This is a genomic window from Stenotrophomonas sp. (assembly GCF_050737575.1).
GTDB lineage: Bacteria > Pseudomonadota > Gammaproteobacteria > Xanthomonadales > Xanthomonadaceae > Stenotrophomonas.
Genome location: NZ_JBOHXW010000006.1, coordinates 171765 through 227110 on the forward strand (window position 1 = coordinate 171765; position 55346 = coordinate 227110).

Annotated in this window: 57 protein-coding genes, 1 tRNA gene and 2 pseudogenes (2 of these 60 cut by a window edge); 25 read left to right on the forward strand and 35 right to left on the reverse strand. The window is 62.7% G+C overall.

What is annotated here, in order from left to right; all coding sequences use genetic code 11:
* Positions 1–178, reverse strand: partial view of a hypothetical protein gene (locus ACREP4_RS13035; RefSeq protein ID WP_431596621.1) — the 5' portion only. It extends 437 nt beyond the left edge of the window; the window shows 178 of its 615 coding nt (coding positions 1–178); it begins with the start codon at positions 176–178; its stop codon lies off the left edge, out of view.
* A 203-nt stretch (positions 179–381) separates the two neighbouring features.
* Between ACREP4_RS13035 and ACREP4_RS13040 the strand changes: the two genes are divergently transcribed.
* The 3 genes from ACREP4_RS13040 to ACREP4_RS13050 all read left to right on the forward strand — a co-directional run bounded on the left by ACREP4_RS13040 (position 382) and on the right by ACREP4_RS13050 (position 2584).
* Entirely contained in the window at positions 382–1344 is a 963-nt protein-coding gene (locus ACREP4_RS13040) for a pyridoxal-phosphate dependent enzyme (protein ID WP_431596622.1), read from the forward strand.
* Positions 1329–1946: a YdcF family protein gene (locus ACREP4_RS13045; RefSeq protein ID WP_431596623.1), complete on the forward strand. Its 618-nt coding sequence runs from the start codon at positions 1329–1331 to the stop codon at positions 1944–1946. Before ACREP4_RS13040 ends, ACREP4_RS13045 begins: the two co-directional genes overlap by 16 nt.
* Positions 1947–2170: 224 nt before the next feature.
* Positions 2171–2584 (forward strand): hypothetical protein, encoded by a 414-nt coding sequence (locus tag ACREP4_RS13050; RefSeq protein ID WP_431596624.1) that lies wholly within the window; start codon positions 2171–2173, stop codon positions 2582–2584.
* A gap of 422 nt (positions 2585–3006) precedes the next feature.
* On the opposite strand, the gene ACREP4_RS13055 is transcribed toward ACREP4_RS13050, so the two are convergent.
* The 4 genes from ACREP4_RS13055 to ACREP4_RS13070 all read right to left on the reverse strand — a co-directional run bounded on the left by ACREP4_RS13055 (position 3007) and on the right by ACREP4_RS13070 (position 6769).
* Positions 3007–3387, reverse strand: a complete 381-nt coding sequence (locus tag ACREP4_RS13055) for a DUF1761 domain-containing protein (RefSeq protein ID WP_431596625.1) — start codon at positions 3385–3387, stop codon at positions 3007–3009.
* Positions 3388–3610: 223 nt separating this feature from the next.
* The gene (hmpA, locus tag ACREP4_RS13060) at positions 3611–4792 is read right to left on the reverse strand and encodes an NO-inducible flavohemoprotein (protein ID WP_431596626.1); all 1182 of its coding nucleotides are present in this window, start codon (positions 4790–4792) and stop codon (positions 3611–3613) included.
* 168 nt (positions 4793–4960) lie between these two features.
* Complete coding sequence (locus tag ACREP4_RS13065) at positions 4961–5221, reverse strand: hypothetical protein (RefSeq protein ID WP_431596627.1); 261 nt, start codon at positions 5219–5221, stop codon at positions 4961–4963.
* 171 nt (positions 5222–5392) lie between these two features.
* Positions 5393–6769, reverse strand: a complete 1377-nt coding sequence (locus tag ACREP4_RS13070; protein WP_431596628.1) for an amino acid permease — start codon at positions 6767–6769, stop codon at positions 5393–5395.
* A gap of 142 nt (positions 6770–6911) precedes the next feature.
* Here ACREP4_RS13070 and ACREP4_RS13075 point away from each other — a divergent pair, with 142 nt between their 5' ends.
* Positions 6912–7646: a hypothetical protein gene (locus tag ACREP4_RS13075; protein WP_431596629.1), complete on the forward strand. Its 735-nt coding sequence runs from the start codon at positions 6912–6914 to the stop codon at positions 7644–7646.
* A 14-nt stretch (positions 7647–7660) separates the two neighbouring features.
* Here ACREP4_RS13075 and ACREP4_RS13080 read toward each other — a convergent pair whose 3' ends face one another.
* Positions 7661–7975: a hypothetical protein gene (locus ACREP4_RS13080; RefSeq protein ID WP_431596702.1), complete on the reverse strand. Its 315-nt coding sequence runs from the start codon at positions 7973–7975 to the stop codon at positions 7661–7663.
* Between ACREP4_RS13080 and ACREP4_RS13085 the strand changes: the two genes are divergently transcribed.
* From ACREP4_RS13085 to ACREP4_RS13100, 4 genes are all read left to right on the forward strand, one after another.
* Positions 7881–8087, forward strand: a complete 207-nt coding sequence (locus tag ACREP4_RS13085) for an FAD-dependent oxidoreductase (protein WP_431596630.1) — start codon at positions 7881–7883, stop codon at positions 8085–8087. The two genes, ACREP4_RS13080 and ACREP4_RS13085, sit on opposite strands and share 95 nt — an antisense overlap.
* A 55-nt stretch (positions 8088–8142) precedes the next feature.
* On the forward strand, positions 8143–9315 hold the full coding sequence (locus tag ACREP4_RS13090) for an acyl-CoA dehydrogenase family protein (RefSeq protein WP_431596631.1): 1173 nt from the start codon (positions 8143–8145) through the stop codon (positions 9313–9315).
* Between the two features lie 24 nt (positions 9316–9339).
* The gene (locus ACREP4_RS13095; RefSeq protein ID WP_431596632.1) at positions 9340–9606 is read left to right on the forward strand and encodes a hypothetical protein; all 267 of its coding nucleotides are present in this window, start codon (positions 9340–9342) and stop codon (positions 9604–9606) included.
* A gap of 203 nt (positions 9607–9809) precedes the next feature.
* Positions 9810–10673, forward strand: coding sequence for a PA4780 family RIO1-like protein kinase (locus tag ACREP4_RS13100; RefSeq protein WP_431596633.1), 864 nt, complete (start codon positions 9810–9812; stop codon positions 10671–10673).
* Positions 10674–10856: 183 nt separating this feature from the next.
* Here ACREP4_RS13100 and ACREP4_RS13105 read toward each other — a convergent pair whose 3' ends face one another.
* From ACREP4_RS13105 to ACREP4_RS13140, 8 genes and pseudogenes are all read right to left on the reverse strand, one after another.
* The gene (locus ACREP4_RS13105; protein ID WP_431596634.1) at positions 10857–11318 is read right to left on the reverse strand and encodes a hypothetical protein; all 462 of its coding nucleotides are present in this window, start codon (positions 11316–11318) and stop codon (positions 10857–10859) included.
* Positions 11309–11776 (reverse strand): hypothetical protein, encoded by a 468-nt coding sequence (locus ACREP4_RS13110; RefSeq protein WP_431596635.1) that lies wholly within the window; start codon positions 11774–11776, stop codon positions 11309–11311. The genes ACREP4_RS13105 and ACREP4_RS13110 overlap by 10 nt, the downstream gene beginning before the upstream one ends.
* 288 nt (positions 11777–12064) lie before the next feature.
* The gene (locus tag ACREP4_RS13115; protein ID WP_431596636.1) at positions 12065–12715 is read right to left on the reverse strand and encodes a Pr6Pr family membrane protein; all 651 of its coding nucleotides are present in this window, start codon (positions 12713–12715) and stop codon (positions 12065–12067) included.
* Positions 12716–12882: 167 nt separating this feature from the next.
* A pseudogene (locus tag ACREP4_RS13120) lies at positions 12883–12960 on the reverse strand (YbjQ family protein); the annotation flags it as partial.
* A gap of 3 nt (positions 12961–12963) precedes the next feature.
* On the reverse strand, positions 12964–13461 hold the full coding sequence (locus ACREP4_RS13125) for a DUF1579 family protein (RefSeq protein WP_431596637.1): 498 nt from the start codon (positions 13459–13461) through the stop codon (positions 12964–12966).
* Positions 13462–13521: 60 nt separating this feature from the next.
* Entirely contained in the window at positions 13522–13941 is a 420-nt protein-coding gene (locus ACREP4_RS13130; RefSeq protein ID WP_431596638.1) for an MAPEG family protein, read from the reverse strand.
* A 318-nt stretch (positions 13942–14259) separates the two neighbouring features.
* Positions 14260–15000, reverse strand: coding sequence for a GntR family transcriptional regulator (locus ACREP4_RS13135; RefSeq protein WP_431596639.1), 741 nt, complete (start codon positions 14998–15000; stop codon positions 14260–14262).
* Positions 15001–15016: 16 nt separating this feature from the next.
* Positions 15017–15421 (reverse strand): acetyl-CoA hydrolase/transferase C-terminal domain-containing protein, encoded by a 405-nt coding sequence (locus ACREP4_RS13140; protein ID WP_431596701.1) that lies wholly within the window; start codon positions 15419–15421, stop codon positions 15017–15019.
* On the opposite strand from ACREP4_RS13140, the gene ACREP4_RS13145 reads away from it, so the two are divergent.
* Complete coding sequence (locus ACREP4_RS13145; protein ID WP_431596640.1) at positions 15380–15697, forward strand: amidase family protein; 318 nt, start codon at positions 15380–15382, stop codon at positions 15695–15697. The two genes, ACREP4_RS13140 and ACREP4_RS13145, sit on opposite strands and share 42 nt — an antisense overlap.
* Entirely contained in the window at positions 15694–16920 is a 1227-nt protein-coding gene (locus ACREP4_RS13150) for a CaiB/BaiF CoA transferase family protein (protein ID WP_431596641.1), read from the forward strand. The genes ACREP4_RS13145 and ACREP4_RS13150 overlap by 4 nt, the downstream gene beginning before the upstream one ends.
* 191 nt (positions 16921–17111) lie before the next feature.
* On the opposite strand, the gene trmL is transcribed toward ACREP4_RS13150, so the two are convergent.
* A complete protein-coding gene (gene trmL / locus ACREP4_RS13155) occupies positions 17112–17591 on the reverse strand; it encodes a tRNA (uridine(34)/cytosine(34)/5-carboxymethylaminomethyluridine(34)-2'-O)-methyltransferase TrmL (protein ID WP_431596642.1) in 480 nt (159 codons plus the stop codon).
* Positions 17592–17631: 40 nt separating this feature from the next.
* Positions 17632–18021, reverse strand: a complete 390-nt coding sequence (locus tag ACREP4_RS13160) for a hypothetical protein (RefSeq protein WP_431596643.1) — start codon at positions 18019–18021, stop codon at positions 17632–17634.
* Between the two features lie 351 nt (positions 18022–18372).
* Here ACREP4_RS13160 and ACREP4_RS13165 point away from each other — a divergent pair, with 351 nt between their 5' ends.
* From ACREP4_RS13165 to ACREP4_RS13185, 5 genes are all read left to right on the forward strand, one after another.
* Complete coding sequence (locus ACREP4_RS13165) at positions 18373–21234, forward strand: M16 family metallopeptidase (protein ID WP_431596644.1); 2862 nt, start codon at positions 18373–18375, stop codon at positions 21232–21234.
* Positions 21235–21487: 253 nt separating this feature from the next.
* Entirely contained in the window at positions 21488–21805 is a 318-nt protein-coding gene (locus ACREP4_RS13170; RefSeq protein ID WP_232146716.1) for a DUF4156 domain-containing protein, read from the forward strand.
* 185 nt (positions 21806–21990) lie between these two features.
* Complete coding sequence (locus tag ACREP4_RS13175) at positions 21991–23007, forward strand: 3-oxoacyl-ACP synthase III (RefSeq protein WP_057633461.1); 1017 nt, start codon at positions 21991–21993, stop codon at positions 23005–23007.
* Positions 23008–23258: 251 nt separating this feature from the next.
* The gene (locus tag ACREP4_RS13180; RefSeq protein WP_431596645.1) at positions 23259–24152 is read left to right on the forward strand and encodes an alpha/beta fold hydrolase; all 894 of its coding nucleotides are present in this window, start codon (positions 23259–23261) and stop codon (positions 24150–24152) included.
* Between the two features lie 141 nt (positions 24153–24293).
* Entirely contained in the window at positions 24294–24983 is a 690-nt protein-coding gene (locus tag ACREP4_RS13185; protein ID WP_431596646.1) for a phospholipase D-like domain-containing protein, read from the forward strand.
* Between the two features lie 137 nt (positions 24984–25120).
* On the opposite strand, the gene ACREP4_RS13190 is transcribed toward ACREP4_RS13185, so the two are convergent.
* On the reverse strand, positions 25121–25549 hold the full coding sequence (locus ACREP4_RS13190) for a YkgJ family cysteine cluster protein (RefSeq protein ID WP_431596647.1): 429 nt from the start codon (positions 25547–25549) through the stop codon (positions 25121–25123).
* Positions 25550–25650: 101 nt separating this feature from the next.
* Here ACREP4_RS13190 and oleC point away from each other — a divergent pair, with 101 nt between their 5' ends.
* Positions 25651–27297, forward strand: coding sequence for an olefin beta-lactone synthetase (oleC, locus tag ACREP4_RS13195; RefSeq protein ID WP_431596648.1), 1647 nt, complete (start codon positions 25651–25653; stop codon positions 27295–27297).
* A gap of 129 nt (positions 27298–27426) precedes the next feature.
* Positions 27427–28428: a 2-alkyl-3-oxoalkanoate reductase gene (oleD, locus tag ACREP4_RS13200; RefSeq protein WP_431596649.1), complete on the forward strand. Its 1002-nt coding sequence runs from the start codon at positions 27427–27429 to the stop codon at positions 28426–28428.
* An 84-nt stretch (positions 28429–28512) separates the two neighbouring features.
* On the opposite strand, the gene bioC is transcribed toward oleD, so the two are convergent.
* The 4 genes from bioC to bioB form a co-directional block, all read right to left on the reverse strand.
* Positions 28513–29400, reverse strand: coding sequence for a malonyl-ACP O-methyltransferase BioC (gene bioC / locus ACREP4_RS13205; protein ID WP_431596650.1), 888 nt, complete (start codon positions 29398–29400; stop codon positions 28513–28515).
* Between the two features lie 84 nt (positions 29401–29484).
* Positions 29485–30252, reverse strand: coding sequence for a pimeloyl-ACP methyl ester esterase BioH (gene bioH, locus ACREP4_RS13210; RefSeq protein WP_431596651.1), 768 nt, complete (start codon positions 30250–30252; stop codon positions 29485–29487).
* Positions 30253–30268: 16 nt separating this feature from the next.
* Positions 30269–31480 carry an 8-amino-7-oxononanoate synthase gene (gene bioF, locus ACREP4_RS13215; protein ID WP_431596652.1) on the reverse strand — a complete coding sequence of 404 codons (1212 nt, stop codon included), beginning with the start codon at positions 31478–31480 and terminating at the stop codon, positions 30269–30271.
* A gap of 88 nt (positions 31481–31568) precedes the next feature.
* Positions 31569–32597 (reverse strand): biotin synthase BioB, encoded by a 1029-nt coding sequence (gene bioB / locus ACREP4_RS13220; protein WP_431596653.1) that lies wholly within the window; start codon positions 32595–32597, stop codon positions 31569–31571.
* A 49-nt stretch (positions 32598–32646) separates the two neighbouring features.
* Between bioB and ACREP4_RS13225 the strand changes: the two genes are divergently transcribed.
* Positions 32647–33372 carry a ComF family protein gene (locus ACREP4_RS13225; protein ID WP_431596654.1) on the forward strand — a complete coding sequence of 242 codons (726 nt, stop codon included), beginning with the start codon at positions 32647–32649 and terminating at the stop codon, positions 33370–33372.
* A 78-nt stretch (positions 33373–33450) separates the two neighbouring features.
* Entirely contained in the window at positions 33451–34023 is a 573-nt protein-coding gene (locus tag ACREP4_RS13230) for an HdeD family acid-resistance protein (RefSeq protein ID WP_431596655.1), read from the forward strand.
* 57 nt (positions 34024–34080) lie between these two features.
* Here the strand turns inward: ACREP4_RS13230 and ubiA are convergent, their stop codons facing one another.
* A complete protein-coding gene (gene ubiA, locus ACREP4_RS13235; RefSeq protein ID WP_431596656.1) occupies positions 34081–34974 on the reverse strand; it encodes a 4-hydroxybenzoate octaprenyltransferase in 894 nt (297 codons plus the stop codon).
* Between the two features lie 128 nt (positions 34975–35102).
* On the opposite strand from ubiA, the gene ACREP4_RS13240 reads away from it, so the two are divergent.
* A tRNA-Arg gene (locus ACREP4_RS13240) sits at positions 35103–35179 on the forward strand.
* Between the two features lie 210 nt (positions 35180–35389).
* On the opposite strand, the gene ACREP4_RS13245 is transcribed toward ACREP4_RS13240, so the two are convergent.
* Together ACREP4_RS13245 and ACREP4_RS13250 are read right to left on the reverse strand one after the other, a co-directional pair.
* Positions 35390–36331 carry a hydroxymethylglutaryl-CoA lyase gene (locus ACREP4_RS13245; RefSeq protein ID WP_431596657.1) on the reverse strand — a complete coding sequence of 314 codons (942 nt, stop codon included), beginning with the start codon at positions 36329–36331 and terminating at the stop codon, positions 35390–35392.
* A gap of 8 nt (positions 36332–36339) precedes the next feature.
* Positions 36340–37536 carry a hypothetical protein gene (locus tag ACREP4_RS13250; protein WP_431596658.1) on the reverse strand — a complete coding sequence of 399 codons (1197 nt, stop codon included), beginning with the start codon at positions 37534–37536 and terminating at the stop codon, positions 36340–36342.
* 223 nt (positions 37537–37759) lie between these two features.
* Here ACREP4_RS13250 and ACREP4_RS13255 point away from each other — a divergent pair, with 223 nt between their 5' ends.
* A complete protein-coding gene (locus ACREP4_RS13255) occupies positions 37760–39223 on the forward strand; it encodes a PLP-dependent aminotransferase family protein (RefSeq protein WP_431596659.1) in 1464 nt (487 codons plus the stop codon).
* A gap of 9 nt (positions 39224–39232) precedes the next feature.
* Here the strand turns inward: ACREP4_RS13255 and ACREP4_RS13260 are convergent, their stop codons facing one another.
* The 3 genes from ACREP4_RS13260 to ubiK form a co-directional block, all read right to left on the reverse strand.
* A complete protein-coding gene (locus ACREP4_RS13260; protein ID WP_431596660.1) occupies positions 39233–40759 on the reverse strand; it encodes an esterase/lipase family protein in 1527 nt (508 codons plus the stop codon).
* A 79-nt stretch (positions 40760–40838) separates the two neighbouring features.
* The gene (locus tag ACREP4_RS13265) at positions 40839–42347 is read right to left on the reverse strand and encodes a YifB family Mg chelatase-like AAA ATPase (protein WP_431596661.1); all 1509 of its coding nucleotides are present in this window, start codon (positions 42345–42347) and stop codon (positions 40839–40841) included.
* 8 nt (positions 42348–42355) lie between these two features.
* On the reverse strand, positions 42356–42616 hold the full coding sequence (gene ubiK / locus ACREP4_RS13270; protein WP_431596662.1) for a ubiquinone biosynthesis accessory factor UbiK: 261 nt from the start codon (positions 42614–42616) through the stop codon (positions 42356–42358).
* A 179-nt stretch (positions 42617–42795) separates the two neighbouring features.
* Here ubiK and ACREP4_RS13275 point away from each other — a divergent pair, with 179 nt between their 5' ends.
* Positions 42796–43134 carry a P-II family nitrogen regulator gene (locus ACREP4_RS13275; protein WP_057635941.1) on the forward strand — a complete coding sequence of 113 codons (339 nt, stop codon included), beginning with the start codon at positions 42796–42798 and terminating at the stop codon, positions 43132–43134.
* A gap of 45 nt (positions 43135–43179) precedes the next feature.
* On the opposite strand, the gene ACREP4_RS13280 is transcribed toward ACREP4_RS13275, so the two are convergent.
* Positions 43180–43842, reverse strand: a complete 663-nt coding sequence (locus ACREP4_RS13280) for an RIO1 family regulatory kinase/ATPase (RefSeq protein WP_431596663.1) — start codon at positions 43840–43842, stop codon at positions 43180–43182.
* Positions 43843–44131: 289 nt separating this feature from the next.
* Between ACREP4_RS13280 and ACREP4_RS13285 the strand changes: the two genes are divergently transcribed.
* Positions 44132–45037, forward strand: a complete 906-nt coding sequence (locus ACREP4_RS13285; protein WP_431596664.1) for an aspartyl/asparaginyl beta-hydroxylase domain-containing protein — start codon at positions 44132–44134, stop codon at positions 45035–45037.
* Positions 45038–45109: 72 nt separating this feature from the next.
* Here the strand turns inward: ACREP4_RS13285 and speE are convergent, their stop codons facing one another.
* Positions 45110–45967, reverse strand: coding sequence for a polyamine aminopropyltransferase (gene speE, locus ACREP4_RS13290; RefSeq protein WP_431596665.1), 858 nt, complete (start codon positions 45965–45967; stop codon positions 45110–45112).
* Between the two features lie 236 nt (positions 45968–46203).
* Between speE and speA the strand changes: the two genes are divergently transcribed.
* A complete protein-coding gene (gene speA / locus ACREP4_RS13295; RefSeq protein WP_431596666.1) occupies positions 46204–48093 on the forward strand; it encodes an arginine decarboxylase in 1890 nt (629 codons plus the stop codon).
* 652 nt (positions 48094–48745) lie between these two features.
* On the opposite strand, the gene ACREP4_RS13300 is transcribed toward speA, so the two are convergent.
* Both ACREP4_RS13300 and ACREP4_RS13305 read right to left on the reverse strand, forming a co-directional pair.
* Positions 48746–49135 carry a hypothetical protein gene (locus ACREP4_RS13300; protein ID WP_431596667.1) on the reverse strand — a complete coding sequence of 130 codons (390 nt, stop codon included), beginning with the start codon at positions 49133–49135 and terminating at the stop codon, positions 48746–48748.
* A complete protein-coding gene (locus tag ACREP4_RS13305) occupies positions 49132–49527 on the reverse strand; it encodes a hypothetical protein (protein ID WP_431596668.1) in 396 nt (131 codons plus the stop codon). The genes ACREP4_RS13300 and ACREP4_RS13305 overlap by 4 nt, the downstream gene beginning before the upstream one ends.
* Positions 49528–49763: 236 nt before the next feature.
* Here ACREP4_RS13305 and ACREP4_RS13310 point away from each other — a divergent pair.
* Positions 49764–50105: pseudogene (locus tag ACREP4_RS13310) on the forward strand (transposase); the annotation flags it as partial.
* Positions 50106–50459: 354 nt separating this feature from the next.
* Here ACREP4_RS13310 and ACREP4_RS13315 read toward each other — a convergent pair.
* The 4 genes from ACREP4_RS13315 to ACREP4_RS13330 all read right to left on the reverse strand — a co-directional run.
* A complete protein-coding gene (locus tag ACREP4_RS13315) occupies positions 50460–51086 on the reverse strand; it encodes a hypothetical protein (protein WP_431596669.1) in 627 nt (208 codons plus the stop codon).
* Positions 51083–52954: a hypothetical protein gene (locus ACREP4_RS13320; protein ID WP_431596670.1), complete on the reverse strand. Its 1872-nt coding sequence runs from the start codon at positions 52952–52954 to the stop codon at positions 51083–51085. Before ACREP4_RS13320 ends, ACREP4_RS13315 begins: the two co-directional genes overlap by 4 nt.
* Entirely contained in the window at positions 52932–55154 is a 2223-nt protein-coding gene (locus ACREP4_RS13325) for a hypothetical protein (RefSeq protein WP_431596671.1), read from the reverse strand. Before ACREP4_RS13325 ends, ACREP4_RS13320 begins: the two co-directional genes overlap by 23 nt.
* An 80-nt stretch (positions 55155–55234) precedes the next feature.
* Positions 55235–55346 carry the end of a helix-turn-helix transcriptional regulator gene (locus ACREP4_RS13330; RefSeq protein ID WP_431596672.1) on the reverse strand. The gene runs 905 nt beyond the window's last position, so 112 of the gene's 1017 nt are visible here — the last part of the coding sequence; the start codon falls outside the window, past its right edge — the gene reads right to left on this strand; its stop codon occupies positions 55235–55237.

Consider the following 55346-nt stretch of genomic DNA (forward strand, 5'->3'; position numbering starts at 1 on the left):
AATAGCCACTGCCGTACCCGTAATACCCCGAGCCGGACGGATAACCGTACGGATAGTTGTATTGCGTGGACGGAGAGCCGTGGTAATAGCCGCCCGAGCTGCCGCCGACGTAGTCATACGTGGCACAGCCGGACAGGCCCATCAACAGGCCGGCGGAAACAATCAGGCGCTTGATCATGTGAGTCCCCCCAATGGGAATGACGCCAGCATCGGGCTGGCGCGTTGAATTGGCCCTTAATCCGGGGGCGCCCCGCTGAATGCAGGCTGTGCCCGGTTTGTCTGGCCTCTCCCCAGTGCCATCCCCAATGGCTGCCGCATCCCGGAGCAGCGGTGCCGTTTGGGAGATGGCCCAACCCGGTGAGCCTACGCTAACCTTTCACCATGAATGAACTCCCCCTGCCCGGATTTGCCGAGGTACTGGCGGCCGCGGCACGCATCGCGCCGCATGCAACGCTCACCCCGGTGCTGCGTTCGCGTGAACTGGACGCAATGACCGGCGCCAGCCTGCACTTCAAGGCCGAGCACCTGCAACGCGGCGGGGCGTTCAAGTTCCGTGGCGCCTGCAATGCGGTGTGGTCGCTGGATGCCGAACAAGCGGCCAACGGCGTGGTGACGCATTCCTCGGGTAACCACGGCGCTGCGTTGGCGCTGGCTGCACGTTCGCGCGGCATTCCTTGCCATGTGGTGGTGCCGGAAGGTGCGGTGGCCACCAAGCTGGCCAATATCGTCCGCAATGGCGCCACGCTGTGGCGCTGTGAACCGACCCAAGTCGCGCGTGAAGCCGAGTGCGCACGCGTGCAGCAGGAAACCGGGGCGACGCTGGTGCATCCCTATGCCGATGCGCGCGTGATTGCCGGCCAGGGCACGGCGGCGCTGGAACTGGTGCGCCAGGCCGGTGCCGAGTTGGATGTGCTGGTGGTGCCGGTCGGCGGCGGTGGCTTGGCGGCGGGCAGTGTGTTGGCTGTGCGGCAGTTGTTGCCGGATTGCGAACTGGTACTGGCCGAGCCGATGGGCGCGGCCGATACCGCGCGCTCGCTGGCCGCGGGTGAGCGGCAATTGGATTTCGTTCCCGATACCGTTTGCGATGGCCTGCGTGGCGCGCTGGGGTGGCCGAATTTTGCGGTGCTGCAGGGCAATGCCCAGGTCATCACTGTTGATGACGCGGACACGGTGGCGGCGATGCGATTGATCTGGCAGGTGATGAAGCAAGTGGTGGAGCCATCGTCGGCAATTGCCCTGGCTGCGGTGCTGGCACAGCCGGCGCGTTTTGCAGGACGCAACGTCGGGGTGGTGCTGTCCGGCGGCAATGTGGATCTGGATGCCTTGCCGTGGGGGCAGGGATGAGTGGACGTCGGCGGATCGGAGTGATGGGGTGGTTGTGGCGGTTGGGTGCGCTGTTGCTGCTGTGGCTGCTGGGTGTGGCCGCGTGGATCATCTGGGTGGGCGACCGCGACCAGGCTGCGCCGGCCGACGCGATCATCGTGCTGGGTGCGGCGGCGTATGACGCCAAGCCCTCGCCGGTGTTTGAAGAGCGCATCCGCCATGGCCTGGATCTGTACCGGCAGGGCTATGCGCCAAAGCTGATTTTCACCGGTGGGTTTGGTGGCTCGCGCGCACGCTTTTCCGAATCGCAGGTGGCGCGGCGTTACGCGCTCAAGCAGAAAGTGCCGGCGGCGGACATCCTGATCGAAACCAAATCACGCACCACGCGGCAGAACCTGGTTGAAGCCAAGCAGGTGATGGCGAAGCACGATCTGCACCGGGTGATCGTGGTCAGCGACCCGTTGCACATGGCGCGCGCGCTGCGCTTGTCCAAAGAGTTGGATATCGACGCATTGGCCTCGTCCACGCCGAGTACGCGCTTCCGCAGCTTCCACACGAGTTGGCGTTTTCTGCTGCAGGAAGTGTATTTCTTCCATCGCGATCTGTTCGTCAAAGGCGCTTGAGGGTTGCTGCGAAGCGCAGCGGCAGCAACGGCTTCCCGCACGGGCCCATCCTGCCCTCATGCAGAGCTTTCGGGCGTTCATCAGGAGCTCTTCTTCATCCACTTTGCCAATCCCGATTGACGTTGAGTCTCTGATTGGGAAGTGGGAAGGGAAAACAGCCACCACTGGCGCTGCAAGCCGCCAAAACGTACAGTTCGCCGCCTTCCTTTCCAGCACCTGCCGCCATGCCCAATTTCAACGCGACGTTCCCTTGGGCTGCCCAACTGCAGCGCCTTCAACAGCGCGATCCCGCATTGGCTCCGCTGGCGTTGTTTGATGAAGCCGAGTTGACGGAAGCGGGCCGTAGCCTGGAGCTGTTGCTGCAGGCCGGGCAGGCTTTCGCGCAGAGTGACGTGGATGTGGGTCTGGTGGCCGATGAGCTGCGCCGTTTCCAGAAGTTCGCGCCACCGGGACGGCCATCGGTGCAGATCGTGCAGTTGCGGCGGCAGCAATCGACGGTGCAGCAGGCGCAGCGGATGGCGCGTCAGGCGTTCATCCGTCAGGCCGATGCATTTGCACGCGCGCTGCCGTTGGTGGTGCCGGCCAAGCTGGGCCTGGTGACCACGGTGGAGCGTTGGTTGCAGGCCAAGCTGGCCTGAGCAAAGCAGTTGCTCAGCGGTTGCTGCCGCTGCCGCTCTTGCTTTTGACTTACCGGGTTCCCTTCCGCAGCGACGGAGCTGGCAGATAAGACCCCGAATGGGGCGACGTGCAGGACGCACGTCGTTTTTCGACGAGACAGGGATGTCTCGTCGAAAAATCCTGCCGGCGGAGTGGACCTGCGATGCGCAGCATCGTGGGCGCGGAGGCAGGGTGTGCTTTCTTTTGGTTAGCTTTTCTTTGCACAAGCAAAGAAAAGTAACTCGCTCCCCAAAGGGGAGTGAAAGCCTTGGCTTTGGTTGTTGTTGTTGCCAAAGCCAAAGCCAAAGCCAAAGCCAAAGCCAAAGCCAAAGCCAAAGCTACCCTTCCCCAGCCTTCCCCTTGCCTTCGGCAAAGGGAGGGGGCTAGAGCTCCAGCTACAGCCTCAGTGCCACAAGCCGAGGATCAGGCCAAACAGCACGAACTGCACCGTGTGATAGCCGCCATCAATTGCCCACAGCTTTCCGCTGCGCTGGGCGAACTGGTAGTTGATGCCGAAGCTGGCAGCGACCATGCCGAAGCCAACCACCACGCCGCAGAGCAAGGCCTTGCGCAGTTCCGGGGCCGGGCCCAGCCACCAGGCGAATGCAAACGCGGCCAGCAGCGAGAACACGAAGCTGACGCCGAAAACCTTGGCGGGATGGCCCTGCGGTACGTCGCCGCCGTTTTCACGGTTCCAGGCGCGGCCAAACAGCACCGGTGAATACCAAAGACCGCCCAGCAGGAAGCTGGAGACGGCGGCAAGCACTACGGCGTACACGTTCATGCGTTTCCCCTCGAACCGCGCGGATGGTGCGTGCATCCTAGCGCTCCGCACTGGCTTTGCGGCGTGCAGGGCGTGCAGCGTCTGCCGAGGCAACAGAGCGCGGCATGCGTAGCGCTTCAGCGCCGTAGCGTCCGCTGGGTTTTCACCTGGGCGGTAAAAAGAAAAGGCCGGTGGTTGCCCACCGGCCTTCGCTACCTCGTCGCACTTCTACAACATGCCTGGGTCAGGCCTCCAGCGCGGCGGCTGGGCCAAAGAACTCGTAGCGGCTCTGCGCTTCCGGCACGCCGACATCACGCAGCAGCTTCTTCACCTGGGCCATGAACGGCTTCGGGCCGAGGAAGTAGGCATCCATGTCGCGCGTTGCAGGCAGCCATTGCTCCAGCAGCTCGCGGCTGAGGAAACCCTCGGCGTCGGCGGCATCGCCCGGCAGCGCTTCGCTGTAGCAGGTGTAGCTGCGCAGCTGCGGGTGCTGCTTCTGCTTGTCGGCGATGAACTCCTGGAACGCATGCACCTTGCCGTTGCGCGCGCAGTGGATGAAATGCACCTGGCGGCCGCTGGCCAGCGCCTGTTCCAGCATCGGCAGGGTCGGGGTGATGCCGATGCCGCCGCTGATGAAAGCCACCGGGCGTTCGCTGGCGGCCAAGGTGAAATCGCCGGCCGGGGCGAACAGCTCCAGCGTGTCGCCGACCTGCACGTTGTCATGCAGGTGGTTGGACACCTTGCCGTTGCCTTCGCGCTTGACGCTGATGCGGTAGCCCACGCCGTTGGCGGCACGCGACAAGGAATAGTTGCGGCGGGTTTCGCCGTCGTCGAGGTCCAGCTTCATGCCGATGTACTGGCCCGGCTGGAAATCCACCACCGCGCCGCCGTCTACTGGCACCAGGTGGAAGGAGGTGATTTCAGCGCTCTCGGGCACCTTCTCGGCGACACGGAAGCTGCGCGCACCGCGCCAGCCGCCCGGGGCCTTTTCATTGGCTGCATACACTGCTTCTTCGGCGCCGATCAGCAGGTCGGCCAGCATCTGATAGGCCGCGCCCCAGGCATCGATGATCTCGTCGGTGGCCACGTCCGGGCCCAGCACCTCGCGGATTGAGGCCAGCAGGTGGTGACCGACGATCGGGTAATGCTCCGGCAGAATCTGCAGGGCAACGTGCTTGTTGACGATCTGCCCGACCAACGGGCCCAGGGCTTCCAGGCGGTCGATGTGCTTGGCGTACATCAGCACCGAATTGGCCAACGCGCGCGGCTGGTCACCGCTGCTCTGGTGCTTGGGGTTGAACAGCGGGCGGGCGACGTCGCTCTGGGTCAACATGCGGCCGTAGAAGTGCTTGGTCAGCGCTTCGCCCCCCGTTTCCAGCAGCGGAACGGTGGCCTTGATGAGCTCGCGTTGGTTGGTCGTCAACATGTGGGTGGCTTCCTTGTGGGGGGGCCACCATCAACCCATTTTGGGGCTGCCGCTTCATTGATGAATATCAAGGAAGGGTGTTTATTCCGGTTTGCGGCGGGCTGGGCGCCACTGGGACGGCAAGGTTGGCATGCCGATCACGGGCCGGTGAGATTCGCGCCGCAGGCGTCAGCTTTCGGGCCGGTTCAACACGGCGGTCATTGCCGCAGCGTCTTCGCGCGACAGGAACAGGTATTCCAGCTCGCAACCGCCGAACTTGTCCTCCAGCTCGTGCTGGCGCACCGGGTGGCTGCCGAAGCGGTAATGGGTGCTGCCGTCATCGGAATCGATGACGTAAACGCCAAAGGACGGCGGATTGGTCAGGGTGCCTTCCAGCTTGACGGTTGAAGGGTCGATGGCGCGCTGGATAAGGTCGTCTAGGTCGATCATGGCGTAGCGAAAGGGCAGTGGATTGGGGGCTTTGGGCGCGCTCGCCGGCCCGGCGTCCGAGGTGCGGCGCGGTGGCGTGATGAGGCTCCAATGCGCGCAGACTGCCGACAGTGGCGGCGTAAAACAAGCCCGCCATGTAGGCGGGCTCGTCAACAGCCTGTTTCGGCACGATCAGCCGTTGCGACTGCGCCGCGCCAGCCCGCTGCACAGCGCGATGAAAGCGGTCAGCGCGGTCATCGACAGGAACTGCAGGCGGGTCTCCGGGGCGGCCATCAGCAGCGCGAAGATCAGCGCCAGGATCACCAGAGCCAGCACCGACAGGTACGGGTAACCGGCCATCTTGAACGGCAGCACGGTGCCGGCCCGCTCGGCGCGGGCGCGCAGGATCAGCTGCGAGACCAGGGTGATGGTCCACACCAGCAGGCAGGTCGAGCCGACCACGTTGAGCAGCACTGGCAGTACCCGGTTGGGGTACAGCAGTTCCAGCGCGGTGGCGGCAAAGCCAAACAGCACGCTGGCCAGCACCGCCAGCACCGGCACCTGGTGGCCGCTGGTGCGGGCCAGCCAGCGCGGGGCTTCGCGGCGCGAGGCCAGCGAATACATCATCCGCGAGGCGCCATAGAGGTTGGCATTGAGGGCCGACAGCAGCGCGATCACCGCGATCAGGGTGATGGCCGTGGCCGCGCCGGGGATGTTGGCCACGCTGAGGACGGCGGCAAACGGCGAGTTGAGGGTCTCGCTGGTCCACGGCACCACGGCGATGATCACGCCGATCGAACCGATATAGAACACCAGGATGCGCCAGGCCACAGTGCGGATGGCGCGTGCCAGGCTGCGCTCGGGGTCCTGGGTTTCAGCCGCGGCGACGGCCACGATCTCGGTGCCGCCAAAGGCGAAGATCACCACCAGCAGCGCTGCGCCGATGCCAGCCAGGCCCTTGGGCATGAAGCCGCCGTGGCCGGTGATGTTGGACAGCCCGGGCGAGGCCACGCCTGGCAGCAACCCCAGCAGCAAGGCGATGCCGATCAGGATGAAGGCAATGATGGCCCCCACCTTGAGGATGGCGAACCAGAACTCGAACTCGCCGTAATTGCGCACGCCCATCAGGTTGATCGCGGTGAACACCAGCATGAACGCCAGCGAGGTCAGTGGCACCGACAGCTGTGGCCAGACCGTGGCGAGCAAACCCGCCGCGCCAACGGACTCGGCCGCGATCACCACCACCAGCTGTGCCCACCACAGCCAGCCCACGGTCGCGCCGGCGGTCGGCCCCAGGGCGTCGGCGGCATACACCGAGAATGCACCGCTGGTGGGCCGTGCGGCGGCCATCTCGCCCATGGCGTGCATCATGATGATCACCAGCGTGCCGGCGACCAGATAGGAGATCAGCACGGCCGGGCCAGCGGCCTGGATGCCGACACCGGAGCCGAGGAACAGGCCGGCGCCAATGGCGCTGCCCAGTCCCATCATGATCAGCTGGCGCGGCTTGAGCGCACGCTCCAGATTCTGCGACGGCGCACTGGCCGGGGCGGAAGGATTGGCGGGCATTGATCTCGTTCAACAGGTTTTGGAGGCGGACACGATACCGCGTCCGCCAGCAATCGTGACGCCCGGATTGCAGGGAAAACAGCGCATGCCGGTACGATGAACGCCCCGACGCCGATGTGCGTCTGCAGCAAGCGGAGCTCCGATGCGCGGTCTGGATTTCAGCTCATGGCAGGGCCTGCTTTCGACCTTGGTCGGCCTGGCCATCATCACCTTGATCGGTGTCGGCATCCGCCTGTTGATCATGCAGGCGGTGCAGCAGAAGCGTGAGGCGGCCAACCGGCAGATCAACGAACGGCTCAAGACCCTGATCGCCGCCTACAAGACGCTGGGCGGCTCGTTCACCGGTGACCTCAGCGTGGACCCCACGCACCTGCGCGAGCGGCGCCTGCGCGCTGCCGAGCTGGCACAGGGCGAGCCGGCCACCGCCGCCGATGGCGCCCTGTTGCTGCCATCGTTTGCTGCCAATGATGGCGACCGCGCACGCCGCATCCGTGATGCGGTGGAAGGCGCGTTGTCGGATGTGATCCTGCTCGGCACCGAGGAACAGGTGCAGCTGGCTGCGCGCGCTGCCACGGACATGGTCGAAGGCCGGCCGATTCATACCGCCGAGTTGGTGGTGTCGCTGCGCGACTTCATCCGCACTGTGCTGGATCTGGACACGATTTCTGCGAGCGTGGCGATTCCACGGCAGGGCCCGTCGCGCCCGGCGAGTAGCGGTGGTGGCAAGGGTGCTGCTGGCGGCAAAGAAGGTGGAGGTGGAGGTGCCAAGGGCGGTGGAGGTGGCGGTGCGGGCGGGATGGGCGCTGGCATGGGAATGGGCGCCGGCCTGGGTTACGGCGCTGGGCGTGGCGGCGATGGAGATGACGGCCGCGCCTGAGCGCGTAGGTCTGGTCAGGGCGCGCTCGGAATCAGCAGTTTGGTGCGGTGCGCATCTTCGAGATTCGGCGCGCCGAAATGCTGGGAGAGGAAGCATTCTTCCTGCCGCAATTTGAACCAGAACGACTTGAATCCGCTGGCCACGGCGATCACGCCGCGCCAGTCGCCGACGATCAGCGCATTGCCGCAGAACAGCGGCAACAAGCCGCTGTAGATGGGATGCGGCACATATGGGTTGGGCCATTGGAAACCCGCAGTTGGGGCAACGGCCTGCGCGTTCTCGGAAATCGCGCCGGGCCGTTTCGCGCAGACCCTGCGCTGGAACAACACCCCGTTCGGGCGTATCCACTTCGCTGGCGAGCAGACCGAGCTGGGCGTTCCGGGCATGGAAGCCGCCGTGAGGTCCGGTGAGCGTGCGGCTGCAGCAATCCTTTCGGCCTGATTGAACTACCTTATCCCCCACCTTCCGGGCGCGGATGCGCCTTCCAGAGACAGTAATGAGCCTGAAGACATTGAACCCCTACGATTTGTTCGACGTGCGTTCGCTGCTGAGCGAGGAAGAACGTGCGGTGCAGGATTCCGTTGCCCGTTTCACCAACGAGCGCGTACTGCCGATCATCGGCGACTGCTTCGACCAAGGCCGCTTTCCGACCGAGCTGATCCCCGAGATCGCCGACATGGGCCTGCTCGGCTGCTCGCTGCCGGAGCAGTACGGCGGCGCCGGCTTGAACGGCGTCAGCTACGGCCTGATCTGCCAGGAACTGGAGCGCGGCGATTCCGGCATCCGCAGCTTTGTCTCGGTGCAAAGCTCGCTGTGCATGTACCCCATCTATGCCTACGGTTCGGAAGAACAGCGCATGCGCTGGTTGCCGGACATGGCGCGCGGCAAGGTCATCGGCTGCTTCGGCTTGACCGAAGCGCACGGCGGCTCCGACCCGGCCGCAATGAAAACCCGCGCCGTGAAAGACGGCGGTGATTGGGTGATCAACGGTTCCAAAATGTGGATCACCAACGGCTCGGTGGCCGACATCGCCATCGTCTGGGCGCACACCGACGACGGCGTGCAGGGTTTTGTCATCGAAAAGGGCACACCGGGTTTCACCACCCAGGAAATCAAGCACAAGATGAGCCTGCGTGCCTCGGTGACCGGCGCTCTGTTCTTCGACAACGTGCGCGTGCCCGATGCCAACCGCCTGCCCAACGTGACGGGTTTGAAGGGCCCGCTGGGTTGCCTTACCCAGGCCCGCTACGGCATCACCTGGGGCCCGATCGGCGCGGCCATTGCCTGCCTGGATGAAGTGCTGGCGTACACCAAGGAACGCATCCTGTTCGGTCGCCCGGTGGCGGCCACGCAGAGCGCGCAGATCAAGATGGCCGACATGGCCCGCCGCATCACCGCCGGCCAGTTGCTGGTGTTGCAGCTCGGTCGCTTGAAGGACGCCGGTGTGATGCAGCCGCAGCAGGTGTCGTTGGCCAAGTGGAACAACTGCCGCCTGGCCATCGACATCGCACGCGAATGCCGTGACCTGCTCGGCGGCGCCGGCATCACCACCGAGCACGGCGCGATCCGTCATGCGCTGAACCTGGAATCGGTCATCACCTATGAAGGTACCGAGACCGTTCACCAGCTGGTGATCGGCCGCGAGTTGACCGGCATCAACGCGTTCTGATCGATGGACGGCTTGCATCCTTCCATGCAGGCCGTCTGCCTGCGGCATATTCCCGAAGGGATGCCGCAGGTGCAGGATTTTGAATTGCAGCAACAGCCATTGCCGCCGCTCGGCGATGGCCAGCTGCGGGTGCAGGTGCAGTGGTTATCGCTGGACCCGTTCCTGCGTGCAGTTGGGCGGTCGCTATACGTTGCTGGAATACCGCAGTGGATGCGTCGCTGTCGGTGTGCCTGGCTGGACCGAAAGCGCCGTGCTGTCACTGCTACGACGGCACACCTGCTGTGGTGTTGAGCGGTTTGAATGACCTGAACAACCGAGTCGGCCAACCGCGTCCCCAGCCCCACCCGCCAAAATGAACAGCCCCGTGCAAGCGGCGATCACCGCTGCCCTGTTTTCATTCCGTACCATCGGCAACAATATGCCCCCTTGATCCCGTCCTATCGGGTCACGTTCGACGCCGTTCGGACGGTCACCCCATTCCACACCGAGAGACTGTGAAGACACCCCAGCAACTACAGGCACTGATCGACGACGGCGTCATCGAAGAGGTGTTGCGCCCGCTCAAGAGCGGCAAGGAAGCAGCGGTTTACGTGGTCCGCAGCGGCGGTGAAGTGCGTTGTGCCAAGGTCTACAAAGACATGGCCCAGCGCAGTTTTCAGCAGCGCGTGCAGTACCAGGAAGGTCGCAAGGTCCGTGGCAGCCGCGAAGCACGCGCCATCGGCAAGGCCAGCAAGTACGGCCGCAAGCAGCAGGAAACCGCCTGGAAGAACACCGAGGTGGACGCGCTGTACCAACTGCGCGAAGCCGGCGTGCGCGTGCCCGAGCCGTTTGGTTATTTCCACGGCGTGCTGGTGATGGAGCTGGTGACCGACGCCGAGGGCTTCAGCGCCGCGCGTCTGGGCGAAGTGGAACTCAGTGCCGAGCAAGCGCGTGAATTCCATGACGTGCTGGTGGAGCAGGTCAAGCTGATGCTGTGCTGCGGCCTGATCCACGGCGATCTGTCGGCCTACAACGTGCTGGTTGGCCCCGATGGCCCGGTGGTCATCGACTTCCCGCAGGTGGTCAGCGCCGCCGGCAACAACGCCGCGCGCACCATGCTGCTGCGCGACGTCAACAACCTCACCGCCAACCTCGGCCGCTGGGCACCGGAGCTGCTGGAGACCTGGTACGGCGAGGAAATGTGGGAGTTGTTCCAGGCCGGCGAACTGCAGGCAGACACCAAGCTGACCGGTGAATTCACCCCGGACGAAAGCGCCATCGACCTGGACAGCGTCCGCCACGCGATCAACGACGCCCGCGAAGAAGCCCTCATCCGCCAGCAAGGCCGCGAAGCCGCCGCCGAAGAAGAAGGCTACTGATTCCAGCTGAGCCCCTGTCCCGCATACCGGCGGGGACTGCCGACCCATTCCGTCGGTAGTCCTGCCGTTGTGCCCGCGTGCGCAACAGTTGTGCAGGGTGGTGCGATCACCCCGGGATCGCGGAAAGGTCTCCCGCTTGAATCCATCGCGCCTGTTCCGGCCGGAAGGCGCTTTCCCGGGTTGTCAGGGCAGTGATTTACCGGTGGCATGGCCACCCTTGCGATGAAAATATCGCCACACCGCCAGGAAGACCAGCGCGGTTCCCATGCCCTGTGATCCCATCATGGCGAGCAGCAATTTATCTTCAAAACCGAGTGGAAAATTGATGAGAAAGAGGGCGGCTACAGCGCAGGGAACGACGAGGCCGATGGCCGCCATTGCCCAGTAGTTGAGCATCTGGAAGCGCGCAAGCACCAATGTCGAAGGAATGCAGACAAGCAGTATGAACGGGATGAACAGTACGCCCATGAAAATGCTGCTGAACAGGAGGATGGTCAGCGTGCTGAGAGAGAAGCTGTTCGACAGCGACGGAGCCATCCATAAAAAATAGATGACGGCTGCGACCAACATTGCGACGACGGATGCCATCGCAAATGCGCCGGCTTTCCCCGCGGATTGCATGATGGTAGCGGCGTTTACGACCATTCCAGCAGGGCCGGCTTGTGGTTCGGTAGGAATGAAATGTCCATCAAGTACCGGCGGGGGTTGCCGGGGTCAATGCGCACGGCCACCTGATGATCATGGATGAACTCAGAAGGGTCATACCAGATGCTTTTACTGGTGAAGAGATGAATCTCGTTCAAGTCGGGGTCGTGCCATTGCGCGGTGATGACCCAAGGGCACTTGCCGTTGACAACCAACCCTTCATCGAGGTCGACCGAGAGGATTGTTGCTGAAACAAGGCGCCCTTGCGCCATCAGGAAACGCGCATCCCGCTTCTGCTTGAAGCGGAAGAAGGAGAATGCAAATCCGACAAAGAGGAAAGCGGTGCCGATGGCAAAAAGTAGAATCGGCTCTTCTTCGGAAAAGAAAGAAGCGGAAACAACGACGAGGCCAATGAGCAGGAAAAGCCACTTGATCACTGAAATTACGGGGTGGTCCATCTGCGTTATCGTCCTTGATGATGGGCAGGGTTGCGCGGGGGCCGATCATGCCATGGCCGGTCAAACCGAAGGGCGTTATCAGCAGCATTGAAGTGCTTTCAAGGCATATCTGAAAGTAGCGCTTGCACCGCTTGCACCGCTTGCCAGGAAGCGGCTGAACCGTCCAACGCCTACGGCAAGCTTGCAATGTGGCTGCAAGCGCGATGAGCAGATGGCTGCATCGCGCCCATGGGGAAACGCCAACGGGTTGGGTAACCACCCCCCGGACTATCTTCCTGCTGCATCGCGCTACGTGCGGAGCCGATCGCGTAGCGTTGGGACGATGCGCACAGCCGCACCCACCACAAGAAAGGCAAGAAAAAGGCCCAGCGAATTCAATAGCACCTGCGGATATCCAATGCTCGCCACGTCGATGAAGTGGTACGGATACGCACCAAGCAGCTCTCCGCGTGCGAACACATACACGAGGTAGCCGAGCGGATAGATGCACCACACAAGCGGTGCAAGCGCGCTGAATTTCGTGCGGGGAGTAAAGACCAGCCAGTACACCAGCGTCGAGATCGGCACCGCGTAGTGCAGCAGGTTATCGGCGAGCAGTTGCAGCCCTTGTGGATTCCATACATTGCGCAGGAGCAGGTGGTAGCCGATGCCGACCATCACGATTGATGTGGTCGCGCATCCAAGCACCATGGGCCTGGCGAAGAAGCGGCCAAGGCGCGTGTCGCCTGCAACGAGCGGCAACGTAGCAGCGAGCGCGACGAACAGATTGCTCAGTACCGTGAAGTAGCCGAAGTAGGCAATCGCACCGTCGACGACGGTGCCTCCGTTGGCGATCGCCAATCGGGTCGACAGCCAGAACTGGAGCAGCAACGCTGCCCACGCAATCAGCGCCAGCAAGGCCAGCGCGGGTTTGTTGACCACTTCATTCTTCACCTTCATGCCGTACCCCGGGGAGTGATTGCAGGCGGCGAATTCCGTTGGATTCGCCGCTGAGGAAATCCTGCTACAGCATTCTGATCCTGTTGCCCGCAACCGCCCAGCGATATTCGTGCCGACCTTCAGTCCTGATGCGGCTCCACCACAACCGCCGTGCCGTAACACAGCACCTAGGTCAGCCCCGTCATCAGCTCGGTGGCGTCGTAGCGAACGGCGATGATCGCGTTGGCTCCCAGCTGACGCGCGTGCGATCAGGCGCGCTCCAGCTTGAGCTTGATCCACGGTTGCCAGCCAGCCTTCTTGCTTTTCAGTTCCCAAAGGCCAGTGAGCTGATTGTTGTCCGCACTGAACTTGCCCTGGAAACGAACGACCTCTCCGGTGATGGTCCACCGCTTGCCTTTCAGTGCGACCTCAAGCACCTCGGTTCCGCCCTGGTCGTCGTACGAACGGGCGACATACTTTCTGCTTGCACGGTCGTAGCCAACAATTTCCATGGAGCGGGTAGGGCTCTGACCAAAGCGCGCATCGACGTCATGCAGCATGAAGTGCTTTCCGGGAAGCCAACGGTAGGTATCCGTCGCGGACAGGGTCGTCGCAGGCCCGCCCTCTGTCTCAAGCACTTCACCGGTGGTGTTCCAGGTGCCAATGAACACTTCCAGACGCGACATACGATTCGTGGCCATGCGCAACTCCGTTTCAGTGTTGATGCGGTTGCTGCGGATATTGGCGGCAGAGTGATGGGGAGACAACGGCCATGTGCCATAGGTGTGATGCCTTCATCGAAAGGGCACTCTGACCCCGGCTTTTCCTCAACTGACGAGATCACGCAGCAGCGCAAATGCCCAATACGCGGCAATGGCGAGCTGGATTGCAAACGCTGCAAATCGCAGATTCACCGCTGCGGTGTTCACGGAGGCCACATGGATCGAGGATTGCGCGAGGCGTGCGCCGAGGACGACAAGCGCGAGAGGATCCGTCACTGCACTATGTCCGGTGGCAATCGCAGCCAGGAGCAGGCCGCCGATCAGCGGAAAGCTTTCGATGCAATTGGCGTGGGCCCGGGTCAGGCGTTGCATCAACGGTGAGAGATTGCTGTTGTCCGGCTTGAACTGGCCAGCGTGGAATTTGCCTGCGATCACCAGCCTGACTCTGCCCACCTCCATCGCCAGCAGCAGGAGCAGGGCCCATACGATGAAGCCAACAAGTGCGATGGCGCTGGTGCTCTGCATGGCAGTTCCTCTTGAGGGTGGGCGTGGAGAAATTCCAATCAGGGGCGGAGAAGCTTAAGCGGGAAATCGGCTGGCGGTTCAAGCTTTCCGCTCTTGGCTGAGGCGCGGTAAGTAAAGCTGCACTCTGGGTTGGCCCGCTCTTCTCCAAGGCATGTGCTTGCCCCCTTCGCTTGATGCGTTGACTTGAGGCTCTGGCTTCAGCCCCTCTCCCTTTACGGGAGAGGGATTGGGGAGAGGGCGCCGTTGTCGCTGCGGCCGTACCCTCATCCGCCCTTTGGGCACCTTCTCCCGCAGGGAGAAGCACCTGCAACTGCACCCTCAGCGGTGATTCCGCGACAACACCATCGAATACGCGAACTTGCCCGGCGGATGCAGGCTGGTCGCCAGCAGCAACAGGCGGCCGTTGGCATCGCGGTAACGGCGCTGCACGCGCATGGCCGGCTCGGTCTTTTTGATGTCAAGCAACTTGGCGTCGCTTGCATCGAACGAAGCGGCATCAAACACCTGTTCCACCCGCGACAACTTGGATGGGTCCAGGAACTTGGCCACCGCACGCGCTGCGCCGGCAACGTCCAATAGCTTGTCGGTGGGTACACCGCTGCGTACCGGTACCAGCATCTCGGTCACCGCGATCGGCTCGCGGGTTTGTTCTTCAAGACGCAAGCAGTGCAGGCGCAGGTATTCCTTGCCTTCGTGGATATCCAACCGCTGCGCCATGCCGGCATCGGCAATGTGGCGTTCGGCGCTTAACACGTTCAAGCGGGTGCTGTTGCCGTACTGCATCAGCAGATCGACGGTGTCGATCTCGTGCTCGTAACGCATTGCCGCGCTCTGCGCGATCACGCGGGTGCCGGCGCCGGGGCGGCGCTGTACCAGCCCGGCGCTGATCAACTGTGCCAATGCGGCACGCGCAGTATGGCGGCTGACGCTGAAGCGTTCGCACAGCTCCAGCTCGGTGGGCAGCAACGTGCCGACCGCGTACTCACCTTTCTCGATTGCCGTCTGCAACAGATCGCCAAGTTCGGCATAGCGGGGCTTGCTGCGTCTCGTACCAGTCATCTGTACTGATCCTTGTTCAACGTCTGTGCGAAAGCGCCTGCCAACTGCGTTCCAGGGCTTCGCGGTGTTCGGGAGCGGCAATGGCGATCAGGGCACGGGCCCTGGCGTGGACATCCAGGTGACGCAGATCGGCGACACCGTATTCGCTGACGATGCAGTCCGCATCCACGCGTGCCAGGCTCACTGGCCCCGCGGGAAGCATCGGCACAATCCTGCTTTCGCCTTTGGGAGTACTGGCAGGGAGTGCAATGATGCCGCGACCACCTACCGATTGGCGAGCACCTTGCAGGAAGTCGGGCAGGCCGCCAACACCACTCAGTTGGCGTCCAGACAGGAACTCGCCGTTCACCTGGCCCAGCAGATCTACCGAGGCATGTGTATGGAAAACGTCGCGGAACGAAGCGATGCGCTTGGAGAGAATATGGTGGTACTACCGACCGCGCCGCAACGCGCCTTTGCGTTCGGCACGCCGGCACCGGCCAGCCAGGCCGACCTCACCGCGTATGCCAACCTGGCCGGCAATCCGGCCTTGTCGGTGCCGCTGCCGGTCGCGGCAGGCGAGTTGCCGGCGGGCATGCAGCTGGTCGGCAACATCGGCGATGAGTTGCAGTTGATCGCGCTGGCCGAAGCCTTCCAGCAGGCGATTGCATGGCAGCCTGCGGTTCCTGATGCCTGTGCTGCGTGGTGGCCGAAATGACGTTGCTGGAAGGGATTCGCATACTCGATCTGTCGCGCATCCTTGCCGGGCCGTGGGCCACGCAGGTGTTGGCGGATTTCGGCGCCGATGTGATCAAGGTCGAGCGCCCGGGCGTGGGTGATGACACCCGTACCTGGGGCCCGCCGTATCTGAAAGATGCGGACGGCAACGACACCACCGAGTCGGCGTATTACCTGTGCGCCAATCGTGGCAAGCGTTCGGTCGCCATCGACTTCACCACGGACGACGGGCAGGCGCTGATCCGCGAACTGCTCGCCCATTGCGACGTGTTGGTGGAGAACTACAAAGTCGGTGGCCTGCAGAAATACGGGCTGGATTTCGCCAGCGTGCACGCCCTCAATCCCAAGCTGGTGTACTGCTCCATCACCGGCTACGGCCAGGATGGGCCGTATGCACAGCGCGCCGGTTACGACGCTGCCATCCAGGCCATTGGCGGCTTGATGAGCGTCACTGGCGAGCCGGACGGTTCACCCGGCGCAGTGCCGCAGAAAGTGGGCGTGGCTGCTACTGATCTGATGACTGGCATGTACGCCGCCACCGCCATTCTTGCCGCCTTGCGCCATGCCGAACGCACCGGCGTGGGCCAGCAGATTGATCTGGCGTTGCTGGATACGCAGGTGGCGTGGCTGGCGAACCAGGCATCGAATTACCTGGTCGGTGGCGTGGTGCCGACCCGACAAGGCACTGCGCATCCCAATATCGTGCCGTATCAAGTGATGCCGGCGTCCGATGGATATTTCATGCTCGCCGTTGGCAACGACGGCCAGTTCGCGCGTCTGTGCGAGGTGATCGGCGAACCGCAGTTGGCCAGCGATCCGCGCTATGCCACCAACAATGCCCGCGTCGCGCATCGCGGCGAATTGGTGCCGTATCTGCAGCAACGCCTGTGCACGCGACCGGTCGCCGAATGGTTGGCGGCATTGGAACGCGCCGTGGTGCCGGCCAACCCGGTCAACCGCATCGATCAGGTATTCGACGATGCGCAGGTGCAGGCACGCGGCCTGCGCATCGAGCTGCCGCATGCCGGCGGCGGCAAAGTGGCGATGGTGCGCAACCCGCTGAAATTCTCGGTCACGCCGTTGCAGTACACCCAAGCCGCGCCGGTGTTGGGGCAGCACACCACGCAGGTGCTGGACGAAGTGTTGGGGACGGATGCAACGCGACTGCAGGAATTGCAGGCGCTGGGTGTGATTGCGGGGTAGGAGCGTTACCCCTCCCCAACCCTCCCCTTCGCGATGCGTAAGGGAGGGGGCAGATTGCGCACGATGTGGGATTGCGGGTGTTGCCTTGCTTCACCCCCCCTTTGCCGAAGGCAAGGGGAGGGCGGTGGAAGGCTGCACTTCGCGATTGATCCACAGCGGATGCATTCCCCGCTTCGCGAGCAAGCTCGCTCCTACGCGCCGCCGGGAAACCCGTGCTGGCGCCACGCCTCGAACACCACCACGGCGACCGAGTTGGACAGGTTGAGGCTGCGGTTGTTGGGTTGCATCGGCAGGCGCAGACGGCGGCCGTCGGGCAGGCCATCCAGCAGATCCTGCGGCAGGCCGCGTGTTTCCGGGCCGAACAGGAAGGCATCGCCATCGGCGAATGGCACGCTGTCGTAGCGCACGCTGCCGCGGGTGCTCATTGCGAACAGTCGCTTGGGCGCGATGCGCGACAGCGCGGTATCCAGATCCGGATGGACCTGCATCTGTGCGTACTCGTGATAATCCAGGCCGGCGCGCTTGAGCTGCTTGTCACTGAGGTCAAACCCCAAGGGCTCGATCAGGTGCAGTCGCGCGCCGGTGTTGGCGCAAAGCCGGATCACATTGCCCGTGTTGGGCGGGATCTCGGGCTGATACAGCAGGACGTCGAAAACGGGTGCGGAAGTCATCGGCGGAGTTTACGCCGCGTCGCTTCCGGCGGGGTCTGGCTCAGTACGAAACCAGACCCTTGGCGACCACGTTGCCGACGGCATCGGCGGCCAGTTCGGCAGCCAGTGCCTGCACCTGCTGCACGTCCGGGCGGACGGTGACGGCGGGCAGCGACACGACCCAGTTGGCGACGCTGACAATCGGCGTGGCGGCAGCCAACTGGGTGGCGGCGTTTTCGGCCATCAGCTCAACGATCTGGCCGACGGTCGGACGGACCTGCACCGCAGCCAGCGTCGGGATGCTGCTGGTGGCTTCGTGGTTGGCCTGGGCCAGCTGATCAGCCGACGGGCGGACCTGCACGGTGTCCAGGGTGACGATATCCGAGGCCTGCACGGTCGAAGCAAAGCCGGCGGCGAGGACGAGGGCGATGGCAAGAGACTTGGCGTTCATGGCGGGACCTGTTTGGTGTGTGTGAGCAGCGGTGTGGTAGTAAGGTAGTACACCAAATAACGGGGCGCAAGGACTTTCTTAACTTCCCGGTATTTGTTCAGCGATCAGTCATGTTTCGTTTGATTGATCTTGCTGCACCCAGAAGTACGCAGGACGCGTGCCAACTGCATCGTATTGAATTAAAAGGGATTTGCAGAAGATTGGAGTGTCCGCTGTCCGGACACTGGGTCCGCAGGACGGCCGTACGCGGACACTTGGCCGTCCGCACAGCGGGCATGACCCATGGCGTATGCGGCAAAGGCCTGTGGGCGGTTAGGATCGGCGTTCACATTCATACCCAAGGAAAGTGGAATGAGCGCAGCACCCCGTACCGCCCTGTTGACCCTGGCTCTCAGTGCTGCCCTCGGCGGATTCGTCGGCATGCCGTTGCCGGCCGAAGCCAAGTCCAAGCCCGCTGCTGCGGCGTCCGTGGACATTCCCTATGAGGAGTTCACCCTGCCCAATGGCCTGCGCGTGGTGGTGCACACCGACCGCAAGGCACCGATCGTGGCGGTGAACATCTGGTACCACGTCGGTGCCAAGGACGAGCAGGTCGGCCGCACGGGCTTTGCGCATCTGTTTGAACACTTGATGTTCCAGCGCAGCGAAAACCACGACGGCGAGTTCTTTGAACCCTTCAAGCAGGTGGGCGCCACCGACCAGAACGGCACCACCAACACCGACCGCACCAACTATTTCCAGAATGTGCCGACCACCGCGCTGGACATGGCGTTGTGGATGGAGTCGGACCGCATGGGGCATCTGGTCGGCGCCATCGACCAGGCCGCACTGGATGAGCAGCGTGGCGTGGTGCAGAACGAAAAGCGCCAGGGCGAAAACCAGCCTTACGGCCAGGTGTGGGACAAGCTCACGCGGGCGATGTACCCGGCCAGCCACCCGTACCACCACGGTGTGATCGGTTCGATGAACGATCTCAACGCCGCATCGCTGGATGATGTCAAAACCTGGTTCCGCACCTGGTACGGCCCGAACAACGCGGTGCTGGTGCTGGCCGGTGATATCGACGTGGCCACCGCCAAGGAAAAGGCCGCCAAGTTCTTCGGCGACATTCCGGCCGGCCCGAGCATGGCGCAGCCGCAGGTCAATGTTGCCCAGCGTCCGGCCACCACCCGCGAAGTGATGACCGACAAGGTGCCGCAGGCGCGCATCTACCGCGCCTGGAACGTCGCCCAGATCGGCACCATCGATATCGACCAGCTGGATCTGTTCTCGTACGTGCTGGGTGGTGCCAAGTCCTCGCGTCTGGACCAGCGCCTGCTGCACACCGACAAGCTGGTGGACAACATCAGTGCAATGACCGACGCCTCGCAGCTGGGTTCCAACTTCCTGGTCATGGCCACGGTCAAGCAGGGCGTGGACCCGGCCAAGGTTGAAGCGGCCATTGATGAAGAGATCAAGCGGCTGATCGCCGAAGGCCCGACCGCCGACGAACTTGCGCGCGCCAAGGTGCAGTCGCGCGCCAGCTTCGTGCGCGGTATCGAGCGCATTGGCGGCTTCGGCGGCAAGGCTGACGCGCTGGCGCAATGCGCCGTATATGAAGGCAACCCGGGTTGCTTCCGCACCTCGCTGGCCAACATCGAAGCGGCCACCGCTGCCGACGTGAAGGCTGCCGGCGCCAAGTGGCTGGGCGTGGGCGACCACACCCTGGTCGTCGAGCCGGGCGAGCGCGTGGCATTGGAAGAACTGCCCTCGGGCAAGCCGACGCCGTTCAACGTACCGGCCGTGGATGCCAAGTTCACCACGCTGCCGAGTCAGGTGGACCGCAGCACCGGTGTGCCGCAGACCAAGACCTTCCCGGAACTGAAGTTCCCGCAGCTGCAGCGCGCCACGCTGAAGAACGGCACCCAGGTGGTGCTGGCCGAGCGCCACGACATCCCGGTGGTGCAGTTCAGCTATGAATTTGCGGGTGGCTTCACCGCCGACCAGGGCCGCAAGCCGGGCACCGCTAACTTCACCATGGGCATGTTGGATGAAGGTGCTGGCCAGCTCGGCTCGCTGGCGTTTGCCGATGCGGTGGAAAGTCTGGGTGCCAGCATTGGTGCAGGCGCGTCGCTGGACGGTGCCAACGTGTATCTGTCGGCGCTGAAGGAGAACCTGGCGCCGTCACTGGCGCTGTATGCCGATGTCGTGCGCGCACCGCGCTTCGATCAGAACGAGATCGATCGCATCCGTGCCACTTGGATTGCCGGTATCCAGCAGGAAAAAGTGCAGCCCAACGCGGTCGCCATGCGCGTGCTGCCGCCGCTGCTGTACGGTGCCGGCCATCCGTATGCCATCCCGTTCACCGGCAGTGGCGACGAAGCGGCCATCAAGGCACTGACCCGCGACGACCTGGTTTCTTTCCACAAGGAATGGGTGCGTCCGGAAGGCGCCACGCTGGTAGTCGTCGGCGACACCACGTTGAAGGACATCGTGCCGTTGCTGGAGCGTCAGTTCGGTGATTGGAAGGGCGAAGGCGCCGCACCCAAGGTGGCCGCGCCGGCCGACGTCGCGCGTCCGCAGGGCGTGCGCGTGTTCCTGATCGACCAGCCGGGCGCGGTGCAGGCCAATCTGTTTGCCGGCGAAGTAACGCCGTCGACGATGAGCCCGGGCGCCACCCGCTTCGACATCGCCAATGGCGTGCTGGGTGGCGACTTCACCTCGCGTTTGAACATGAACCTGCGTGAGGACAAGCATTGGTCCTACGGCGCACGTTCCATGGCCTCCAACGCCCTCGGCCAGCGGCCGTGGATGGCGATTGCCCCGGTGCAGATCGACAAGACCGCCGATGCACTGAAGGAAATGAACGCCGAAATCAGCCAGTTCGCCACCGGCCAGCGCCCGCCCACCGATGCGGAAGTCAGCCGCATCCGCAACATCCAGACGCTGAGCCTGCCCGGTGCGTATGAAACTGCCTCGGCGGTGATGAACACCGTGGGCAGCATCGTGCGTTACGGGCGTCCGGACGATTACGTGTTCAAGCGCAAGGCCGAGATCGAAGCGATGACCCCGGCACAGGTGGCCGAAGCGGCCAAGACGCTGGATCCGTCCACGCTGACCTGGGTGGTGGTGGGCGACCTCAAGCACACCGAAGCACCGGTCCGCGCGCTGAAGCTGGGCGAAGTCACCGTGATCGACGCCGACGGCAAGCCGGTCGCAGCGAAGGCGAAGTAAGCGCCGCCATCGCATACGCCTGCCGTAGCCGAAGCCCCTCTCCCGCAGGCGGGAGAGGGGTTGGGGTGAGGGGAAGCTTCAAGCAAGCAATCTTCAGCCTCCCCTCCTCCGCCCTCCGGGCACCTTCTCCCCAAAAGGGGGCTGCAGTCCCGCAAGCGGGAGAAGCGATGGCAAAGGTGGTTTGTCGCTTCGGATCATCACGGGTTCATGCATTCGCGGCACAATCCGTTCTGATCATCACAAGGAATAGTCCATGCGCGTCCTGCTTCTGTCCGTCCTCATCGCCAGCACCGCCGCCTGCACCTGGGTGCCGATCGAGTCCGGTGGCAAGGCCGTGCGTGTCCTGCCGGCTGGCCCGGTCGCACCGGGTTGCGTCGCCAAGGGCGAGATCGTGGTGTCGGTAAAGAACAAGGTTGGCTTCTACAACCGCAACCCGCTGCGCGTGCAGGAAGAGCTGGAAACCCTGGCCCGCAACGAGGCGCCCAGCGCCGGAGCCAATGCCGTGCAGGCTGCCGGCCAGCCGGCCGATGGCAGCCAGCGCTTCTCCGCGTGGCAGTGCCCGCCGCGCTGATACGGCATCGCTGAGGCCTGCGCCAGCAGGCGCTTGTACTTGGGCGGCAGCAGAACGGCCGCTCTTACGCGCGTTATTGAGGCACTCCCGCGTTCCATACGCCGGAGTGCTGATTTGTAAAGATGCGGTAAAAAAGCGCAGACGCTAGAATAGCGCCCCCTTCGCCTGAGTCTTGGCGCTTTCCGATGCCTTTCCAGAATGTCTCGATCGCGGGACTGGCGCATATTGATGCGCCGCATACGCTGACCTCCAAGGAAATCAACGAACGGCTCGCGCCGACGTTGGAACGCCTTGGCATCCGCGCCGACGTGCTGGGCGATATCGCCGGCATCCACGCGCGTCGCCTGTGGGACCAGGGCACGCTGGCTTCAGACGCAGCCACCATGGCCGGGCGCAAAGCGCTGGAAGATGCTGGCATCACTGCCGACAAGGTCGGCCTGCTGCTCAACACCTCCGTCAGCCGTGACTACCTGGAGCCGTCCACGGCCTCCATCGTGTCCGGCAACCTGGGCATCGGCGAAGACTGCGTCACCTTCGATATCGCCAACGCCTGCCTTGCCTTCATCAATGGCATGGATGTGGCCGCGCGCATGTTGGAGCGGGGCGATATCGACTATGCGTTGATCGTCGATGGCGAGACCTCCAACCTGGTCTACGAAAAGACGCTTGAGCGCATGATGGCTCCGGACATCACCGCCCAGCAGTTGCGCGACGAAGTGGCCGCATTGACCACCGGTTCCGGCGCTGCGGCGATGGTGCTGGCACGGTCGGAGCTGGTGCCCGACGCCCCGCGCTACAAGGGCGGCGTGACGCGTGCAGCCAACCAGTGGAACAAGCTGTGCGTGGGCAACCTGGACCGCATGGTCACCGACACCCGCATGCTGCTGATCGAAGGCATCAAGCTGGCGACGAAGACCTTTGAAGCCACCCGCATTGCCCTGGGTTGGGCCGTGGAGGAGATCGACCAGTTCGTGATCCACCAGGTCAGCCAGCCGCACACCAACGCCTTCATCAAGGCCTTCGGCATCGACCCGAAGAAGGTGATGACCATCTTTGGTGAGCACGGCAACATCGGCCCGGCCTCGGTACCGATCGTGCTGAGCAAGCTGCGCCAGCTGGGCAAGCTCAAGAAGGGCGACCGCGTCGCACTGATGGGCATTGGCTCAGGCTTGAACTGCACGATGGCTGAGGTGGTTTGGTAAGTTTTTGGCCGTAACGCCAGAACTTTCAGATCGCATGTTGTTCCCTTCTCCCCTCGCGGGAGAAGGTGCCCCGAAAGGGGCGGAAGAGGGGGAGCGTGCAGAGCACGTTCTGGATCACGAAGGCTCGGGGTTGAGTGGCAGTTCCCGCTCCTCCACTTCGTTCCACCCTCTCCCCAACCCCTCTCCCATGAAGGGAGAGGGGCTTTGTTCCCAAGGCCGGTTCTGCCGGCCTTTTTCGCAGGCGCGACCCGATGAGCAAGTTCCCCGGTTACCCCAGCAACACCCAGCGCTTTGAAGTCCGGCCCGGTTTGTCGATGAACTACATCGACGAAGGTCCGCGCGATGGCGAGGTGGTGGTGATGCTGCACGGCAACCCGTCGTGGAGCTATCTGTGGCGGCACCTGGTCAATGGCCTGAGCGACAAGTACCGCTGCATCGTGCCGGACCACATTGGCATGGGCCTGTCCGACAAACCGGACGACAGCCGCTACGACTACACGCTGCAATCGCGCGTGGATGACGTGGAAGCGCTGCTCAAGCACCTGGGCATCACCGGCCCGGTGACGCTGGCGGTGCACGATTGGGGCGGCATGATCGGCTTTGGCTGGGCGCTGTCGCACAACGCGCAGGTCAAGCGGCTGGTCATCACCAATACCGCCTCGTTCCCGTTGCCGCCGGAAAAGCCGATGCCGTGGCAGATCGCCATGGGCCGGCACTGGAAGCCGGGCGAGTGGTTCATCCGCACCTTCAATGCGTTCTCCTCCGGCGCCTCATGGCTGGGCGTGAGCCGGCGCATGCCGGCCGATGTGCGCCGCGCCTATGTGGCGCCGTACAACAATTGGGACAACCGCATCTCCACCATCCGCTTCATGCAGGACATCCCGCTGTCGCCGGCCGACAAGGCGTGGTCGCTGCTGGAGCGTGCGGCGGCGGCATTGCCCTCGTTCGCCGACCGCCCGGTGTACATCGCCTGGGGGCTGCGTGACATCTGCTTCGATCACCACTTCCTCGCGGGCTTCCGCAAGGCATTGCCGCAGGCCGAAGTGACCGCGTTCGAGGACGCCAATCACTACGTGCTGGAAGACAAGCACGAAGTGATCGTGCCGGCGGTGCGTGCGTTTCTGGAACGCAACCCGATCAACTAACGCGCTGTGATCCGCCCCTCTCTTTTGCGAAGCTAAAGGGGAGCGGCGGGCGTTTCGTCATCCGGTTTCGCGGCCGGGGCCGCTCCTACGGCGGGCGCAGCTGTGCGAAGCTGCGCGCTCTTTCCGACGATGGAGCGATGGATGGATTTCGACAGTCTGGACCGCCAGCTGCGCGACAGCGTGCAGGACCTGGCCCTCAGTCCGCAGGAAAAATCGGAGCTGCGTGAACTGGGCAGCGAGCTGCCGCCGGATCGCGTGCGCTTCCTGCGCAACCGCGCCTTCGATATCGCCCGCGAGCAGATGCAGAGCAACCCGGCCGAGGCGTTGCCACTGCTGAAGTGGGTGGAGCAGATCGTGCGCACGCTGGATGTGGCGGTGGATGTGCCCGACGCGCAGACCAGCATCTACTTTTCGCCGGGCGACGCCTGCATGCAGCGGCTGCGCTCGCTCTGCGCCGGCGCGCGGCAGACGATGGACATCTGCGTGTTCACCATCTCCGATGACCGCTTGAGTGAGGTCATCCTGGACGCGCACAAGCGCGGCGTGCAGGTGCGCATCATCAGCGACAACGACAAGGTTTTCGACGACGGCAACGATATCCGTCGCCTGCATGAGGCCGGCATCGTCGTGCACGTGGACCACAGCCAATACCACATGCATCACAAGTTCGCGGTGTTCGACGGCAAGCTGCTGGCCAACGGCAGTTTCAACTGGACGCGCACCGCCACCGAGCACAACGACGAGAACCTGGTGGTCACCAACGACCGCAACCTGGTGCGTAGTTTCGTGCAGCAGTTCGATGTGTTGTGGGGGCGTTACAAGCCGCTTTGAGTGCGCACGGCCGTGCGCTTAAAAGGCGCCCGGCGGTGCTGCTTTGGACGACCCCGCAGTTATGGGCGCGTCATTCCCGCGTAGGTGGGAATGACGGCTTGGGGGCCAAAGCCAAAGCAACAACTACCGCATCACCCTCACGCTGCAATCGGCGGGCTCGGCGACGACGGGCTGTTGCCGTTGTCGTCGGGATGATCGTCGTCGTTGTCCGCATCGTCGCGCCAGCGCCAGTCGGCCAGGGTCAGGGCCGGCATGCCGTGGGCAATGCGCGCGCGGTCGCACTGCGAGCTGGCCGTGCCGTTCTCCCAGGACGCATCCACCTCGCGGCACACGCTGGGCCGGTTGGGGTGAATGGTGCAGCGCGAGTACACGCCGATCTCCGAATCCAGTGCCACGCAGCGGATCGGGTCCGAATAGGTGCCCTGCATGCACAGGCGATGCGGGTCCAGGCGCTGGGTCAGCTGGTGCGGAACGCCGCCTTCGGTCACTTCGTCCGATTCCATCCAATGGAAGGCAACGCGGTACTGGGTGCAGCAGGCGCCACAGGTAAGACAGGGATGGGGCATGAGCGCGGCCTTCGGGCGGCGATTAGGACAAGGGGAAGGCGCGGATTTTCCACGCTGAGGGCCGGCGCGCAAGATTTTTCTGCAGCGGCGACAATAGAAAGATGAACAACGCTTGCAATATTGCCGCGCGTTTGCCCGAGCTGGCACGTGAACGGCCCGACCAGATCGCCATCCGCTGCCCCGGAAAACCCGGCGCCAACGGGATGGCCGCCTACGACGTCACCCTGGATTACCGCAGCCTCGATACCCGCAGCGATGCCATCGCCGCCGGCTTGTCCGCCTATGGCATTGGCCGCGGCGTGCGCACGGTGGTGATGGTGCGACCGGGCCCGGCGTTCTTCCTGTTGATGTTCGCCCTGTTCAAAAACGGTGCCGTGCCGGTGCTGGTGGACCCGGGCATCGACCGGCGCGCGCTGCGCCAATGCCTGGACGAGGCACAGGCCGACGCGTTCATCGGCATTCCGCTGGCGCATCTGGCGCGGCTGCTGCTGGGCTGGGCCAAGTCGGCCAAGCGGTTGGTCACGGTGGGCGCGCGCTGCGGCTGGGGCGGCACCACGCTGGCGCGGATCGAGGCGAGCGGCGCAGGCGCGGGCGGCCAGCTGGCGGCAACCTCGCCGGAGGACGTGGCCGCCATTCTGTTCACCAGCGGCTCCACCGGCGTGCCCAAGGGCGTGGTTTACCGCCACCGCCATTTCGTCGGCCAGGTCGAGTTGCTGCGCAACGCCTTTGGCATGCAGCCCGGCGGGATCGACCTGCCCACCTTCCCGCCGTTTGCGCTGTTTGACCCGGCGCTGGGGCTGACTTCGGTGATCCCGGACATGGACCCGACCCGGCCTGGCAGCGCTGATCCGCGCAAACTGCACGACGCCATTGATCGTTTCGGCGTGACCCAGTTGTTCGGCTCGCCGGCATTGATGCGGGTGCTGGCCGAGCATGGCCAGCCGCTACCCAGCATCACCCGCGCCACCTCGGCCGGGGCGCCGGTTCCGCCGGACACCGTGGCCAAGATCCGCTCGTTGTTGCCGGAGCATGCGCAGTTCTGGACGCCTTACGGCGCCACCGAATGCCTGCCGGTGGCGGTGATCGAAGGCCGCGAACTGCAGAACACCCGCACCGCAACCGAACAAGGCGCCGGCACCTGCGTGGGCAGCGTGGTGCCGCCGAACGAAGTGCGCATCATCGCCATCACCGACGCGCCCATCGCCGAGTGGAACGGCGTGCGTGAACTGCCTGACGGCGAAGTGGGCGAGATCACCGTGGTCGGCCCGACCACGACCGACAGCTATTTCAATCGCCCGCAGGCCACCGCCGCGGCCAAGATCCGCGAAGTACTCGCCGATGGCAGCGAGCGCATCGTGCACCGCATGGGCGATGTGGGTTGGTTCGACGAACAAGGGCGGCTGTGGTTCTGCGGGCGCAAGACGCAACGCGTGGAAACCGCGAGCGGAGCGCTGTACACCGAGCAGGTCGAGCCGATGTTCAACACCGTGGCGGGCGTACGCCGCACGGCGTTGGTCGGCGTGGGCGCCTACGGCAGTCAACGGCCGGTGCTCTGCTACGAGCTGCTGCCGGGCGCGGATGTTGCGGGCATTGAAGCGCACTTGCGCGCGCTTGCGGCAGCGCATCCGACGTTGGCCGGTATTGCGCATTTTCTGCAGCATCCAGGCTTCCCGGTGGATATCCGGCACAACGCCAAGATCGGGCGCGAGAAGTTGGCGATATGGGCCGGTGAGCGGATCACGCGCTGAGCGTGTGAAGCGTCAGCCCGCCCGCACCCAAACGCTTGCAGCAAAACCTCCGCCCTCGCCGTGCCGCTGCTGCGATACTTGGGCCCGCAAATGCTGGCGCAGGGGCCGGCGATAGAGGCTATCGAGTACATGAAGATTCTGGTCACCGGCGGTGGTGGATTTTTGGGGCAGGCGCTGTGCCGCGGCTTGGTCGAGCGTGGGCATGAGGTGCAGAGCTTCAACCGTGGTCACTATCCCGCGCTGCAGGCGCTGGGAGTGGGGCAGATACAGGGCGACCTGGCCGATGCCAATGCCGTGCATCACGCGGCAGCCGGGGTGGATGCGGTATTCCACAACGCGGCCAAGGCCGGCGCGTGGGGCAGCTATGACAGCTATTTCCAGGCCAATGTGGTGGGCACCCGCAACGTGCTGGCCGCGTGCCGCGCGCACGGTGTGGGCCGCCTGGTCTACACATCCACGCCTAGCGTGACCCACCGCGCCACCCATCCGGTGGAAGGTCTGGGTGCCGATGAAGTGCCCTACGGCGAGGATTTCCAGGCACCGTACGCGGCCACCAAAACCATCGCCGAGCAGGAGGTGCTGGCCGCCAACGATGCCGAACTGGCCACCGTGGCGCTGCGGCCGCGCTTGATCTGGGGCCCGGGTGACAACCAGTTGGTGCCGCGTCTGGCGCAGCGGGCGCATGCCGGCCGTCTGCGTTTTGTGGGCGATGGCAGCAACAAGGTGGACACCACGTTCATCGACAATGCCGCACAGGCGCACTTTGATGCGTTTGATCACCTGGTGATTGGCGCGGCCTGCGCCGGCAAGGCGTACTTCATCTCCAATGGCGAGCCACTGCCGATGCGCGAATTGCTGAATCGTTTGTTGGCCGCGGTGGGCGCACCGGCGGTGGAGAAGACGATTTCGTTCAAGGCGGCGTATCGCATTGGTGCGGTCTGCGAAAAACTCTGGCCGCTGCTGCGCCTGTCCGGCGAGCCGCCGATGACCCGCTTCCTGGCCGAGCAGTTGTGCACGCCGCATTGGTACTCGATGGAACCGGCACGGCGCGATTTTGGTTATGTGCCCAAGGTGTCGATTGAAGAAGGCCTGCGCCGCTTGCGTGAAAGCACGTTGGGCGGGAAGGCCTAATACGAAGGGTGTTCTTCGCCCGAACACCCTTCGTGGCACTGGTGCAATGGGCGATTGACGGACAGTGAACCCATACTTCGTACTTTACTCGCGCGGCTTCCGTCGAATTGGAATTGCTGACAGCGGCACTGCTGCAATGTCGTGGCCTTGCTCGCGAATGGGCGCGCCCGGTTCCGGTGCCCAGGCTTGGGCGTAGATGACTTCCCAGCTGCTGGGCAACTTGCCGTCGGCGCGGCGCATGGGTTCGTAGGCATCGCGCGCGGCGGCAAAGCGGCTGCGGCCGGTCAGCGTGTGGCGGCGGTTGTGCATCGCGTTGGTGGCGCCAATGGCCTTGAGCTCACGCATCAACGCGGGCAGGTCGTCGTAGGTGAGCGTGAACAGGTCGCGATCCAATACTGGATTGCGGAAGCCGGCCATCATCAAGGCGTCGCCGAACTGGGCGATCTGCACGAAGTTGCTGACGTGGGCGGTGTCGTCGGCGTGCGCGAACGCCTCGCGCAATTCCACCAGCGTGTCCGGGCCGAAGGTGGAACACACCAACAGGCCGCCGGGCTTCAGTACGCGGCGGAAACCGGCAAACACCGCCGGCAGGTCTTCCACCCATTGCAGGCACAGGTTGCTGAAGATCACGTCCACGCTGTTGTCGGCCAACGGCAGTGCGCGGGCATCGGCACACACGCGGGAGAACGGCCGCCACCAGCCGGCCTGTTTCTTGGCTTCGACCAGCATCGGCATGGCCAGATCCAACGCGATCACCTGCGCCTTGGGCCAGCGCTTCTTCATGACGGCCGTCGAATACGCCGGGCCGCTGCCGATATCCAGCACCACGCCTGGCTGTTTGTCTTCCAGGTAATCCAGCGATTCCAGCAGGCGTTTGGCCACTTCCTGCTGCAGCACTGCCGCGGCCTGGTAGCTGGAGGCGGCGCGCGAAAAAGCGCGGCGGACGTGCTTGGGATCGAACAGGGAAGGCATGACGGTTACGACGCTGGGAGCAGAATTAGAGGGAATAGCTGGGCGACATGATCACGCATGCCGCCGCAATGGACGCGCAACGCATCACGCGCAACTCGAAACGAACTGTTGCAGCAGCTCGGCAACCTGATCGGCATGGCCGAGGAACGGTGCGTGGCCGCCGCCGTCGATGCTGTGTGCATGGTGCAGGCCGTGCGGCGCCAAGGCTGCAGCACTGTGCATGGCGCGTGCGGAGACCAGCCGGTCGCGCTGGCCGCCAATCCACAGGCCGGGCTTCTGCAGGCTGGGCAATGCACCGCGCAGATCGCTGCGTTCAAGCAAGGCCAAGCCTTCGTGCAGTGCGCGTGGGGTGGGTTCGCCGCGTTCGACCAGCGATTCGCGCAAGGTGCGCAGTTCGCTGCGTGCGTGCTGCGAGCCCATCACGTCCAGCGCGAGAAAGCGTTCCAGCGTGCCGCGGTAATCCTGTTCGAGATCGCGCCCGAACTGTTCAAACACCGAGGGCTCGACTGCATCGGGCCAGTCGTCGCCGCGTACGAAACGCGGCGTGGCAGCGAGCATGGCCAGCCCGCGCACCTGCGGCAAGGTCGCCGCGGCATGCAGCGCTACCAGCCCGCCCAGCGACCAGCCGCACCACACCGCGGCCGGTGTTGCGGCAGCGATGGCATTGACCAGATACGGCAGGCGCAGCGGTGTGCTGTCGTCGCGGCTATGGCCGTGACCGGGCAGGTCGACGATATGCAGTTGGAAGTGCGGCGCCAGCCGTTCGACCAGCGGCGCGAAGATGCCGCCATGCAGTGCCCAGCCGTGGATCAGGACCAATGCCGGGCCGCTGCCGGTGACGTGGATATGCATGGGGACGACTGTCGGATCAGGCGTTGACGGTGTTCAACGAGCGCTGATACAGCACTACGTCGCGGGCGCGGGTGATGGCGTCGATCAAGGCCTTGACCTGCTCCACGCTGTGCAGCGCCGACAACGTCACCCGCAGCCGTGCCTTGCCTTCGGGCACGGTCGGCGGGCGGATCGCGCTGACCAGGAAGCCGGATTGCTCCAGCGTCGCCGACAACGCCATCACCGTCGATTCGTCACCACACAGCAGCGGTTGGATCGGCGTTTCCGATGGCATCAATTCCAGCCCCTGACGGCGTGCGCCGTCGCGGAAGGCGGCGATCAGCTCGGTGAGTTTTTCGCGGCGCCAATGGTCGCGGCGTGCCAGTTTCACCGCCGCCAGCGACGCGGCCGCCTGGGCCGGCGGCAACGCAGTGGTGTAGATGTAAGGACGTGCGGTTTCGGCCAGATGCTGGATCAGGGCTTCATCGCCCAGCACCACCGCGCCGTGGCCGCCGAGCGCCTTGCCCAGCGTGGCCAACTGCAGCGGCACTTCGTTCACGCCCAAGCCGGCGGCGGCAACGCAACCACGGCCGTGATCGCCCACAACGCCCACGCCGTGCGCGTCGTCCACGTAGAACAGCGCCTCCTGCATGCGCGCCACCAATGCCAGCGAGCGCAGCGGGGCGATGTCGCCATCCATGCTGAAGACGCCGTCGGTGACCAGCATGGCGGCGCTGTCGGCGGTGTTCTTGAGCTGGCGCATGGCGCCCTCGCTGTCCAGGTGCGGATAGCGGCGCAGGCGGCAGCCGGCCAGGCGGCTGGCGTCGAGCAGGCTGGCGTGGTTGAGCCGGTCCTGCACGCAGACGTCGCTGTCCTCGCTCAGCAGCGCTTGCTGCACGGCCAGGTTCGCCATGAAGCCGCTGTCGAACAGCAGGGCGCGCGGGTAACCGAGCCAGTCGGCCATTTCGCGCTCCAACTGCTGGTGCACGCTGTGATGGCCGCAGACCAGATGCGAGGAGGTGCTGCCGGCGCCTTCGCGCGACGCAGCATCCTGCAAGGCGGCCACTACCTCGAACTGCTGCGACAGGCCGAGGTAGTCATTGCTGCAGAAGCCGATCAGCGAGCGGCCATCGATCTCCAGGCGCACGCCATCGCGCCGGCCAACCGTACGCCGGGTGCGGATGCGGCCCTGGGCAAGCCGCAGCTTGCGCTGGTGCTGGATGCGTTCGTGCAGGTCAGGACGGGCCATGGCGATGGTTCATGGTCAGGCGGCCGGCTAGCGTACCCGGTTGCCGGTCAGAATTCCTACGACCGGGCGGGCGCTGCCGGAGGGCCTGTCAGGCACTTACGGCGCAGGTCGGGGCGATGTCCAGATGCACGGTGCCGGGGTGGTCGTGATCGTCGGCATCCACCGTCACCGCCATTGGCCGGATGCCCAGCCGGGCGAACAGGGCCTGGTCGCGCTCGGTGTCCGGGTTGCCGGTGGTCAGCAGCTTTTCGCCATAGAAGATGGAGTTGGCGCCGGCCAGGAAGCACAGCGCCTGCAGCTCGTCACTCATGCTTTCGCGGCCGGCCGACAGCCGCACCATCGAGCGCGGCATGACGATGCGGGCCACGGCGATCATCCGCACGAACTCGAACGCATCCAGCTCGGCGCTGCCATGCAACGGTGTACCGGCGACCTGCACCAGCCGGTTGATCGGCACCGAATCCGGGTGCGCCGGCAGGTTGGCCAGGGCCAGCAGCAGGCCGACGCGGTGGTCGCGGGTCTCGCCCATGCCGACGATGCCGCCGCAGCAGGTCTTGAGACCGGCGTTGCGCACGTGTTCCAGCGTATTCAGCCGGTCCTGGTACTGGCGGGTATGGATGATGGAATCGTAATAGTCCGGCGCGGTGTCCAGATTGTGGTTGTAGTAATCCAGCCCGGCGTCCTTGAGCGCCTGCGCCTGATGGCCTTCCAGCATGCCCAGCGTGGCGCAGGTCTCCAGCCCCAGCGCCTTCACTTCCTGGATCATCGCCGCCACCTTGGGGATGTCGCGGTCCTTGGGCGAGCGCCACGCCGCACCCATGCAGAAGCGCGAGGCGCCGGCCTGCTTGGCGGCGCGGGCGCGGGCGACCACGCTGTCGGTGTCCATCAGCTTCTGCGCGTCCACGCCGGTGTCGTAGCGCTGCGCCTGCGGGCAATAGGCGCAATCTTCCGGGCAACCGCCAGTCTTGACCGAGAGCAGCGTGGAGACCTGGACTTCGGCCGGATCGAAATGCAGCCGGTGCACGCTGGCCGCGCGATGCAGCAGCTCGGGGAAGGGCAGGTCGAACAGCGCCTGCAGCTCTTCGCGGTTCCAATCGTGACGGATGACGGCGGACATCGGTGTTACCTGAGGGTTGGGACTACGGAAGCGGCGCAGTCTGGTGAGCATGGATGATGCTGTCAACCTTGATGAGTTGAGTTTGGTTTACAGGGCCCGGGCGCGGCTGTCGGCTTGGCTGTTCCCGCCGCGCTGTTTGATCTGCGCCGAGCCGGGCATGCCGGGCCGCGATCTGTGCGTCGCCTGCAACGCCGGTTTGCCGTGTGCGGTGGCCAGTTGCTGCCGCTGCGCCATGCCATTGGCGGTCGCCGATGACGAACAGCTTTGTGGTGCCTGCCGGCAACGCAGTTCCCCCTTGAACACGGTGCGCGCGGCCTTTATCTACGCTGCGCCGGTAGATGGCCTGTTGCGCCGGTTCAAGTTTCATCAGGATCTGGCGGCGGGCCGGTTGCTGGCGACGTTGATGCAGGCGCGGTTGGCGGATGGGGAGCGCCCGGCGGTGTTGGTTCCGGTGCCCTTGCACGCATCGCGGTTGCGTCAACGCGGTTACGACCAGGCGCTGGAGCTGGCGCGGCCGTTGTCGCGCGCGCTGGAGGTGCCGCTATGGCAGGGCCTGCAGCGCATCCGCGCCACTGCGCCGCAATCGGAGCTGGACGCGCGGGCGCGCCGACGCAACCTGCGGTCGGCCTTTGCGGTGCTGGCGCCGGTGCCACCGCAGGTGCTGCTGGTGGACGACGTGATGACCACCGGCGCCACCCTGCACGCTGCCGCCACGGCATTGCGCCGGGCCGGCGTGGCGCGGGTGGATGCGTGGGTCTGCGCGCGCGTGCCGTGAGCACACGGCCGCAACACCGCTCGGTTTACAGTCGCGGGGATGGATATGTTTTCAACGCGAAACCCAAGGAGAAACGACATGAGTGCATCGACAGGCTTCCCAACCGGCTCGCTGTTCAGCGCGTTGTCGCGCAACTGGTGGGTGGTGCTGCTGTTCGGGCTGTTTGCGGTGGTGTTTGGCGTGTTGGCGGTGATGGCGCCGGTACGCACCGCTGCAGTGCTGGCGTGGTGGCTGGGTGTGATGGCCGTGGTCGAAGGCGTGGTGGTGCTGGTGGCCGCGATCAGGGGTTCGGCGCCGGTGTCGCGCGGATGGGCCGTGTTCTATGCGCTGGTGTCGATTGCGTTCGGCGTGCTGGCCATCCTCAATCCGCTGGCCACGGCGAGCGTGTTGCTGCTGTTCCTGGCCGCGTGGCTGGTGGTGGCGGGCATCTACCGCATCGTGTTCGCCATCCGCGTGCGCAAGCAGATCGAAGGCGAGTGGTTGTTGATCGTCAGCGGCTTGCTGGCGGTGGCACTGGGCGTGATGTTCGCGCTCAACCCGTTGGCAGGGCTGGCGGTGACCTCGCTGTGGATCGGCGTGCTGGCTTTGATCTACGGCGTGCTGCAGATCGTGGTTGCGTTCCGCCTGCGCTCGCTGGGCAAGGCGCTCTGAGAACGCGTTTCCCCGGCGTAGATGCAAACAGCCCGCCGAAAAGCGGGCTGCTTTGTATCAGTCGAGGTACTGGCTGGCGACGATGCCGGCAAACAACACCGCGCCGACCCAGTTGTTGTGCAGGAAGGCCTTGAAGCAAGGCTCGCGCTCGCGGTTGCGGCACAGCCAGAATTCATAGACCACCATCAGCAGCGCGACCGCCATGCTCGCCCAGTAAGCCATGCCCAGTTCCGCGCGCTGGCCGACCAAGGCCATTGCGCCGAAGAACAGCGCGTAGAGGATGCCCTGGATCACCAGGTCCAGATCGCCGAAAAGGATGGCGGTGGAATGCGAGCCGACCTTCAGGTCGTCGTCGCGATCGACCATGGCGTACCAGGTGTCGTACGCGGTGGACCACAGGATGTTGGCGCCGTACAGCACCCAGCCCAGCGGCGGCACTTCGCCCTGCACAGCGGCGAACGCCATCGGGATGCCCCAGCCGAAGGCCATGCCCAGATACACCTGCGGCAGATGCGTGTAGCGCTTCAGATACGGATAGCTGGCAGCCAGAAACACGCCGACGAAACTCAGGCCGATGGTCAGCGCGTTCATCGTCAACACCAGCGCAAACGCCACCAGCATCAGCCCGGCGAACAGCGCCAGCGCTTCGCGCCCGGACACCGCACCGGTCGCCAGCGGCCGCTCCTTGGTGCGTTTGACATGCGGATCCAGCCAGCGGTCGGCGTAATCGTTGATCACGCAACCGGCCGAACGGGTCAGCCAGACGCCAGCGGTGAACACGAACAGCGTCCACAGCGGCGGCATGCCACCGGTGGCCAGCCACAGCGCCCACCAGGTGGGCCACAGCAGCAACAAGGTGCCGATCGGACGGTCGGCACGCATCAATTTCCAGTAGTGCCCGAACCGCGACGAAGTACCGGCGGTGGGCGGGGTGTGGGGCAGAAGGCTCATGGGTGCAAAGGGTACCAGCTGTACCCGATTTGCCCCTTCGCCAGCGCCGTTGCGAAGGTGGGGGCAGACCTGCGCGCGCTTTGCCGCTAGAATGCGCGTCCGTCCGGCACTGCCGGCCGGTTCTCACTGCGCTCGTAGCTCAGCCGGATAGAGTAGTGGCTTCCGAAGCCATTGGTCGGGGGTTCGAATCCCTCCGGGCGCACCAGATTTGCACCAGCTTCGTGCCGGTGTTGCCAGAAAGCCCCGCCTTGGTGGGGCTTTCTGCTGTCTGGCGATGGGTATCCGTGCTGCGCTTGATCAGTTTGAGCAAGGTCCGCGCCTTGGCCCGGGGAAGCCCAATGATTCTGGTTGGCGCGTTGATCCTGCACCGGTCTGGGTGAGGGTGGCAGATCGCAGCAATCCCGCCATCGCCCCGCTATCGCGCAACGCTGTACGGAAGGTTCCTCGCCCGCAGTGCGCGGCCCACCCGCGATTCGGTGCGGCGGTCGAGCATGCAGTCGATGTACTCGCCGGCCAGCAGCAGGCCGTCCAGATCAACGCCGCAGTCCATGCCCAGGCCGGTCAGCAGGTACGCCAGTTCTTCGGTGGCCAGGTTGCCGGCCGCGCCGGGGAAGTACGGGTTGCCGCCCAACCCTGAGATGGAACTGTCGAAGGCGCGGATGCCTTGTTCCAGCGCCTCCATGACATTGGCATTGGCCAGGCCGAAGGTATCGTGGAAGTGGCAGGCAAGCGTGTGCATCGGCGCTTCCATCAAGCAGCTGCGCAGCAACGTGCCGACGGTGCCGGGCGCGCCGCTGCCGGTGGTGTCATCCAGGCAGATCTGCCGGCAACCCAACGGCTGCAATCGGGCGACGATCGCAGCCACCGCCTGTGGCGCGATGACGCCCTCGAACGGGCAGTCGATCACCGTTGAAACGCGCACGCGCACGGCGATGCCCAAGGGCCTGGCGTGTTCGATGAGCTGGGTGATGCGGTACAGGTTCTCTTCGATGTCGCAGCCCAGCGTTGCCCGGCAGAAGGTGCGGGATGCGGCGGTGGTCACGGTGATGTCGCGACAACCCGCCGCATAGGCTTGATCCAACGCGTTGAGATGCGGCACCAGCACGCTGCGGATTCTGTCTGCAGGCGCGTGGCCCAGCGCTTCCAGTACCGGCAACGGTGGCGTCGCTGCGGACATGCCGGAGATCAGTGCGAACGCGCCTACTTCGATTGAGGACAGTCCTGCGATTTCCAGCAATTCGATCAGGTTGACGCGGACCAATGTGTCCACGGTGTTGGAAAGGCCTTGCAGACCATCGCGTGCACCCAGCTCGATGATCTCCACGCCATCCACCAATTCCAGTGAGGCATCCACCATGGCCTGTGTTACTCCTGTATGCCGATGTCGGTGAACGTGCGGGTCGTTCTGCCGAAGCCGGCCATGTTGATGACGGTCGCCGCAACAACGGTGGTGTCACGTTGCAGTGTTTCGAGTGCCTGCGTGCGCAAGGTCGCCAGGCTCTGCGCCAGTGCAACGGAAGCCAGAATCTCCGCGCTGCCAAGCGGCGCTTCGTCATCTGCAAAGGCGGACGCGCAACGGCGTTGTTCGGTGCCGTGATGGACGGAGCAAGTGTCGCATTCAAGATATGCCGGCACCGGCATCACCACGCTTCCATGCAGATTGCCCTGTGCATCCAATTCCCAATGCGCCAATGACCTGCAACCGCCGTTGCGCGCGGCCCATGCATGCGCACCTGCGTCGAGTACGCGTCCGTCGTTGCCGATGGCAGCCATGACGGGTGCGATGCCCCGCAGAATGCTGGCGTTGTGATCACGCGCACTACGGGCGCTGCGGTTGATGCGCTGATACAGATCGACGATTTGTTCGCAGAGAGGTTGCCCGCGATATGGGCCGCAACCCAGCGTCTCCACGGGAAAAGAAACGTTCGTCTGTACCAGTCGCTGCGGGGAACAGCGTGTTGGCGCTTGCATGCGCGCGGTGCCGCCAGTGATTGCTTCCACTGCAGATAGCAACGCGGACGGCGTTGAGTGCAGTGCATGCATCACCTCGTCCACGCTTCCTGCAAACATCAACTCCAGTACCAGCAGCGGCGTGCCGAGTGTGAGATCGGAGACATGCGCTTGAATGTTTCTACAACGGACGCTGCTCGCGGAGAAAACGATTTCAGTGATCTCCATCAGCTGCTCGCGCTCGCGTAGCAGCGCTTTGCAGGCGCGAAAAGGATCCGTTGTTGCTGTCACCACCAGCTGTACCCAGCTCAGTGGACCCGAGCATGAGGTAGTGAAGCCGCCATGGTTTTGCGCAATTTTGGCGATGCGGTTTGTGCAAGCAAAACTGACCAAGTCGTCAGCCGCCAATGGCAGCAGTACATCGCAACCGTTCACGCGAAAGTCCGCAGCTATCGTGAATGCGCGAGTTGCATTGGTCGGACAAATCGAAACGCACGATATGTGCTGTTTTTCAGGGTTTTTGCAGTGTGCGCGTGAAAAATTCTGTGCAACTCCTACAACGTCGGCGAGTGAAGTAGACGTGAAAAATGGGGGCAGAAAATCGCGATTCATGGTGACCATCCTTGGCAGGAAATGACCGTTTTTGACAGTTCTGCGGCCATCTTCTGTGCGTGCAAAACTGTGATCTAGGTACAGTTTTTGAGGGCAGTGTTTGCACGCGCAGCAAACCTCTCTTTGCTGTCATCTGTTTGTACAGAATGCGTCTACGCCGGAATGCAGCACTGCATCCAGCGATTCGTTTCGTTCATTGGATGTCGCACCGTTACGGAGAACCATGACACCTACGTCCCCATCAATTTCACTGGCTGAGAAGGTCGCAACGGATATCGGTCGCCAGATATTGGCCGGTGTACTCAAGCCCGGTGACAAGCTGCCTTCGCTGCGCGAATACGCGCGGTTGAATGGTTATTCCAAGAACACCGTCATCGCTGCGTTCGATTTGTTGAGCGAACGCGCCATGGTTCACGCACAGCACGGAAAGGGATTTTTCGTGCGGGGAATGGATACCCATGTCGAGCGCGAGGATGACGACGAACCCGCCGGCTACAACCGCGCGATCGACACGATCTGGTTGATGCGGCAACAGGCATTGCGTGAGCCGGGAAGTTCAAATCTCGGCGAGGGCTTTCCTCCGGTGGAGTGGTTGATGGACATGCGCCTGGATCGCTTCCATCGGCAGATCACGCGTTCGGGGGTTGGTACGTTGTTCCGCTACGGAAACCGCTACGGCTATCTGCCACTACGCCAGCATCTGGTGCGGCGTCTTGCCGGATACGGCATCGATGTGGGGCCGCGGCAACTGGTGACGACGTTTGGTGCCAACCACGCGCTGGATCTGGTCACGCGCTGTCACGTGCAGCCAGGTGATTCCGTGCTGGTCGAGGAGCCGGGCTATTACCCGCTGTTTGGAAAATTGCGCATGCAGGGCGCCATTCCCATTCCCATCCCGCGACTGCTCGATGGGCCGGACCTTGCCGCATTGGAAGTCGCAATCCAACAAAGCAAAGCGCGCGTATTTTTCATGCAGGCGGCGGGCCACAATCCCACCGGCACCGACATCTCCGAAGCGGTCGCGCAACGGTTGGTGCAGTTGGCGCAGAAGTACGATCTGCTGATCGTGGAGAACGATTCGTTGGCCGACTTCAAGGCCAGTTCAACGCCACGCATCTCCGCGCTCACTCAGTTGAAGAACACCATCTACATCGGCAGTTTTTCCAAGTCGATATCGGCCGCGCTGCGGGTGGGTTTCATTGCCGCCGAGAGCGCGCGTGCGGAAGAACTGGCCGATGTGAAAATGCTGCTGCACTTCGGCGGCAGCGAGTATGCCGAGCGTGTGCTGGAAGCGATTCTTCGCGAAGGCAATTTCCTGCGGCACATCAAACGGCTGCAGGATCGTCTACGTATGGCCACCCAGACCGGACTGGAAACACTGCGTCAGTTCGACGCAACCGTGTACGCCGCACCCGAGCAAAGCCTGTATTTGTGGGCGCGCTTCCCTGGTGTCACCGACACCCGTCTGCTTACCGTTCGCATGTTGGCGCGTGGCGTGGTGTTGGCGCCGGGTGCGTTCTTTAATTTGAATACCGAGCGAATTTCGCCGTGGACCCGTTTGAATGTGGCTTACCTTGGCGACCCGTTGTTCATCAGCAGCCTGCGCCAGGAGTTGGATCAGGCTTCCGGTCAAGTGATACCGCAATTGCGCTCCGGTTTGTTCACGCCGCCGGAGTGGGCGACCTGAGCGGGGTACTCACGCCCAATCCGACAACGACAGTTTCAGTGCGGCCTCGAAGCCTTTGCCTGATCGCAGCGGCACCGTGAATACATTGGGCGCTTGCTGGATGATGCCGATCGCCGCACGGCGAGCCACATCCAGTTCGGCCTCGTTCTTTGGTCCGCCGGCCCATTGGTCGTCGGCCCAGACATACCGCAGCCGCCAGCTGCCGTCTTCGGCGGGCCGTGCGAACAGCACCAGCGTGTTGCGGAACAGGTGCTCACCGGGAATGTGATTTTTGAGGAACAACGCGCCGTCCACCTGGTAGCCGGCATTGGTCACGGCCAGGTTGATGGAGAAGGCAATCTCGCTGCCGGCCATGATCCGCCTGCTGTCCAGGAACACCGAGAACAACACCGGCGCGCGCGCCTCCGGGCGGATGCTGCCGTCGGCGTTGAACATCTCCTTGTACTCGCGGCGGATCGCACATTGATTGGCTTCGGTGCGCGAGGTCAATTCGTAGGTATAGGCGCCACGCGGCGCCACCGTGGCCTCGATGTAGTACGAGGACTCGATCTTCTTGCCGCGTTTGCGTGCCGCTTCAATTTCCGGCGGGAACGGCAGTGCCGTGATATCCAGTTGCGCGGTGGCGCAGGTGTCGCCGAACAGGAACCGCACCAGATTCTGGTAACCCTCCTCGGAGTTGACGATGCCGAAGTAGCCACTGTGGCTGCGGTTGACGAAGGCGCGCGGCGCGCCTTCCACGTAGGCATTGGCAATGCGCACCAGACCATCGCTCAGCGAACCGACCGCAAAGGACGACAAGCCGTGCGCGGCCGCATAGTCGCGACTGTTGGTGCCGATCAGGCAGAACATCCGCTCCGGCGGGAAGCCCGAGTCGCCCAGCGTGTTGACCTTGTCCTTGGGCACCTTCAGGTATTTGCCCATGGTGCTGCGGTTGAAGTTGTTCATGTCGTTGACCGACAGCAGGTTGGGCACGTTGATGCCGGCCACGTCGATGCCGTTGTGCGGGGTGGCATAGGTGAACACCTTGTCCACCATCGCCCGCGTTTCGGCGGTGCCCACGTCCGGATTCTGCAGCAGGCAACGGCAGATCAGCCCGCCCATCGAATGCGCCACCAGGTAAACGCGGAACGCTTTGCGCATGGTCGCGTTGGTGCCGCAGATGCTGTCGCGCAGTTCCAGAATGCGCCGGCCCAGGCTGGCCGCTGCGTCGGCGATGGTCGGTGTTTTGCCATCACCGAACGCCGGGTCGGCCGGATCGTAGTAACGGTGGATGACGATGCAGCGCGGTGAGATGCGGCTGCGTTGTTCGGCGCCGAATTCGTAGACGTCGCGGTAGTTGTGGTCTTTCATCAGCCGGATCAGCGGCGACTCGAACACGAACTTCACGATGGAGCCATCCTGCGCCTGGCGCATCTTGGTCGAACCGGCCTCAAAGCCCATGAACGGCGTGGAGGTGGTTTCGACGATCTCATCGCGGGTCATCGCGTAACCGCGGACATAGATGATCGGGAAGTACGGACGTTCGATGCGTTCCATGATCGGTCCCTGTGCCGCTACTGCATCTTCGCCCCATGCGCGGATGCTTGGTTTGGCTGGCAAGTGCCGATGATGCACCTCAACGGTCTTGCTGGCTGCGATCCAGTTGGCGGTAGCCGATGGCTTCGGTCAGATGACTGCGCTGGATCTCGGCAACACCGGCCAGATCGGCGATGGTGCGGGCCACCCGCAGAATGCGGTGCATCGAGCGTGCCGAGAGCTGCAGGCGGTCCATCGCCTGCTCCAGCAGATCATGGTCGGCCGAGCACAATCCGCAGTCGCGCAGGGTCTGTGCCTGATCGAGATGGGCATTGGCAGTGCCAGCGCGTTGCAGCTGCCGCGCACGGGCCTGCGCTACCCGCTCACGCACGCAGGCGCTGCTTTCCCCAGCAGGCGCATCGCCCCGCAGTGCAGACGGTGCCAGTCGCGGCACCAGCAGGTGCAGGTCGATGCGGTCCAGCAATGGGCCGGAAATCCGCGCGCGGTAACGGTTGATGGCATCCAGCGAACAGCGGCAACGGCCGCTGCTGTCACCGGCCCAGCCGCACGGGCACGGATTCATCGCCGCGACCAATTGGAACCGCGCCGGGAATTCGAGGCTACGGGCCGCACGGGAAATGGTGACGGTGCCGGATTCCAGCGGCTCGCGCAGCACTTCCAATGCATGGCGATTCCATTCCGGTAGTTCATCCAGAAAAAGCACACCGTTGTGCGCGAGGGAAATCTCGCCCGGGCGCGGATGCGAACCGCCGCCGACCAAGGCCACCGCGCTGGCAGTGTGATGCGGGGATCGAAAAGGCCGTTGACGCCAACGCCCCGGATCCACGCCACGGCCGCTGACGGACGCGATGGCGGCGGCCTCCAGCGCTTCGGTTTCGCTGGCCTCGGGCAGGATGCCCGGCAGCCGCGAGGCCAGCAGCGTCTTGCCACAGCCGGGCGAACCCAGCAGCAACAGGTGATGCCCGCCGGCCGCGGCGATCTCCAGCGCCCGCCGCGCCTGCAGCTGGCCGCGCACATCGGCCAGATCAGGTTGGGCGGCCGCCTGCATGGGCGGCCGCTGCGCCGCTGGCAGCACCTTGTCGCCGGCCAACGCTGCACAGACTTCCAACAGGGTGCGCGCGGTTTTGACGCTGGCGTGCCGGGCCAACGCCGCTTCGCCGGCATTGCCGGCGGGCACGATCAGGGTGCGTTGTTCGGCGGCCGCCGCGATGGCCGCGGGCAGGGCGCCATCGACCGCGCGCAGCTCGCCGGTGAGGGCCAGCTCGCCAATGAATTCGTGGCCGGCCAACGTGGCGCGGTCGATCTGGCCGCTGGCGGCAAGAATGCCCAGGGCGATGGGCAGGTCAAAACGCCCGCCGTCCTTGGGCAGATCGGCGGGCGCAAGATTGATCGTGATGCGGCGCGCCGGGAACTCGAACTGCGCGCAGAGCAGGGCGGCACGTACCCGGTCGCGGGACTCGCGCACCGCTGCTTCGGGCAGGCCGACAATCTGCGTGGACGGCAGGCCACCGGACAGGTGCACTTCCACCTGCACCGCCGGCGCCTGCACGCCCGCGCGGGCGCGGCTGTGCACCAACGCCAGGCTCATCGCCTGGCTCAGGCGTTGGGCGGGGTGGTGTTGCGGCTTTCCAGCGTGGTGACGGCCTGCTCCAGCGCGTCGAGCTTTTCGCGGGTGCGCAGCAGCACGGCGCGCTGCACTTCAAACTCCTCGCGGGTGACCAGGTCCAGCTTGGTCAGCCCGGCTTGCAGGGCGGTTTTGAAGGTGGCTTGCAATTCCTCGCGGGAATCGCGCAGCCCACGCGGCACCAGGTCGCTGAGGCGACGGGCGAGTTCATCGATGTGTTTGAGGTCGATCATGGCAGGTCTCCGCAAGGGTGGGCCGAGCCTATAGGGCCTGACTTTTGCGGTGCATCGGTGTCCGTTATGGCGAGGCGTAAGGATAAGCCGTAACGTCAGCGCAGGCACGCGGACACAGAGACGCAAGTCCGCGCGTGTCCACGGTATCCTGCCCGCAGATTCCCAGAGGAAAACGACTGATGAAGATGATCATGGCCATCGTCAAACCGTTCAAATTGGACGATGTGCGTGAAGCGTTGGCCGAGCGCGGCGTGGCCGGCATCACCGTCACCGAGGTCAAGGGCTTCGGTCGCCAGAAAGGCCACACCGAGTTGTATCGCGGCGCCGAGTACGTGGTCGACTTCCTGCCCAAGGTGAAGATTGAAGTGGCCGTCACCGACGCCCAGGCCGACGAAGTGGTGGAAGCCATCGTGAAGGCGGCCGGCACCGGCAAGATCGGTGACGGCAAGGTCTTCGTTTACGACCTGGGCAGCGTGGTGCGCATCCGTACCGGCGAAGTGGACGCTGACGCGCTTTGATTCAGCAGTCGGCGGGGCTTGGGCGGATAAAGCCCTTCCCCGCCATCAGCCCTGATGCTTGATCCGCCGGTACAGCCATTTCCAGCTGCGGCGCAGGCGCTGTACCCAGCCCGGCTCGGCCAGCAATGCGGCCTGCTCGGCCGACGGGCGCTGGCCGGTCAGGCGTTGGCGCATCTTCACCAGGTTTTTCATGTCGCTGCGACGCAGCTGGCGGGTCAGCACGCTGTTGCGCAACCAGCGTGGCCAGCGCAGCGCCGAGGTGAAATCCAGCAGCACCGGCACACCGGCGCTGACCATTACATTGGTGCCGTGCAGGTCGTTGTGGGTGATTCCGGCGGCGTGCAGGCGCGCCAGCGCGCCCTGCAACTGGTCGAACACTTCCTGACTCACACCCTGGACGCTGGCAGTGAGCGTGTCGCCGTGGATGTATTCCATGCCCAGTGCCAAGCCGCCCAGGGTGCCGAGCAGCGCCGGGGCGTGCTTCCAGCCTTGCAGGCGCTGCAGCACCTTGGCTTCATGACGCACTAGCAGGCGCGCGACGGGTGAGAGCGGGGTGCCCTGATAGCGGCGGTAGTCCTTGACCACGGCTGGACGGCCTTCCAGCTGAATGCGGTAAACGTCCGGCTCGAGCAGGCGCTCGCCGCGCTTGAGCAATTGATTGGCAGGAACGACGGGCATATCGCCGTCGAAAGTGGGCAGTGTGTTCATAAAACCTTCCTGACGCGGCGGGCGCAGAAAGCGTCTTGAAATGCCGGTCTTGCGGTGCCCGTAGCAGGGCGGGGATGTGCGGCGAATTATAAAACTGAACGGTATGGCAATTGCTGAATGTAAAAAAAATGTAGGAAAATCCCCACAGAAAGCATCGTTGCACTGGCGCTACCCTTTCCGCGCTGGCCGCCGACCCCATGTATGTCCGCACCTCAGCGTTCACGCTTCTGCGCCCGGCTGAAGGTGCTCCCCCCTGTTTCCTGACTCCGGCCACGGCCGGGAGGTCGACGTGATCAAACTCGTGCTGGCAGCGCTGTTCGTGGCCTGCGTGCTGTACATCCATTTCCGCGGCAAAGTGCGTGCGCGCTGGTCGCGTCAGTTGCTGGACCATTCCAGCTTCATGGCGCCGATCAACGTGGTCATGTACCTGTTCTCCAAGGTGCCAACCACGCCGTTTCTGGACCCGGGTAAGGAGTTCCCGCAGCTGGAGCTGCTGCGGCAGAACTGGCAGGTGATCCGCGATGAAGCCGTGGCCCTGCGCGATGCCGAAAAAATCGCCGCCGCCAGCAGCTTCAACGATGCCGGCTTCAACTCGTTCTTCCGTCGTGGCTGGAAGCGCTTCTACCTGCGCTGGTACGGCCCGTCGCATCCGTCGGCCAAGGCGCTGTGCCCGCAGACCGTGGCGTTGATTGAGTCGATTCCCGAGGTGCGTGCGGCGATGTTCGCGCAGTTGCCGCCGGGCAGTGAGCTGCGTCCGCACCGCGATCCGTTTGCCGGTTCGCTGCGGCTGCACCTGGGCCTGAGCACGCCCAACGACGACGGCTGCTACATCGAGGTGGATGGCATTCGTAAAAGTTGGCGCGATGGCGAATGGATGATGTTCGACGAGACCTACATCCATCACGCGCACAACAAAACCGATCAGGATCGGGTGATCCTGTTCTGCGACATCGCCCGTCCGTTGCGTTTCGGTTTGCCTGCGCTGTTCAACCGCGCGGTGGCGGCCACGCTGCTGGCTGGCGGTGCGTCGCCGAACCTGCCGGGCGATCCGACTGGCGGGGTCAACAAGGCCTTTGGTGGCGTCTACAAGATTCGTCTCAAGGCCAAGGCGCTGCGTGCGCGCAGTGCGTTCGCGTATCACGCCATCAAGTGGGGCCTGGTGGTGGCGGTGATTGCCGGCATCTGGGCGCTGTAAGCCTGCAGCGCGGAAGGCCAGACACAAAAAACCCCGCATTTCGCGGGGTTTTTGTTGGCAATGGCGACGGGCTTACTCGCCCAGTGCCTTGGCCACGAACGGCGGGCTGACCAGCACGCCGGTGTGCAGCGGCGCGGTGTAGTACAGCGTGTCGAACGGCTTGGCGGCCGCATCGGCTTCGCGGAAACCGAAGCCGAAACCGGCCTGCTTGCTGGCCACGGTCACCGACCACCAGCCAGTCGGGTAGCACGGCTGCGGGAACGGCAGGGTCTTGAACGACTGGAAGCCGGCCTTGCCCATTTCCGAACGCATGTCCTTGATCAGCTCCAGCAGCGCCAGCGGCGATTCGCTCTGCTGCACCAGCAGGCCGTCGTCCTTCAGCGCACGGAAGCAGCTCTCGAAGAACGCCTTGTTGAACAGGCCTTCGGCCGGGCCAACCGGATCGGTGGAGTCCACGATCACCACGTCCACGCTGCCCGGGGCGCAGTTGGCCATGTAGGCCACGCCGTCGTCGAACAGCAGCTCGGCGCGCGCGTCACCGTTGGATTCGCACAGCTCCGGGAAATACTTCTCGGCCATGCGCGTGACCTGCTCGTCGATGTCGCACTGCGTGGCGCTTTCCACGCCCGGGTGCTTGAGCACCTCGCGCAGGGTGCCGCAGTCGCCGCCGCCGATGATCACCACGCGCTTGGGCGCGGCGTGGGTGAACAGCACCGGGTGGCTGATCATCTCGTGATAGAAGAAATTGTCCTTGGTGGTCAGCATCATGGCGCCGTCGATGACCATCAACTTGCCCCAGTCGGTGCTGTCGTAGATCTCGATCTTCTGGAACGGCGACTGCACTTCGTCCAGCTTGCCGGTGATGCGGAAACCAATGGACGAGCCGGTCGGCTGGAAGTGTTCGGTGAACCAGTTTTCGTTGGACGTCATTGCAAGTTCCTGGAAGGGGAGGCTGTGCCCTTCTCCCGTCGGGAGAAGGTGCCCCGAAGGGGCGGATGAGGGTAAGGGCGAAGCCTGTCATATTCAGGTTTCACCCTTGCCCTCACCCCCGACCCCTCGCCCGGGGGAGAGGGGAGGTAGTGAGGGCGCGGATTGTAACGGAGCCTTGCCCCGCTAGCGTTAGAATGCGCGTCCTTATTTATCCACAGCTGAGAGTTGCTACGCCGATGAGCGATTGGTCCCTCGAACAGGCCCGCAAGACCTATTCGATTCCGCACTGGTCCGACGGATATTTCGACGTCGATGCCGCAGGCCACCTGGTGGTCCGTCCCGTTGGCGCCGACGGCGCAGTGGTGTCGTTGCCGCAGATTGTCGATTCGGCGCGCGCGTCCGGCGCCAAGCTGCCGCTGCTGGTGCGCTTCCCGGACATCCTGGGCCAGCGACTGGGCAAGCTGCAGAGCGCGTTCGCGCAGGCGCAGGCGGACTGGGATTACCCGGGCGGCTACACCGCGGTCTATCCGATCAAGGTGAACCAGCATCGCGGCGTGGCCGGCACCCTGGCCAGCCATCACGGCGAGGGCTTCGGCCTGGAAGCCGGTTCCAAGCCGGAGTTGATGGCGGTGCTGGCGCTGAGCCGGCCGGGCGGGCTGATCGTCTGCAACGGTTACAAGGACCGCGAATACATCCGCCTGGCGCTGATCGGCCGCAAGCTCGGCCTGCAGACCTACATCGTCATCGAGAAGCCCTCCGAGCTGAAGCTGGTGCTGGAGGAATCCAAGGCGCTGGACGTGAAGCCGGGCATCGGCGTGCGCATGCGCCTGGCCTCGCTGGGCGCCGGCAAGTGGCAGAACAGCGGTGGCGACAAGGCCAAGTTCGGCCTGTCACCGCGCCAGCTGCTGGACCTGTGGAAAGCGCTGCGTGACACCGAGTACGCCGATTGCCTGAACCTGCTGCATTTCCACATGGGCAGCCAGATCAGCAACGTGCGCGACATCGCCAACGGCATGCGCGAAGCCACGCGTTACTTCGTCGAACTGTCGCGCCTGGGCGCGAAGATCAGCCACGTCGACGTGGGCGGCGGCCTGGGCATCGACTACGAAGGCACCCGTTCGCGCAGCTATTGCTCGATCAACTACGGCCTCAATTCGTATGCCAGCAACATCGTGCAGCCGCTGGCCGAAGCCTGCGAAGAACACGGGCTGACGCCGCCGCGCATCATCACCGAATGCGGCCGCGCGATGACCGCGCACCATGCGGTGCTGATCGCCAACGTGGCCGAAGTGGAACAGGCCGCCGAAGGCCGCGTGCCCGAAGCGCATGACGACGAACCGGCCGCGATTCGCCACCTGCGTGAAATCCACGAGGAGCTCGACCAGCGCCCGGCGGTGGAACTGTTCCAGGAAGCGCAGCATTTCCACGCCGAAGGTTTGGCGGCGTATGCACTGGGCCAGATCGACCTGCCGCAGCGTGCGCGCATCGACGACCTGTTCTACGCCATCGCCAACGCGGTGCGGGCGCGCCTGAGCTACGACGAAAAGAGCCATCGTCCGGCACTGGATGAATTGAACGATCGCCTGGTCGACAAGTACTTCGTCAACTTCAGCGTGTTCGAGTCCATTCCCGATGCCTGGGCGATTGACCAGGTGTTCCCGATCGTGCCGATCGAGCGCCTGAACGAGCGCCCGGACCGTCGCGGCATCGTCGCCGACATGACCTGCGATTCGGACGGCATGGTCAAGACCTATGTCGAGAACGAGAGCCTGGACAGCTCGCTGCCGCTGCATTCGGTGCAGCACGGCGAGAGCTACCGCATCGGCTTCTTCCTGGTCGGCGCGTATCAGGAAATTCTCGGCGACATCCACAACCTGTTCGGCGACACCGACGCCGTGGAAGTGGTGGTGGACGCCGACGGTTATGCGATCACCCAGCAACGTCGCGGCGACACCACCGACGTGATGCTCGACTACGTCGGTTACAGCCTGGCGGATCTGCGCGCCTCGTACCGCGAGCGTGTAGCGGCCGCCAATCTGTCCGCCGAGCGCGCAGCAGAGCTGGACGCCGCCCTGGAAGCAGGCCTGACCGGCTACACGTATCTGTCGGATGAGCCGTTGGGTTGAGTGAGTGCTCTGCAGCCCCGCTCCCGTTCACGGAGCGAGGCATAAAGTGAAGTGAGTGCAAAAGAGAAAACGGCGAGCAATGCTCGCCGTTTTTCGTTCTCACTCATTCCCAAACAAGGTCCCATCACCATGCGCCTTGTCCAAATAGGCAGCCAGGCCGAGCAGCGCCAAGCCATACACCACCACACCACCAATGATCTTGAACATGTCAGCCTCCTTCGGCCGCTTGCATGACCGAATCCATGATGGATGCGGTGTAGATGTAATGCTGCATCCATCAGGCGACAAAGCCTGTCGCAGGCAATGAAAAATATCGCGCGTATCGGTAGTGAAATGCATTCAATCAAACGTGCGAACGCCCGAGGATGCGCAGGATCTAGCGATTGGGAAAGTTCTGTTTGATACGCGCGGCAATGAGCTCCAGCGGGCCAGCACTGCGCTGGGTAATGGCATCACCTCGACCACACTCCGGGCAAGCCGTGAAATGCGTGACACCGGGGACGCGGCAATCACCCAGCGGGACCGGAAGGGTCCTCTTCCAGCCGCAGTGGCGGCAATGGAATGTGGCAGGTGGTTGTGCAGTAGGCATGGTGGTACCTCCAACAGTGAATTGATCGAGCCTGGTGAGCACATTCCCAGGCTTTGCCGGCGGTCAACGCAGATTCCGGCTCATGGCGGCGATGACGATGGCTTTGGAAATGCCCTCGTCGTACTGGATCTCGAAGTCGGCCTCATCGTCCTGCACGGTATAGACGTCGAACTCGACATCCTCAGACGCGATTTTTTCGCTTTCCCCGACAGGCGTTATTTCAAACGTGGCGAGACATTGATACGCATCGATGCTGCGGTCGTGGTCCAACATGCGAATGTTGCGTACCCGATAGTCAACCTTTGACCTGGTTTGCTTGCCCAGTAAGCTATCGGCGAATCGCTCTTCGATAATCTCGTCCAGCAGCGACAGCGTGTCAGCGCTGCCGCAATCGGGAGTGCCAGAGCACCCAGCCAGCAGGCCAGTGAGCATGACGGGGATGTACCACCTCATACTCCTGCGTCCTCCTTCAGCGGTGGCACATTACCAGCCGCTGGCTCGGCATCGATGGCAGGCAACTGTGTGGCGAAGAAGTTGGCGGCAACCAGCGCGTTGACCAGGATGTAGCTGCAAAGTCCAACCTGCAGCCAGGCGTTGATGGAAAACGCCAGCACCAACCCAATCGCAGCCAGTACGGCCGTGACGATGAAATTGGCACCACTGGCCTTACGTGAACGTGCCAATGCCACGGCTTGCCGCCACCAAAAGCCCTGCTTGTAACTACGCCCCTTGGCAATGCCAAGGTTGTAGCGCTGCACGTTGATGCCGCGGATAAAGGCGTAGACCTGCAGGGGCAGGATGATGAACAGGTTGAACAGGAAAAACAGGACGGCCAGAGCTTCCATCAGAGCACCCTTTTGAAGGCAGCCGGGATGGCTGCGAGCGGGTGATGGTGACGAAGGGGGGCGACATTCTGTGTCGCGCCTTTTTCAAATTCCGGAAAAAGGTGCCGACAGAGTTAGTTCGATCAATGGTCAATCGCTTGCGTGCTTCGGATTGAAATGCTTGACCAATGGAACCTCTGAACAACACTGGCATCGGTGCCAGGCTTCCGTCCCCGATTCGAGAACAAGATCCACCGATGCAACTGACCTTTGGCGATGCCGGGCAACAGGGCCGACGCAAGCGCACGCGGCGTGAGACCTTCCCGTCCGAGCTGGAGCAGGTGGTGCCGTGGAAAGCATTGTTCGAGCCGCATTACCCGAAGTCGGGCGGCCTGGGCCGGCAGCCGTATCGTTTGGACACGATGCTTCGCATCCACTTGCAGCAGCAGTGGTATGCGCTGAGTGATCCGGCGATGGAATAAGTACTGTGCGACACGTCGTTGATGCGTCAGTTCGCCCAGTTGAATGGGCTGGAAGAAATCCCAGATAAGACGACCATTCTCAACCTCCGGGGGCTACCGGAGAGGCACGCGTTGTCGAATTTGAGGATGACGCGGCGGCAACTGCTGCCGTAGGCGGGCTAGCTGCGTCTGCAGGATGGAAAATTCCGTCTTGCGATGCGAAGTTCGATCTCGAAGCTATTGGTTTTCGGTCGTTTTGGCTGCGGCATCAGTTCGAACGTGAAAATCTGCACTTCTGAGCTGGTTGTTCAGAGTTTTCTGAGGTGCTCGGGCGGGCCAAACTGAGCGAACCGTAGACCACGGCACTACCGACTATCTTGAACATCACCGACTTCAGTTGGTTGGGAAAGCAGCGGCGACGAGGGGGCAGCATGAAGCGATTATGCGGGATCGTTACGCCAAACTATTTTTCCTGGCTGGCCGTCGTGCCAATCAGCCGCCTAAATGTAAGTTGATCGAATATAGAAATATTGCGACTCCAATTATGTTGAGTACGGTCAGTGCCAAAAGGAATGAAAGAATCCGTGCCTGCCATCGCATGGCGACCTGATGGGCATTCAATATGGATTGGGTTTGAATGAAAATTCCATTCTGCAAATTTTCGGTTTGTTTAAAAGAGCTGGTGATAAATCTTGTCAAATTATCATGATCTCGTTTGGTTTCGTCGGCTCTTTGACGGGTTTCGTTCGCCAAGCTATTAAGGCTATCCCTGTGAAAATTTTCAAATTGTTGGAAAGAGCTGATGATCAGTTTGGTCAATTCGTCATGATTCCGGGTGGCTTCATCGGCTCTTTGACGGGTAAAATTCACCCAGTCATGGAAGTTCTCCTTACTGTCCCTGTTGTCGGGATCGCAAACCCAGTCGCGGAAAGTTTTTGCATTTTGTTCCACTTTCTTCCTGATCTCCTGCGAAACGTCAAGAATCTCGTTCTTGATGTTTGATGCACAATCCTTGACCTTCGCGTCGACATGGTCTTGCAGTGGCTTGTTGATCAGCCTGTTGAGCATTGCGCTGAGTTCCTGCTCAGACTCATCCAAGTTTTCATTTTCCATGATCATGCGGTTACTCCGTTTTTCATTTTCTCATACTCCCGTTCGATGAGTGGCAGGATTAATAGGGCTTGAAACCTGCGCGCTGGATTCTTTTCATTCTTCGCAATTTCGCCGCGTCGACTGAGTTCTGCGTCGAAGGCGGACCGCATATGCGCCATAAATCGGCTTCCGTACAAAATTTTCCGCTGCGCTATTGCCTTGAGCTTTCGATTATTTTCAAGTGACTCGAAGTAAGTTCTATCTTTTTCCTTGCTGATTAATTCTAATTCAACTACTTTAGATTGCAGTGCTTTGCTACGGGCTGATGCGTTCTCTATTTTTCTTTGCAGGCGCGCGCGTGACATCTCGACTCTTCTGCTTATTTCGTTGGCTATTTCTCTTGCATGACGAGTGCATTCGCATTCGTACGCACGGCGAAGATCGCTCTTGTCCGTTTCCCAAGAGGATTGACGCCAGTAGCTATCAATCTTGTATTTGTCAAGTTTGATAAGAAGTTTTATGAATGGTTCGATTGTGTTCGGTGGTTTGAGTTTGTCGATGATTGAATTCGGAAGGTGGCGCTGTGCCTCTTCGATTAATTTATGATGAAATTCATCGATTTTTTCTATGGACGAATCCACTAGATCCCTCATTTTTTGGACATTATCCTTGGTGATGCCATTCCCCGGGAATTCTGGAGGAGTGCTGGATAAGTTGAAAATTTTTAGCCCATTGCGCTTACTTTTGATGCGTTTTATCTCTTCCTTCAACCTGTCGTCATGCCCGCGGTAAGTAGCAATTTGCCCGCGTGCATCGATTGCCGCTTCACGAAGGGAGTGCCTTGTTTTTGTCCATTGGCTGCGCTCTTGCTTGCGGAGGCTTTGAATGATAGCGGGAGATCTATACGCGTATTTCAATCGAAACCAGGGGTTAGTTGTCTGCTTGATGCTGTGCTTCAGTTCGTTCAGAAATGTGTCTGCTAGGGGGGAAGCAAGCGCGTGGAGTTCCGGGGTTTTTTCCCGCATTTCGTGTCGGGACTGTCCGATCTCCACCGCGTAAAGATGTGCCTCCATCTCCGAAGGAATATGGAAGTCTAGAGTGCGTAACTGTTTCATCATGAATCCTCGAATCGCGTCTGTCGACGTCAATTCATGTTTGAGGAGTCGTTCGGCGGTGCTGGAGTCGGAAAAAACACGAGTGCAAACAATGCGAAAGCGGTAAGGGGTAGCCTGCCAATTCTTTAGCGCATCTAGGCCGATTGCTTCGGGAGAAAGAAATGTCAGAGAATTTCCGGACCCAGCGAGGATAATGAGATCCATGTGAGGGACGATGCGATGGGCTAGTGTTGTGACATGTTCGCGCTCGTGTTCGTTCTCGGCACCAATGCCCGGCAGGTCGATGATGCGCATGTCCGTGCCGGCAGCATCGGTACTGGTATCGTCAAAGCATGATGCTGGGAGGAATACGTTGGTCGTGCCGCCAGCTTCCGCGCGGGCCGAGCCGCGACCGGCTTCGACGTGTTTTCGTAGTTCATGGAAATGTTTGCGTGCAGCCTCATCATCGAGGCCGGCAGATTCCTGCGTGCCTAGATGCCAGAATGAATCGCTAGATCGGCGATAGAACAAAGGCATGGCGGTGGCCGAATGCCCTTTCTTGGCACCACCACGCAGTATATCTGCCAGCCGTTCCACATGATCGGGCGCCACGCCCAGCAGGTGCAGAATCAATGTGGTTTTACCGACTTGGGTTGATCCGTAAACCGCTACTTGTACGTGCTTGCCATGGTTGCCACCTTGCGCCAGCCCGGAATCGAGCTGGGCTAGGAACTCGTCATGCGCGGCAAATGCCCAATCGCGCTTCGCCGCATATAATTCATGCCAATAACTGCTTGACACGCAAATCCCCCATGAGCGTCAGGCGTGCACGTTTGGCGACTTCGATAGCCCGTAGGAGATTGTCCTGCTGTCCTAGTGATTGGCCCAGCCCGTAGGCGCGATCTAGATTGTCGCGCATCCGCTCCTCTAAGCTGTCCATCGCGTCATCGTAAATTTCAAGACAGTTTTGGACATGCGCCTCAGCGTATTCATTGATAACTAAGTTGATATAGGAGCGATTCGCTGCATCCAGTTCCTGCACATGTTGGGTGACTTTGTAGCCGATTACGCCGGCAACGATGACCCCCGCCGCAGCCATTGATAGCGTTGCTCCCAGGCTCATGGCCGTTGCGGTCCCTGCATTCACGCTGGTCGCTACTGTCGCACTGCTTACGGTTGTTCCTGCCGCGACGGTTCCTGCCGTTGCCGCAGTACTCGCGGAAGCACCACCGAAAATGGCATGAAGCAGGCCGGGGATTGTGTCCACGCTTCCGTCAATGGCGACATCCACAGCAAGGATGGCGGCAATGGTCTTTAATATTGTTTTTCCGGTGAGTTGCGCCGAGTCCATATCCTGCGCCAGTTCGGTCATGAACTGGCCAATGGGTCTGGTTGTGGAAGAAGATGGCAGGCGGTCACGGTGAGCAAGGACCAAACTCTGATTGATCCGAAGATATTCCATTGCAAGCGCGGGGACCAATTTGATCGTGGATTTTAATTTCGTATTTGCAAGCGGCCTTACGTTGTCCAACTCATGTCTGGGGTCGAATATTTTTCGTAGTTCATCCTGCGTCTCCTCATCGGCTAACAGTCTGGATGGGCTGGATTCAGTGTCCAGCCTGTCATAGCCAAGCAATACTTCTGTGTTGCCGGATTTCTCCGTCAGTGGCTCTGGTGCGGCGGTTTTGAGGGTGTATGAGGACTGCTCGCCGAGTGCTCTCCAATCACTTTGGATAAGGGCGATGCCCGGCGCACCACCTGCTTGAGGTGAGGTGGGGAGGTTAACCCAAGAGTCGGCAATGCGCTTGATGCGCTGATCTTCGCGCTCGCCGGAGGTGGTGCCAATCCAACGGCCGATTTTCCGGACGCCATTTTTGAACCCTTCTTCTTCGCGAATGTATTTGTCGCGAGCGATCTCTTTTACCTTGTTGGCGTGGGCTTTTGTGTGGTTCCGGAGGCTCTTCTCATAGCGGCTCCGATAGCTCGTTCGAGCATCGCGGAATTCAGTAATGATGTCGTCCCTGATTTGTATCTCTGGTGAGAGGGAGGACTGAAGGTGCCGCTCCCGCAATGCCTCCCTGATCCCGTCAAGGATGAGGTCGACTTCTCCATCCACTAGGTCGTCCAGCATATTGAGGCGGGCTTCCTTTGATTCCTGGCCGGCTGGTACGTAAATTTGCAGCGAATTCAGTAGCTGGGGAATCCACTCTTCTTCATACTCGCGACCAGTTCCGGTGCAGACGATGCGGGCGGCCTCCTCTTCGTTCACACAAAACCGTTCGGTGGCGCGTTGACGAAGCGCCTCGCGGGTTGGCGTATCTGCATTTTCTGTTCTACTTATGGCGATGACGGGTTTTCCGCCCGGGGCTCTGCCATTCATCACGGCATCCTTCACCGAGTCCTGCGAATGCTCGGCAAGCCGGGTCTGATCAGTAACGATTACACTGCCAATCGCATGCTGAAGCACATATTCCATGAGCAACTGCCAAGCACGGTTGTGGTCGCTCTTCTGTTCAAAGCCGGGCAGCAAGACGAAGCCGCATTCGTTCGTTGGGAAATGCCTTTTTGGCACATAGAGAATTGGAAACAGGTTGCTTTCGGTGTCGCCCCAAGAGGTGATGATCTTCTGGAATTCTCTTGCTTCCACCTCGTATTCGGTGGTGCGGCCATTCGCATCAAGTTTGACCACGGTGCCGCAAGGCTGCTGTATTTCCTTCTCGATGACAAAGACCGGCACTTTCTCGCCGCGCCCGGGGTTGTCGGAAAGCCATGTCGTGTCCAGATCATACAGTGCGCGGAGAAGCCTTGTTTTCCCCGCACCCTGAGTGCCAGTGATGGCAATGTAGTATTTTTTATTCAGCTCGCGGATTAGTCGCAGCTTGCGCACGGTGTCGATGATGTCCTTTTTCCATGGTTTTCGCCCTTCCATGAAATCCGCTGCGACAAGCGTATTGGCCAATGTCTCTTCGAGTTTTTCTATTATCTTGCTATTGACGTTCATTTGTGAATTCTCGTAAATGTGTATTCTTAGTTTCTGGAAGCGGAAAGCTGTTTCCGTATTTCCGCTGACCGAAGGCGAACTCAGGTGCGGGCATACAATGTTTGGACCGCTCTGGAGTTTTCAGAAATTATCGTTGCCCACGATGCCGGTTCATGCACCAGAATATTTTTTCCATGCCCGTACACCCACCAC

Bases quoted from the DNA above. Each gene is read 5' to 3' on its own strand.
- ACREP4_RS13260 (WP_431596660.1), bottom strand. From the start codon at position 40,759: ATGGAACGCATCGAACGTCCGTACTTCCCGATCATCTATGTCCGCGGT.
- ACREP4_RS13245 (WP_431596657.1), bottom strand. From the start codon at position 36,331: ATGGTGGATGCCTCACTGGAATTGGTGGATGGCGTGGAGATCATCGAG.
- ACREP4_RS13305 (WP_431596668.1), bottom strand. From the start codon at position 49,527: ATGGAAGCTCTGGCCGTCCTGTTTTTCCTGTTCAACCTGTTCATCATC.
- ACREP4_RS13175 (WP_057633461.1), top strand. From the start codon at position 21,991: ATGCCTTTCCAGAATGTCTCGATCGCGGGACTGGCGCATATTGATGCG.
- ACREP4_RS13150 (WP_431596641.1), top strand. From the start codon at position 15,694: ATGACGTTGCTGGAAGGGATTCGCATACTCGATCTGTCGCGCATCCTT.
- bioB (WP_431596653.1), bottom strand. From the start codon at position 32,597: ATGTCCGCCGTCATCCGTCACGATTGGAACCGCGAAGAGCTGCAGGCG.
- bioC (WP_431596650.1), bottom strand. From the start codon at position 29,400: ATGCCTTCCCTGTTCGATCCCAAGCACGTCCGCCGCGCTTTTTCGCGC.
- ACREP4_RS13180 (WP_431596645.1), top strand. From the start codon at position 23,259: ATGAGCAAGTTCCCCGGTTACCCCAGCAACACCCAGCGCTTTGAAGTC.
- ACREP4_RS13110 (WP_431596635.1), bottom strand. From the start codon at position 11,776: ATGGACCACCCCGTAATTTCAGTGATCAAGTGGCTTTTCCTGCTCATT.
- ACREP4_RS13190 (WP_431596647.1), bottom strand. From the start codon at position 25,549: ATGCCCCATCCCTGTCTTACCTGTGGCGCCTGCTGCACCCAGTACCGC.
- bioH (WP_431596651.1), bottom strand. From the start codon at position 30,252: ATGCATATCCACGTCACCGGCAGCGGCCCGGCATTGGTCCTGATCCAC.
- ACREP4_RS13325 (WP_431596671.1), bottom strand. From the start codon at position 55,154: ATGAACGTCAATAGCAAGATAATAGAAAAACTCGAAGAGACATTGGCC.
- ACREP4_RS13040 (WP_431596622.1), top strand. From the start codon at position 382: ATGAATGAACTCCCCCTGCCCGGATTTGCCGAGGTACTGGCGGCCGCG.
- ACREP4_RS13250 (WP_431596658.1), bottom strand. From the start codon at position 37,536: ATGAATCGCGATTTTCTGCCCCCATTTTTCACGTCTACTTCACTCGCC.
- ACREP4_RS13070 (WP_431596628.1), bottom strand. From the start codon at position 6,769: ATGCCCGCCAATCCTTCCGCCCCGGCCAGTGCGCCGTCGCAGAATCTG.
- ACREP4_RS13095 (WP_431596632.1), top strand. From the start codon at position 9,340: ATGCAGGCCGTCTGCCTGCGGCATATTCCCGAAGGGATGCCGCAGGTG.
- ACREP4_RS13170 (WP_232146716.1), top strand. From the start codon at position 21,488: ATGCGCGTCCTGCTTCTGTCCGTCCTCATCGCCAGCACCGCCGCCTGC.
- oleC (WP_431596648.1), top strand. From the start codon at position 25,651: ATGAACAACGCTTGCAATATTGCCGCGCGTTTGCCCGAGCTGGCACGT.
- ACREP4_RS13145 (WP_431596640.1), top strand. From the start codon at position 15,380: ATGGAAAACGTCGCGGAACGAAGCGATGCGCTTGGAGAGAATATGGTG.
- ACREP4_RS13050 (WP_431596624.1), top strand. From the start codon at position 2,171: ATGCCCAATTTCAACGCGACGTTCCCTTGGGCTGCCCAACTGCAGCGC.
- speE (WP_431596665.1), bottom strand. From the start codon at position 45,967: ATGACGTCCAACGAAAACTGGTTCACCGAACACTTCCAGCCGACCGGC.
- ACREP4_RS13075 (WP_431596629.1), top strand. From the start codon at position 6,912: ATGCGCGGTCTGGATTTCAGCTCATGGCAGGGCCTGCTTTCGACCTTG.
- ACREP4_RS13255 (WP_431596659.1), top strand. From the start codon at position 37,760: ATGACACCTACGTCCCCATCAATTTCACTGGCTGAGAAGGTCGCAACG.
- ACREP4_RS13130 (WP_431596638.1), bottom strand. From the start codon at position 13,941: ATGCAGAGCACCAGCGCCATCGCACTTGTTGGCTTCATCGTATGGGCC.
- ACREP4_RS13105 (WP_431596634.1), bottom strand. From the start codon at position 11,318: ATGGTCGTAAACGCCGCTACCATCATGCAATCCGCGGGGAAAGCCGGC.
- oleD (WP_431596649.1), top strand. From the start codon at position 27,427: ATGAAGATTCTGGTCACCGGCGGTGGTGGATTTTTGGGGCAGGCGCTG.
- hmpA (WP_431596626.1), bottom strand. From the start codon at position 4,792: ATGTTGACGACCAACCAACGCGAGCTCATCAAGGCCACCGTTCCGCTG.
- ACREP4_RS13065 (WP_431596627.1), bottom strand. From the start codon at position 5,221: ATGATCGACCTAGACGACCTTATCCAGCGCGCCATCGACCCTTCAACC.
- ACREP4_RS13275 (WP_057635941.1), top strand. From the start codon at position 42,796: ATGAAGATGATCATGGCCATCGTCAAACCGTTCAAATTGGACGATGTG.
- speA (WP_431596666.1), top strand. From the start codon at position 46,204: ATGAGCGATTGGTCCCTCGAACAGGCCCGCAAGACCTATTCGATTCCG.
- ACREP4_RS13315 (WP_431596669.1), bottom strand. From the start codon at position 51,086: ATGATCATGGAAAATGAAAACTTGGATGAGTCTGAGCAGGAACTCAGC.
- ACREP4_RS13090 (WP_431596631.1), top strand. From the start codon at position 8,143: ATGAGCCTGAAGACATTGAACCCCTACGATTTGTTCGACGTGCGTTCG.
- ACREP4_RS13230 (WP_431596655.1), top strand. From the start codon at position 33,451: ATGAGTGCATCGACAGGCTTCCCAACCGGCTCGCTGTTCAGCGCGTTG.
- ACREP4_RS13160 (WP_431596643.1), bottom strand. From the start codon at position 18,021: ATGAACGCCAAGTCTCTTGCCATCGCCCTCGTCCTCGCCGCCGGCTTT.
- ubiK (WP_431596662.1), bottom strand. From the start codon at position 42,616: ATGATCGACCTCAAACACATCGATGAACTCGCCCGTCGCCTCAGCGAC.
- trmL (WP_431596642.1), bottom strand. From the start codon at position 17,591: ATGACTTCCGCACCCGTTTTCGACGTCCTGCTGTATCAGCCCGAGATC.
- ACREP4_RS13135 (WP_431596639.1), bottom strand. From the start codon at position 15,000: ATGACTGGTACGAGACGCAGCAAGCCCCGCTATGCCGAACTTGGCGAT.
- ACREP4_RS13055 (WP_431596625.1), bottom strand. From the start codon at position 3,387: ATGAACGTGTACGCCGTAGTGCTTGCCGCCGTCTCCAGCTTCCTGCTG.
- ACREP4_RS13185 (WP_431596646.1), top strand. From the start codon at position 24,294: ATGGATTTCGACAGTCTGGACCGCCAGCTGCGCGACAGCGTGCAGGAC.
- ubiA (WP_431596656.1), bottom strand. From the start codon at position 34,974: ATGAGCCTTCTGCCCCACACCCCGCCCACCGCCGGTACTTCGTCGCGG.
- ACREP4_RS13265 (WP_431596661.1), bottom strand. From the start codon at position 42,347: ATGAGCCTGGCGTTGGTGCACAGCCGCGCCCGCGCGGGCGTGCAGGCG.
- ACREP4_RS13165 (WP_431596644.1), top strand. From the start codon at position 18,373: ATGAGCGCAGCACCCCGTACCGCCCTGTTGACCCTGGCTCTCAGTGCT.
- bioF (WP_431596652.1), bottom strand. From the start codon at position 31,480: ATGGCCCGTCCTGACCTGCACGAACGCATCCAGCACCAGCGCAAGCTG.
- ACREP4_RS13225 (WP_431596654.1), top strand. From the start codon at position 32,647: ATGGATGATGCTGTCAACCTTGATGAGTTGAGTTTGGTTTACAGGGCC.
- ACREP4_RS13300 (WP_431596667.1), bottom strand. From the start codon at position 49,135: ATGAGGTGGTACATCCCCGTCATGCTCACTGGCCTGCTGGCTGGGTGC.
- ACREP4_RS13115 (WP_431596636.1), bottom strand. From the start codon at position 12,715: ATGAAGGTGAAGAATGAAGTGGTCAACAAACCCGCGCTGGCCTTGCTG.
- ACREP4_RS13280 (WP_431596663.1), bottom strand. From the start codon at position 43,842: ATGAACACACTGCCCACTTTCGACGGCGATATGCCCGTCGTTCCTGCC.